Raw genomic sequence first — 53,637 nt, 5'->3', positions numbered from 1 at the left:
CGGCCAGATCAATGGCTATATCGTCATGCTGATGGATGTTACAACTAAAAGTGAGGAAGACCGCAAAAAAGAAGTGCTTATTCAGGCTCTGTCTGTTCCAATGATCACTATTTGGGATTGCACGCTTGCTCTGCCGCTGATCGGCGGCTATGATAAAGAACGATCTGACTATGTTCTTGGCAGATTGCTTGAAAAATGCGTAAAAGATAAAATTAAATATGTCTTAATAGACTTGAGCGGCCTTTACGATTTTCAGGAGGAAACAAAATTTGAGCTTCAGAAGCTGTATGACTGCCTAAGGCTCATCGGCACAGAATGCCTCCTTGTTGGAATGACAGCTGAGCTCGCCAGAACCGCAGGTGACATCCATCCTTCCATACAATCATTCCGGTCTGCCCATGAAGGATTAAAATACTTGATCAAACGAAACTTCCCTTCAGAAACAGAGCTTTCTTCAAATTTTTTATAAGCAGCATAACACATTGTCCCCTCCCTATTATAGGCGGGGACTTTTATTTTTTTTCCTTCCTTGCCGATTGTTTGTACCGCTTCTCCATCCACAAAAAAATATTTGTTATCACTTTTGCTGTCAATAGGACAATCAAATACCCTCCGAACAAGTGGAAATAATGAGTATCTCCATACAACCGAAAAAGGCCAACTGCAATTAAAAATGGCTTAAAGACAAATGCTAAAAATACTGCTGTAAGGATGGAATACACATAATAGTTCTTTCCTTTATTCAATGTCCACTGATAAACAAGCATAAAAACAACAGGTATTAAGCTCGAATCTAAGGATATTCCGGGAGTCACCGGAACCAGCGGAAACGGATAATTCCAAAAGCCGCTGTTTTTGCCGTACCAGTCTGTATAATTGAAAAACACATGAATGCTGTAACCGTAAAAACCCAGCAGAAAAATCCTGCTTCGATCTATTCTGAAATAAAGCACAATTAGCGGAACAAAGAAAAAAGCCGCCATCAGCCAGTATTCAAAGGATGCATACAGCGAATAATCCATCCAGTAAGAATTGAGGGCATCCTGCCCTTTTTCATTCATCTCTACAATTTTATCGAATTCTTCGACCCTTTTATTCTCCATCACTAATCATCCTTATGAGCTGCTTCGTTAATATTATTTCATGGCTGTTCCAAAAATAATTATTTTGTTCTCCTAACTATAATATCAATCAATATTTTCAAAAATATTCCTCGGACTTTTGCCATCCAGTAATTAAGACTCATGGGGCACCCTGCAAGACTAACTATTCCCTCTTATCTGGCAGAATAAAGGCCATGGATCCCTATTAGTCAGATGAGATGTTTAAATGTTAATGAATAGAGAAAAATTAGAGAGTACACATTAAAAAGTCAAAGTTTTTATACAGCAAGGAGGAATAGTCATGAGCAGCAATAAAGCAGCTATTATAACAGGTGCAGGAAGCGGAATAGGACAATCAACAGCGGTACGTTTAGCAAAAGAAGGTGTAGATATAGCTGTTGTCGATATAAGTGAAAAAGGCGGTAATGAAACAGTCGAGATGGTTAAAGGGCTGGGTGCCAATGCTATCTTTATTAAAGCTGATGTCTCCAGGAAAGAAGAAGTTAAAAATTATGTAGATAAGACCCTTGAAGAATTCGGCAAGATAGATTATTTCTTCAATAATGCGGGTATTTCCGGCAGCGGCCAATTCTTTCTTAACACAAGTGCAGAAGAAATTGAGCAAATTGTTGGCATCAACCTCATGGGAGCGCTGTATGGCGTCCGCTATGTTGCTGAAGAGATGCTGAAGAAAGGCGGTGGTTCAATCGTTAATACCGCTTCCAGTGCAGGTGTAATCGGGCAGGATTCTGTTGTAACATATTCCGCAACAAAGCATGGTATCGTTGGATTAACGAAGAGCATGGTTGCTGAGTATGCAAAAGATGGTTTAAGAGTAAACGCTATTGCTCCAGGTCCGACTGAAACTCCCATGGTTAAGGCCTTTTATGAGGCAAATCCTGAAATGAAGGAGAATGCAACAGGCGGCATTCCCCAAAAGCGTTTAGGAACACCGGAAGAAGTAGCAGAGCTTGTCACTTTCCTTCTAACTTCCAAAGCAGAATATATTAATGGTGAAGTAATCAGAATTGACGGCGGCTTCACTAATACTAAATAGCAGTAAGAATATGGCATAAAGCAGAGGGACCCCTCTGCTTTTCATTATCTATCTGTATATACCTATAATACTAAAAGCAGCACACTATCCTGCCTCACTTAAGCATTCTTCAGGGAGCTAAACTTCTGCCCGGTTCTTTTGCATGGAAATGAATATATTGGTGATGATTTTAGCGACGAGGAAAAAAGCAATATAACATAAGAACAAATGGAAATAATTCACGCCCTTGAACATTCTGAAAAAATCTAAGCTGACTAATATAGGCTTAATGACAAAAGCAAATACAGCAGATAATAGCAATGAATATAAATAAAAGTTCTTCTTGTGGTTTAATGTCCACTGGTAAAGAAGGATGAACATAACAGGAACAAATGATGCATCCAGGGCAAAGCTCGGGAGGACAGGCAGCAGTTCATAAGGATACTCCCACAGACCCAGCCTGATTCCGATTGAATTCGTATAAGCAAACCAAATATGATAATTCAGTCCATAAAAACCCAGGAGCAGTATTTTACTTCGGTCAATTTTAAAATACAGAAGGATCAGCGGGACAATAAGAATAATAATTACTGCCCATAGCTGCCAATCATTAAAGCTCGAATACTCTTTCCAATATTCAATCTGCTCACTGGAAAGAGCCCCTGCCTTTTCTCTTATATCCTTAAGCATCTCCCGCTGTTTCTCACCCATCAAATACACACCTTTACTTTGAATTTAGTTCTGTTATTCATGCCATGCTGATTTTTGGCCCATCTGTGAAACTTTGTTTAGCACAGCATGATAATGGGATACAAGAATAGGTTTTGGTGTTACGGAACAAATTATTCCAAGATGCATTAGAAAAGCGCACTCAAAAAAGAACGCAGACTATAAATGCCGTGTTCAAAGGCAATGTCTTATAAATCCTGCCAAAAAGCCTTAAAAACACTCTCCTGGAATGGCATCTATGAAGTGACAGCAGCCAAGACAGCCATTTAAGCTGGAAATATGCTTCTTTGTCATAAAACGAAAAAATGCCAGCTGCAATGAGCCGGCATTTACCTGGAAAACGGTAAGAACATATTTAATTGCTGTCCTGATTGACCAGTTCAACTATGTCCTTAATCGTATAATCTTTCAAATATTCGCCAAGATGCTCTTCTGCTCCGATGAAGATGCTGAAGAGAACGTTCCGCATATTGGCCCCTACTATGCATTGTTCGTTGGATTCCGGACATTTTGGCTGCAATGCGCCTTCAGAGGTGATTTTATAAATATCCCATAAACTGACCTCATCCAGCTCCCTTGCAAAAATAAATCCTCCGCCGGTGCCTTCCTTGGATTTGATAAAGCCATTCCTTTTTAACAGGCTCAATACTTTACGGATCCGTACAGGATGGACCCCGGCGCTCTTGGAAATTGCCTCGCTTGTAGACATCCGGTCCAGCTGCAGCGCAAGATAGGCCAGGCTGTGAATGGCTAGTGTAAAGTCGCTGTTCATGGATAGCCTCCTAACTAAGCAGAGTTCCAAGCCATTCTGCTGTTTTATGCATCAGCAGATCAGTTGGCCAAATTCTGCATTTGCATGAATGAGAATGTGCGCAGTTTCCGCGGAAGGAAACTTCTGATTTCTTCATCATTATATCCGACCTGCAGCCTTTTTTCATCAATGATGATCGGCCTTCTAAGCATCTGCGGATTGTCAGCAATCAACTGATACAGCTCTTTAAGCGGAAGAGAATCTATTTCCATATCCAGCTGCTGATAAGCTTTTGATTTGGTTGAGATGATTTCTTCAGTCCCATTTTCCGTCATGCGCAGAATGGATTTAATTTCTTCAACAGAAAGCGGTTCGTTAATGATGTTTCTTTCAGTATACTCAATATTATGCTCTTCAAGCCATGCCTTTGCTTTGCGGCAGGATGTACAGCTGGATGATACATATAGATTGACCATTAATCATGCACTCCTTTAATGAAGATATAATGTTATATAGTGATTATTTTATGATTATAATTAAAGTGTAAAATAAAAAGTTACAGTTGCAGCAAAAAAATAAATACAAATTTAAATCCCTTACTGTAATTTTAATATTTACAGTTGAAAAAGTCAACCTGTTTCTTGCTTAGGGAGCTGGTCATTGCATGATCTTTTACCAGCCCCCAGCGAGCTTCTTGATCCTAGTATAAAAGAAGAATACGTATTGTGACGGATTACTCCTTAGCCAAAGCTTCATGATCGGCAGCTGCAGGAGGTGCTTCAAACCAGGCATTTTTAATCATAAGCTGCATGCCATCCTCAGCGATCAGAGCAATTTCTACATTCATTCTGGTATATGCAGAAACAATATCCCTTCTTTGGCTGAGGGCTGCTGCTTCGCCATAATAACTGATTGCTGCCGACAAAAGGCCAGTTATATGGAAAAGCATCAGCTTATCAGAAAATGGCGGCACAGTTGAATCTGTTACTTCCGATTCAAAGACTTTGGGGACATGCAGGTTCTCTTCTTTCAGTAATGATGCAAGTATTTCAAAGTGCTTTACACAAAGCCCTCTTGCCCTTTCCATGTACGCCCTCACATCATTAGATTTGCAAACCTGGCTGAAGCCGAGCTCTAATACCATCTTCACCATCGTCTTCTGCATATTCAGAAAGACACCGCTGATTTCAATCGCGTTAATGGGCCTGCGTTTTCCAAGCCAGCCCTTCATATAACCGTTTTTGACAAAATGCACTTTCTGTTTATTATGGAGCGTTGGAGCTTTATCAATTATACCTTTTTGAAGAGCCACCTCGGTAGTGCGGTCATACAGCTCCAGAGCTTCTGAGGTACATTGCATAAAGTATTGCCTGATATCCTTCCGTGAGCATACTGACGTCGCGCCTGCATATCTTGTAAGCCCATGAAGTGCCATGATATGTAAATAAACGATTTTAAAAGCATCCGTAAATAATCCAGGGGCATCTGCATTTACATCTTCTTCAGAAAAGCCTATCGGCAGAGGCTGATTCTCACTTTTCAGGAGCTTTTTAGTCTTTTCTAAATGCCGCTCTGACAGTTCAAGGGCGAACTCAAACACTTCCCGGATATTTTTGTCTTCTGCATCTTTCAGCATATGCTGAAGCACACAGCTTGATAAACTGTCATTTATGTATTGCGACCATATGACAGCATATTCAGAAGCATTCATTTTTGTTTGGTGCTGGATCTGTTCCATGCATTTCCCTCCCTGCTGTATATCCGTTATTTTTAACTTTTTTTATAAAATTATTTATCTTTAAACATAAAGGGAGGGTGCAGGTTTTTATTTCTATTCTGCCATTCATACAAAAAGGCCAAATCCCATGATCCGGCCCCGCTCAATTTTAAACCTTATTCCCTGACAAGAGTGCATCCAGTTTTCTTAGCTGAGAAGAGAACCCCTCAGCAGCCCCCATATCGATGATCTGCCTGATAGCTCCGCTGGAGGGAAATTCAGTGACGGACACATACTTGGTTTTCCCCTCTTCTTCACTAAATGTTGCCGTAATCAGGGTTTTTGGCAATGATTCATTAATATTTCCTTCTTCATCGGAGAAAGCATCAGTATGGACAATTTTCTCTGGTGCCGAGATTTCCTTATAGACAGCAAGCCCCCAAGATTCCATCCCATAAAATTCGCCCTGGCTTTTGTCCTTGCAGGTCATACCATAATGCCATATCCCGCCAGGTTCAAATTCAAATTTCTTATTCTTCGTTTCCCAGCCCTCAGGCCCCCACCAGCTTTCCAGCAATTTGGAATCTGAGAATGCTTTAAATACTTCATCCCTTGGCGCATCAAAAATCCACTCCATTATCAGGTTATTGCCTTCTTCCCTCATAATCAGCTTTCCGCTCATTTATTTCTGCCTCCCTTTTCGTTTGTTCCGCGCTGCCTTTAACTTCTGTCCGTGTTTATATTCAACAGGCAGTAAGCATTTCCTTTAGGCAGGCTTCAATACATTTCGACATTCTCTCTCAGAATGGCACCTGCACAATCAGCTCATTGCTGCATAGTTTATTGGAAATAACATTCCCTGGGAGAAAAATGAACATGACTGCTTATCTGGATTACACTTCCCCGTCCCTTGCGTACGCTTTCGATGTGAATAAAAGCCCCCTTATGAAAAAAGACAAACATAACTTTATCAATATTCTGGGGATTGCCCAGCTGAATACCCTTGAAAATGTTTCCCTGCTTGATATATTTCTAAGCACCGGCAATGCGGTAGAACCCCATTACCACCAGAACGCTGCAGAATTGGTCTACTGCATATCCGGAAAGGCCACTGTTTCCCTGCTGAATCCTTTTACAAAGAATATCCAAAACTATACGATCGGACCAGGACAGGTTGCCAATGTACCGCAAGGCTGGTGGCATTACGAAGTAGCCCTGCAGGATAACACGCATCTTCTTGCTATTTTTAATGCACCTACGCCTGAAGTGATACTTGGTTCTGATATCCTGAAATTTACACCGGCCAATATTATGGCAAATACCTACTGTATAGATGAAAATCAGTGGAATGAGACGGTTGCCCAAGTGCAGCCTACAGTCTATATCGGACCCGCCAATAGCTGCAGCAAATCCAATAAAATGGCGCACAAGCACCATTATTCTTATGGACATCAGGGTTCAACTTCCCGGCGATCCGCTTATAGCACAGCAGGATACTGGCCCGTATATCCAGGACGAATGCTTTGATTCCACAAAAGGATTATTAAATTTAAATGCATCCCCAAAAAGAGGATAAATAAAATCTGCCGCTTTTATTAATAGAAAGCGGCGGACACCTTGACAGAGTTAAGAATAATTTTACTCATAGTTGTTTCTCTTCTTTACTTTTGCTGTACTTTTTCCCGGCTCCAGAACCTATGAATACAGTAAACATAATGCAGGAAAAGGTATAGACTCTCTCGTGTTCAATGGGGACAAGCTCAGTGAGCAACAGCCATGCTGCAAAAGGGAGTGTGATCGCCAATGCCCCGGCTGCCATTGTGCCTAATCTGTTGAAAAGTTTTTCACGAATTTTAAAGACAGGCTCTATTGCGAACTCTAAAAAGAGAGCCAGAGCTAATGGAATGGTTATAAACATCCTATTTTCCTTTCCATATTCCATAAATCCGGCCTTTTTTAATAATCCGGATACGAAGGTTCTTTTTTCTTATTCGCTGTCAGGATCAAAATTCCGGAAGTTATCAGGAGGCCGGGAATAATTAATGTGGGCAGACTCAATACACCAACGACAATAAAAATAACCGCTGCGGCTTTAGGATTTTTCTTTATAGTTAAAATGCCGGCCAGGTTAAGGAACAGCATAAGGAGCCAAAAAACGAGAAATATAATAAGCACAACCTCGACAAAATCCATAGTGCCGTCCGCTATTTCCCTGGCTGCTGCCGTTCCGTCCTGCCCTGACATTTCCCGCTGGAATTTTGGATCGCTGCTGATAAGTTCAGTTAAAACATTCGCCGTATACCCCCTTGATACGAGGAAATAGAAGAGCCCTGCGGTAAAGTTTATCAAGACCGTGATGCCAAAAGAAATAAATCCGAGCAGTTTAGGCACCCTATAAGTTTCTTCTGCCAACTTTTTTCTCTCCCTGCTCAATATGTATTTTTTCATTTATTTGAGTTTTTAGACAAACACACTTTTGGATTCCCACCAGGAATCATTTTCCTTTTTCATTGTAATCTTTGCCTCTTTATTATTCAATACTTCCGGTTATTCTTGTGCCAGGCAAATTCATTGCCTTTAAATAAGCGGACCTTTATATGGAATTTTCGGCATATTGATAAAGTCATAGCCGGCAATCTCATCTGCCGCAGTCAGGTATGCATGCAGACTTTCCACCAGCATCAAGTTCGGGATGCTGGTTTCTTTTTCTTTTATCAAAATGATCGGCTTTTGCAGTGCATACGCATATCCTAGCTCAAAGGCTGTCCCGCTGTCCACGGAATTTTCTTCATAGTCGTGAATGGCAACTACCACGTCAGCACGCCGCAAATATCTTAAATCATTCTGGAAAACAGTCTTCCTCCAGGGATCAGAAGCGAAAGTCAGCTGCGGGAACTGGTAAAACCTCGCCGAGAAGAAATCAGCCACATAGGGATTCTTCCTCAGTGCATTCTCGAGCCTTCCGATCCTTTCCAGCTGCTCTTCATTAAAAAAGGGGCTGGCGATAAAAACTCTTACCGTCCTGAAAAATTGATTATTTTCCATTGTTATTCCTCCGCATTTTTTTGTATATATATGTGCCGAAGGAATGTGATTATGTTAAATCATTTCATTCGTCTTCCTCATTATACAAAGCTGCCTGTTTCAGCCGCAGCCGGTAAATGTAAAAGACAGGTATTCCGCCGCAAACTGCGATAATCACACCCAGGACCAGACCATCATCCCATCCATAGCCCGGTGTAATGCTGATCAAATATGAAATGATGGCAGCCCCTCCGAGAATGGCGGCTATGCTTAAAATAAATGACTTTTTCGGGTTTTTTCCCTGTCTCTCATGCTCTACGCTAACACTCATGGATAGATAAGCAAATACAACCGAGGTTCCGATAAAAACAAGCCAAAGCGGATTCCCACGCATAGCTTCCATGCCGCCTTGCATTAAATCGTATGCAAGAATGCAAAGGATTCCCAGCGTCTGGACGATATAGACTATCCGTACATGCTCCAAATTCCTTTGCTTCAAACGTTCATCAGTCATTTTTTTCATCTCAGCTCCTCCTCTTCCACCCAAAATAATTCGTCCAGCTTTGACTGGACTGCATAGCAGATCTGCAGGCACAGCTTTAAAGAAGGATTATACTTGCCCTTTTCAATCAAGCTGACCGTCTGCCTTGTAATTCCCACCCGGTCCGCCAGCTCTTGCTGGGTCAGCTCTGCCTGCAGCCGGGCCTGCTTTACATTATTTTTCATATATTTTTCCTCCACCCAGAATGTAACATATATATTCCTTTTTGTAAATTATATATTCCATTCTCATAAGTGGAGTCTTACGAAAAAAAAGAGACAGGGTCGCCCTGTCTCTTCAAACTTCTGCTAATGTTCTTCTCCCCGGTATTCGAGAATATCTCCCGGCTGGCAGTCCAGCGCCCTGCAGATGCTGTCAAGCGTGGAAAGCCGGACTGCCTTTGCTTTGCCGTTCTTAAGTATTGAGAGATTGGCCATGGTAATACCCACCCGCTCGGACAGCTCTGTAACACTCATTTTCCTTTTTGCCAGCATAACATCTATGTTAATGATTATTGCCATTCCTTCACCTCAGATAGTCAGTTCATTTTCATTTTTCATGGTTAGGGCGCTCCGCAGAAGCTCCTTCAGGACAGCTGCAAACACACTGATGACAAAAGAACAGAAAGCAATGGCTGCACCCATAAGGAAGACTCCTGGATGAAGGGCCCCGGCAGCTCCAACTCCGATAATCCCGGCAGCATATATAAGCCCCAAAGCAATGCCGCAATTCCTGATGCGGCGCAGCGACTGCACAGAGAAATCGGAAAAAGCAGTCTGCCCTTCAATGTATCTTAATAAATTCCATGATTCATACAGCGCAATGTAAAATGGAATCGCGGCCGCATACATGCCCAAAAGGACCGGCCATTTCAAATAAGCAAACTCAGGGTTCTCTGCAGCTGCATCACCTGCAAGTCCAGGCAGAAGAAAAATACAGAGGAGTGCCACGATCAACCCCATAATAAGGATGGCGGCTTTCAGGAAACTCGTTATAGCCTTGTTCATAAGGTACCTCCGGTTTAAGGATTATTATTAATATACTAATACAATTTTTATCGTATTTCAATAAAAAAGGAGCATATGTCAGTAAAAGTTCATCGAAATTTAATATTAAACCATTGACTTCATTTATTGATTTGCGATAAATTATCTTTACATATCATTAATGGAGGCGGTAAGTCGTGACATCCTTTTTACTTTTGGGAATCATCGGAGTTGCTTTTTTGCTTATTCTGTACAAAAGAAAACCCGCACTTGAGGGGAGTGCAGCCAATCGGAAGATGGTGCATTTATTGAGTCAGGCTCCCTGGTTTCAAAGCCATTGGAGAGCTGGTTTGTTTTTATTTGTTACCAATGCACTGCTATTTGCGGCAACACTCTTGATTTTGTATTCGCTGCTGTTTTTGAATATCCCTTATATACACCTGCTGATCATGTTCCTGGCAGCAGCCTTCAGCATCCGCTTATGGCTTGATATAAAACTGGCTTGGAGAGGCGCTGCAAAAGAGCGGTTGAAAGCGGGCTTGATTGGAAGCAGCTTTTATCTGATTATTTTCGTTATCTTTCTCTATCAGTTTGCATCGGCAGAGCCTGAATTTCCTGGTGATGATCCCTTCATGCGGGCCATCGGTTTCTTCTTTGGAATGATTGTGGCTGCCACAGCAGCGATTTCCTGTGTAGCAGCTATAGGATTTTCCAGTAAAGGACATGAAAAAAGGCAGATATAACATCTGCCAGAACATTACCGTATATATTGCACCGGCGGGACAGACTGTATCAGAATCAATCCATCATACTGTTCAGCCGGAACGAGGGTATTTGGATACGAACTCAGCAGTATCAAGCTGACAATCAGCATTGCTGCTCATGATAGACATTCAAATAGCCTCCCTTATATTATAGATTTAAAGAACTGCGCGAGACAGTTCTTTCTATTACCAAGCAATTCTAAAGACCTTTTTCAAAGCAGACACATTCATGCACCCGTTTAAATCTCTTTTTAATTACTGCGGTTTCTTCCCCTGTATAATGGGCAAAAACCTGCACAGGATGCAGATTCTTCAAGCCTGCAGAGACAGCTCCTTCCATATAAACATGCAAGTACGATTCTTTTTGAACGAAGCCGTTGCTCTCATACCAAGCGCGAACCCAGTTATCATCACGGGTCCATGCTTCCATCCTGTTCAATCCCTGTTTTCTGGCGAGCCTTTCTGCTTCCTCCAGCAGGGCTGATCCAATTCCCCTCCGCCTAAAGTCGGGGTGGACAGCAATATGCCAAATCATGCCGCCCAGCCCGGTTCCGCGGGAGCAAACCGTCCTTTCTTCTTTCTCATATTCCAGATCAAGCAGCCCTGCTATCATTCCGTCCACTTCGGCAACAAGCTCAATCGCCGGATTTTCGTATCGTTCCTTTTCACGCAAGACATTGTCAAAATAAGCCTTATCCAAAAATGACAGCACCCTGCAGCGGACCCAGCCTTTCTCATCTTCCGGCTGATAGGTTCTGATAATCATAAATTCCTCCTTCAGGGCCGCTTACAGCAAGGCCCCTATTCCTTCTTTAAAAATATTCTTTGGCTGATACGACAAGTTCCTGAAATTCCTCTTTGGCTATTCAAGAGGCATCACCTCCAAAATTTTCATGATCTTACATTGAAAGACTTGTTACCATGGAATGGTTCTTAATCAGGTATGGAAAATCCTTCTAAATCCTTAAAAAGCAAACAAAAAGTAAGGGATATTCTTTAAACAAAAAAAGGCCCTCACATTTGGAGGACCTGATAGGCTTTTTAATGGATGCTTCTCTTTTTAAAACGTCCGCCCCTCACCTCAGTGATGTCAGCTATCGCTAAAAAGGCGGACGGATCAAGTTCTTCAAGGATACTGGTGAGCTTGGATTCTTCCAGTCTGTTGATGATGCAGAATATTACTTTCTTGTCGTCTCCTGTGTATGCGCCTTCCCCTTTCAGGTACGTGACACCGCGTCCCAGCCGGTCATTGATGGTATCGCCGATTATGTCAGCTTCTTCGCTGATGATCCAGACCGATTTGGATGCTTCGAGGCCGTCAGCGACAATATCAATCGCTTTTGCAGCGATGACATAGGCAAGTATAGAATACATGGCCCGGTCCCATGTGTAGACAAAGCCTGCAGAGCTCAGAATGAAGAAGTTAATGAACATGACGATTTCCCCGACAGAAAAAGGGACACGCTTGCTGATGACGATGGACAGAACTTCAGTCCCGTCAAGCGCTCCGCCATTGCGGATGACAAGCCCTACGCCAATTCCGAGGAAAATGCCGCCGAAAATTGTGGCTAAAAGAATATCCTCTGTAAAAGGAGGGATTGGGTGAAAGAATGAAGCAAAAAGGGAGAGCATGATGATGCCGTAAATGGCAGAAAGCGAAAATGTTTTGCCCATCTGCTTGTAGCCTAAATAAATGAAGGGCAAGTTCAAGACGAATAAAAATAAACCCAGCTTGATTCCTGTAATATGAGAAAGCATAATGGATATGCCTGTGATTCCGCCGTCAATTACCTGGTTGGGGATCAGGAAAATTTCAAGCCCGGTAGCCATCAGCAAAGCACCAAGCGTTATAAATACCATGCGCTGGATAATCTTGAGCCTGGAAAGCTTTTTATGACCCTTCTTTAATGTTATAAGTTCTTCCAAGTGGCACACCTCTATATTGTATTTGTTTTCAATTATACCTTAAGTCTGCTATTTTAGAGGTGTTTGAGGATCGGTTGATTGTTCACCGGACTTCCTCTCAATTTTAAAAAATCCGCAATTCCCTAACCAGATTTGCCACTTCAGCCGGCCTTACAGGCAAATCTGCCAATAAACCGATATCCACCCAAAGCGGCTCATAGGTGCCGCGGCCCTTTGCCAGATCGAATTCTTCTCCTGTCCCGCTCCCAAAAATACCAGCCCTCATCTCTGCAAAATAAAAATATTGCGGTCCATCAAAATCATGACGGACCAGCAGTCTGCCAACCTTCACTTCAATTCCCAGTTCTTCAAGGACTTCACGTGCTGCTGCCTCCTCAGCCAGCTCTCCAGGCTCTGCGCCTCCGCCGGGGAACACATAATATTCTTCACTTTCCCGGATCCGCTTAATGAGTGCAACTTTACCATCTTTTACAATAACTGCCCTGCCGCAGATTCTCATTTCTCTACTTCCCCTTCAATAAAAGTGTTCAGTAAGCTTTATAATTTCTCTAATGACAGAACCAGCCTCTTCATTATTTTTTATAACAAAAAGATAATCTGCTTCATCTTCGGCGGGGTCTTCCTTACGGGCGGCCTGCTGCCGCTCCAGCACCTCTTTAAAGGTGGCTGCATTCCTGAAAATATTAGTGCTCCTGTTGCTTTCTGCAGCTCTTGCTTCCAGAATGGAATCCAGGATTTGGAAATGAACCATAATCCGGAAGAAATCTTCACTCGGAAATAGTTCATTCAACAGATAGTCCCTGTCTTTCCTGCTGAGATTAGAATTGCAGATGATCATATGCAGGCTGGTATTTTCTTTTGCATATTCGACAATATATTTTGATAGCCCGTGCTTTAGGGTATTTGGCCCGCTTACAGGCTGAAGAGCTTCATAATATGTATGGATAAATGCCGCGTGGTTATCCTGGTCCATCACAAAAGAGCCTTTCAGCTCTTTCTTCAATTCTCCCGCAAATGTGCTTTTTCCGCTGTGTGTTTTCCCGACGGTCATGATTACAAATCGTTTCACAGTTTCAGCTCCCACTCGTAAAATCAGACAAAAAAAGGACCAGGAGGCCCTTTTACTGCGATACCATAAATTTCTCCTTGAATGAAGGACTCAGCTCGCTCCATACATCGAACAGATTGCCGTCCGGATCCCTGAACACAAAGTTCCTGCCAGCGTGTCCCCTCTCCTCGATCTCGCCTGTATGGACTCCTTGTTCACGGAACTCCTGATGAACCGCTTCAAGGGCAGCCTGCCCATCCACTTCAAACGTCAGAGAAAACCTTTCCGCTCCCGAAGCATCTGTGAAATTACTAGTTTGTGATTCTGCTGCTTTAACAAGGAAAAAGCTCTGGTTCGCCAAATTAAGGATAGCTTTGTCTTCATCAATATAATTCAGCTCTGCCCCCAGCTTTCCCGCATACCAATTTGCAGATGCCTGAACATCCTTAACCGGAATATAAGTAGTACCTACTCTCCAAATCTTTTTGCTCATAAGAACCCCTCCTGGAAAATTCAGTATATACAGAGATTCTCCATCCAGAAGCAGGATTCCTTTTATTCTGCTGCATTATTTGCCTTTTTTCTCGATGAAATTGAAATCCAGGCTGCTGTATAAAGGATGATGATCAGGACCCCGCTGATTAGAAACAGATAAAAAGAGGCAGTCCTTCCCTCAGCAAAGCTGCTGTATGCCTGAGAAAAAGAAACGAGTGAAACAAAATATCCGATAAAAATCTGAAATGGCTGTATATGTTTGAACATTGCAATCCCTCCTGCTGACTGTTAGTATTATACCATAATTTCCCTTATATCTTATTCAACAGCACTGGAGGTATAGTATGTATCTAGGAGATTGGCTGATTTTAATAGCCGTTGTTTTACTGACTTTGCTGGGTGTATTCTCTTTAACTCTGTTTATGCAAAGGATGGTGTCCCGTTCAGCGGCCTCCTATTCTTCTGATCAGGAGCTGCACGCCAAGCTGGATGAAATCATTAGATTGCTGAATAAGCTGGAAAAAGATAAATAATTATCTATGCCCTCCTGAACCGGGGGGTTTTCTTATTCTCCTGCTAAAGGCTAAAATGAAATGTAACTTTTTATAAAAAACACAAACCTGAACAGCGGGTGCCCCGTCTAATGGTTGGAAGGGAGCAAAGAACCGTGGAAGAAACTTTATCAGAAATATTATTGGCAATGGACAGGGAAGCAGCCATTGACCAGATTATGCAGCTTTATGGACAGGATATTCTCCAGCTTGCCTATACATATGTGAAGCAAAAAGATGTGGCAGAGGATCTGACACAGGAAATCTTCATTAAATGCTATAAAAACCTCCATCAATATAACCGAAAATCGATGCTGAAAACATGGCTTTGGCGGATTGCCGTCAATCATTGCAAAGACTATCTCAGAAGCTGGCACAACCGCCATATCATCCTTTCAGAGGAACAGGCAAAATCGGGCAGCGGCATGAAGGATGAGGTCGAGGCAGCCGTCATCAAAAAAGATGATGATTCACAGCTCGCAGCGGCAGTCATGAACCTGCCGGACCACTACCGAGAAGTCATCTACCTGCATTATTTCGAGGAGATGAGCATGAAGGAAATAGCGGCCGTCACTGGCATCAACCAAAATACGATCAAGACGCGCCTGAAGCGGGCAAAGCAGCTATTAAAAGAAAGACTGGAGGAGCTATGATGGAAGAGCGCCTGAAGAAATTAAAAAAAGTGATGGAAAATTCCGTTTTCCAGGACCTGTCATTTACCGGCAAAAGCCGTGAAGAGGTAAAGGCAAAGGCAAGAAATCTTCAGATAAAAAGTGATGAAGATGTCATCCTTGCTGTCCTGCAGCTGCTTGTCATTGAAAAGACAGGATTTGAATTGACAAGAAGCATCATCGCAAGGGGAATTTCTAACTTTGAAAAAAACGAAGGCTTCCTCTATGCCCTGCTGCACAGGCTGGAACGGAAAAACTATCTTCAGTCCAGCTGGCAGGATTCACGCAAATACTACCAGCTGAATGACAGGGGCAGGAAACTCCTGGAGCAGTCAGAGAAAAAATCGGCCGGCAGGCGTACGGCCCTGCAGGAATTATGGGAGGGCTGAAATAATGGCTGCTGAAAAAGACGGCTTCCTCTCGGAGGTCAAAAAGCATATAAAATCCAAAGAAGCCAAGGTTTTTATCCATAAAGAGCTGGAGCATCATCTCCAGGAAACGAAAATAGAGCTGATGGCAGAGGGAATCGAAGAAACAGAGGCGGAAGAAAAGGCAGTCCTGCAAATGGGCAGCCCGGCGGAGCTTGGGATGCAGCTGAACAAAATACATAAGCCGAGGGTGGATTGGCTGCTGATAGGGCTGCTGGCTGCGGCTTTTGGGATGGGGCTGCTTCCATTGTTTAATATCCATTATGAAGATTATGATGTTGCATTTGTTTCAAAGCAAATCTTCTATATTGGCCTTGGATTACTGACTGCACTAGCTGTCATGTTCTTTGACTATCGGAAACTTCAAAAGTGGAGCTGGCACTTGCTTACAATCGGGGTTTTATACCTAGTTTCATTGCTTATAGCTCCATTTTCTATCAGGGCCATAATAAACGGATTCCCATATTTCATGATCCCTGGAATTGGAGCATTCGGCGGAATGTCGATACTGCCATTTTTCTACCTCTTCTGGGCAAGTTTTTTTTCAAAAGAAAAACCAAATCTATGGATAGGCTGGCTTATATTTGCTATTACTTTATTTCTATTCTTATCTTTGCCGGGCTTCCCGATTGCCATGATGTACGGCTTCCTGGTCATGATATTGTTTATCAGAAGCGCAGTAACACGGAAAACCATCATCGCAACCACATCATCTGTCGGAGGCATCCTAGTCTTATTGGGCATATTAGCATGGTTCACAAGCAACGAGTATCAAAAAGTCCGCATATTCGCTTTCCTTAACCCAAAAGAATACTCAGAGACTTCGGGATTTATGTATATTAAGATAAGAGAAATGCTGGCTGAAGGCGGCTGGCTTGGCAATCCGGAAAAAACAGCATCCATTCCAAATTTGCATTCCGATTATGCCTTTGTTAATATCACCTATTTTTACGGATGGCTGATGGCTGGCCTGTTAATTGTCATTCTTGCCCTTCTTTTGGCCAGGATGGTATCTGTCGGCGGACAGATTAAAGACCCTTACGGCAAACAGCTTGTCACAGGGGCAATCGCCCTCTATTCTGTTCAGTTTCTTTACAATATCGGGATGACATTAGGGTTCCTCCCTATCATCTCGATATCCTTGCCGTTCATAAGCTATGGCCTTACACCGGCGATCCTTAATGCTTTTGTCATAGGCATCGCCCTCAGCGTCTACAGGCGAAAGGATTTTACTGCCGCTGCCTGCAAGTAATACTGAAAAAAAGACTTCTTTTCCGGAAGTCTTTTTCCATTCAAAGAAAGATTATTTAATCCTTTCCACAGCATATCCATAATGGCTGAAATCATTTTTAAATAGCTCTTGTACAAGCTTCTTTGTTTCATCATTATAAAAATCAGTGTAATCTGGGAGAGGTGTTTTAATGGTTTGTCTCGAAAATCTTGTATCGGCAAATGATTGCCTGCCATTGCTTTGCATCGCTTGTGTAAGGTGATGGGGGGACTTTACAAATTCATGCAAAGGCGAGTTCTTCAGCTTAAATTTTTGTTCGAGACTCTTTATTTCTGCGGTAAAGTTCTCCAGCCGGATATGATTTTTGACAAACAGCTCTTCATCCTGGATATACTGCTGGGCGATGTGGGGATCAAGCTTAGGATTATCAGCCCCGATTTCTTTTACCTTAAATAGAAACTCCTTGAAGGAAATGCCGGTATCCTTTGCTCCGGGAGCAATCTGATTCAGCAATGTCTCATTATAAATAGCGGCAAGATATGAACTTACCGCTCTTGTATAAGGATTGCGGACCAGTTTATAGGATTCCTTCTTATTAAAAAGGAGCTGCTCTGCTATACGCAATAAATACTGGGGCTGCTTCTGGTAAACCTGCAGCCTGTAGGTATGGACCCATGGATTATGCTTTAATGCCTCATCAAGCTTGCCGATCTGGAAATAAAACCACTTAATCAATGAAGTACATCCGCTTTTCGGGCTCCAGAAAAAAATGACCGGGAAATCCTGTTCGAATAAAGGCGGCCTGGAGTTGGTGAGTACATCCTTCAGCTTTTGTTCTTTTTTATTCATAAGAATCCTTCTGCCTCCCTCTTTTTATACTAATAAATGCAGGCTGGCCGCCCTGCGATTGGACCATAACCCGGTTTTTAGTATAAATATCCGCAAAAAATGAGAAAGCAAATAATGCTTTCTCATTCTTAAAAGGTTAAAGGAAGATCCTGTTCATACAGGATCGTTTTATTCGTTTTTATAGCTTCTTCCTTCTCATCCACTGGGTGGCTGCCCACTTGCTTCCCTTAATTACAGGCGCTCCGCCATGGAGAGTCAGATCATTTAAATCCTGATTATCATAGAAGTATTCAAAATAAACTGCCGAGCCTTTTTGCGGGTTCACAGAAAAATTCAGCTTAGGAAAATAGGTTTCCCCGCCTTCCTCGACATCATTCAGATACATAACAAGCGTGCTGATTCTTGGATTGCTTGCCGCCCTGCTAGATGAAGAGAAAAAGTCAAAATGAGCCTTATATTCCTGCCCGATGTGATAATTCAGCATCTGCAGTCCTTCCCCGTGTTCCACAGGAATGTTCATGATTTGCGACAGCCTTCTTTCAATTCTTGCCACCAGCTCATTTTCGCCTTCTTCAAAAAACATGCTGCTGCTCGTCCTGATATCGTCCACCGTGCGGGTGTTGCCGATTTTTGAACGCTTCAGCTTATCTTCGGACATCCTGATCAATCCTTCACATTCCTCATCACTCAGCACATTACCCAAAATCACAATCAGCGGTTCCTCTAATTTGGCAATGATATGAATCTCTCTATCTTCTGTTTGAATCTTATTACCAATATGATCAAAAATAGTCTGTTCTTTTACATGTGTTTCATTAGCATCTATTTTCAACTTTCATCGTCCTCTTATTCAATTTTTATATTTCTGAAATATTTGATAAATCAAAACCTGGAACCGCTTAAATGGGATTGCTGGCGATCGGGATGCCCATCACGAAATTCGTTTGAATTTCATCTTAATATTACACTGAGGGTAAAAGAATTTCTATCATTTTATTGCTGAATTAGACAAAATAGCATTCATTCAGGGAGCTTATACTCCATACTTTTCAGGTAGCAGCTCCATTACATTGCATTTAACAAGTTTCCCGTGATAAGAAAGAATAACATCCGTTTCCTTTCCATAGTCGCTGATCAGTTCCCGGCACATTCCGCATGGAGCGACTACCCAGCAATCTTCCATATCTTCGTGAGGATGGGGATGGGCGACAGCCACAATCGTCTTCATTTCATGCTCTCCTTCAGAAATAGCCTTCCCCATCGCCATCGCTTCGCCGCAAACCGTGATCCTTCCTACATTTGCCTCCACATGGACGGCTGCAAAGATTTTGCCTGACGATGACCTGACAGCAGAACCGATATGGTGCCGTCCATAACGGTAATTTTTTTTGATGACTTCCTCTGCGGCGTGTATCAGTTCGTAATCTCTTTCATCAAGGTTATTTGTTTTAATCATAGGCACTCTCACCTCATATACAATTCACTGATTCTATTTTATCTTAAACATGCGGAATTTTCTATTTTGCAAAAATATTGAAACATTACAGGCTTTTTTCCGTAAAGTAGAACAGGAGGTTAAAGAATGAAAATTATTTTATGGATACTTGCCGGAGTTGTGCTGCTGGCAGCTGCATTATTTGGAATTGGAGTCTGGATGTATTGGAAGAATTTAAAAAATGAAGAACCTGGCTATCTTGTCTCTTTCATAAAAGAGAAGGCAAAAACAAAAAATGCTGCACTCATTATAAAATACAATCAGGAGGAAATTGCCAATATCAATCCTGAAACAAGCCTGCCTTTGGCAAGCACAGTCAAATACATTGTGGCATTAGAATTCGCCAAGCAGGCAGCTGCAGGAAAAATAAATCCTGAGCAGCAAGTCAATCTGAAGGAGCTTGAAAAGTACTATGTGCCGAAAACAGACGGCGGCGCCCATGAGGCATGGCTCTCTGAATTAAAAGGAAATAATGCTACACTGCAGCAGGTCACGAAAGGCATGATTGCTTACAGCTCGAATGCGAACACAGATTATTTAATTGAAATGCTTGGACTCCACCACATCAACTCTAATCTGGAAAGCATGAATTTAGAAAATCATGAACCGCTGTACCCGCTGGCCAGTTCCTTATTTATCCCAATGAAACTTATGGAAGAAAATAATCTGTCAAAAAAAGAAGCACTGGCCAAACTAAAGGAAATGCCTTTACAGGATTACCGCGATATGGCAATTGACATTCACAGATCCTGGAAGTCCGCTCCCCCAACAAATGAAGAAAAGTCCCAGCTCCTCAAAAAGCTAGATATGGACTTTCAGCAAATCTGGTCTGACCGACTCCCGAGATCAACGGCTGCAGATTATGCTTCTCTTATGGAAAAATTGAACAGTAAAACTTACCTGGCTGAAGACATACATATACATCTTGACCCGGTTCTCGAACAGCTGATGGAAGACCCCCGCAATCAGGAATGGCTTTTGCATGCAGGCCAGAAAGGCGGCTCTACTGCTTTTGTCCTTACAATGGCTATGTATGCTACAGATAAAGATAACAATCAAACTGAAATCACTTTTCTATCAAACAACCTGAGTCCCATAGAGCAGACAAAACTGACACGCAATATGAACAGCTTCCAGCTGAAGCTGCTGAAGGATGAAGATTTCCGGGAAAAAGTGCGTCAAGAGCTAAAAAATCTAAACTAACAATAAAATCGCCTGGGGCCGCTTATTATTTTTATTTGAGAAATAGACGTCCATCAGCTTTCTCCGCTGGCTGGAACCGTTATTTTGAATTTTAAGAGAAATAGCGGTTCTAGCTCTCTCTGCTGGAACCGTTATTTTAGTTTTTCAGTGAAATAGCGGTTCCAGTGCACCTCGCTGCAACCGTTATTTTAGTTTTCCAGTGAAATAGCGGTCCTAGCTCTCTCCGCTGGAACCGTTATTTTGCTTTTTAAGAGAAATAGCGGTTCTAGCTCTCTCTGCTGGAACCATTAGTTTAGTTTTTCAGCGAAATAGCGGTCCCAGCGCACCACGCTGCAACCATTATTTTAGTTTTTCAGCGAAATAGCGGTCCCAGCGCACCTCGCTGTAACCATTATTTTAGTTTTTCAGCGAAATACCGGTCCTAGCGCACCTCGCTGCAACCATTATTTTAGTTTTTCAGCGAAATACCGGTCCTAGCGCACCTCGCTGCAACCATTATTTTAGTTTTTCAGCGAAATACCGGTTCTAGCGCACCTCGCTGCAACCATTATTTTAGTTTTCCCAATGAAATCGCTTCCCGGCTCACTCCTTTCTTCCGCTGTTACTGTTTTCAGAGAAGCCATGGTCTTACCTTATCACTCTGAATTCAAACCACAAAAATCCCCCTATCTTTATTTCGTTTGAGGGTCGACTTTTCCAGACCCTTTTCAGTCGTTCTAGAAGCCAGAGAAATAAATTTAATCAAATTGTAAATAAAATACTTTTTAAAGTAACAAAAACGGGGAATAAAATGAATAGATTACTTATCTCTATAAAAATTTGAAATACCGGAGGGAATAACCATGAAAAAGTCGACAATGAACATGGCTGCAGGAATCCTGCTATCTGCTGGCGGAGCTGCACTGGCCATTGCGGCAATGAAGAAGCGCAGCGAAGAATCTGCCACTAATACAAGTACCTTTTCATACACAATCAAAGACGGCGTCATAGAAGACACGAGTATGCGGAACAGTGAGAGGATTGACCAGATTGAAAGTGTGGATGCCGATAAAGTGGATGCTGAAAAAGGGCTCACCCAGTATGACTCAGCCTTAAGGGCAGAATGGGTAGCCAATGGATTCCCCCAGACCCGGATGGAGATAGAACTGGAGGAACAGGACATCTAATGAAGGCCTAAAAAGGACTGGCAGAGTCCTTTTTTTCTGGGAATCATAAGCTCTTCGCTCTCTTCTTAACCATTTATAACAAAACATAAATACCAGCTTAATATTTCCCTATTAATATAGAAATCAGCGGGGGCAGCATGCGTGGCTGCCATGGCATTTGGCGAAGGAGGAGCCAGATGCAGGGACAATCCTTTAAAGGGGGCTGGAATTTATGTTTGAATTTATTACAAGGCTGCTGATTCTTACGCCTGTTTTAACCCTGTTTCCTTAATGGCGGCTGTCACATACAGCAATTATTCTGTCGCGTATTTTTCCTTTTTATAAATATTACATATAAAATCCTCTATGATTACTTTGTGGCTGCCCACCATATTCTCCGGAAACTCATCTGGGTGGTAAAATTTAATATTCATCGATTCCTGCGGATCCATTTTCATCTCACCACTAAACGTTTCAGTAAAATATGCAATAGTGACTGCGTAAAATTGATCTCCATTTTCGGCCGTCACCAAATAATTCTTTCCAGAATAAACATTAATCAGCTTTAGAGAACCGGCTGTCAGGCCTGTTTCTTCCCACACCTCCCGCATGCATGTTTCTTCTGCAGACTCCCCAAGTTCCATCAGCCCGCCAGGCAGGCCCCATGATCCTGCCGGAAACACCCTCTGCTGAAGCAGCAGCTGTCCCCTCTTATTGACCAATATCCCAACACTGCCTGTAAGAATAAGCGGCCTGTGGCCAACAATCTTCCTTAGCTCTTCTATATAGCCCATTTGTGCGCCCCCATTCATGTGTTATTAAAGGCTTTTTTATTGTAAAATTCTCCCGCATAAGAGATCCCTCTATGTTATATTGAAAAAAAGAGCAGGAGGACCTTTTTATGAAAATCACCAATACAATTCCTTTTTTTCTCGAAACAGGACATCTTTCCGCTGATTTTTTCAGGGAATACCATCGACAGTATCCTGATATTTTTGCACAGTATTTTCAGTATCACTGCAGGAATCATGAAAAACGCATACCAAAAAGCATTGAGCAGCTTGAGTGTGAAAAAAACCATATTCAAAGAGTGCAGGAAAATATCCTTCCCATTATTCACGAGACGGCCGCCAGGTTTAAAGCAGCTTATGGAGTCGAGTTTCCAATTGAAGTCAGCCTGATTGCCGGCATTTATGGATCAAATGCCTATACTTGGCGGCAAATCATCCCGAATATTACTTTTGCTCTGGAGCAGCTGACCGATGATAAGGAACATTTAAGGGCCATCGTTTCCCATGAATTCGGCCATGCTGCACAAAATATTCTCAGTGATCAGGCTGGAATGGACTGGAAAAGCGTTTCATGGAATAATCCCCTGATCTGGCTTAACCAGGAAGGCGCCGCCATCCATTTTTCGCGAAAAATTGCTCCAGGCCTTGCCTCCTCCGCCTATTTCAGCTTCAATGATCAAGGAGATGCCTGGTTATCCTTCGCCAAGTCCCACACCAATGAAATCATAAGAAAGTTCTATGGAGATTTCAAAAAGCTGCAGCATGAAGAGATATTCAGAGAATGGTTTTCCATCAGAGGCGGCCAATCATTCGGGTTCAGCAGATTTGGCTACTATGTTGGGGACTTATTTTTTCAAAGCCAGATTCAACGGCTGGGAGAAGAAAAAGCGATCATTGCCTGGTGCAAGACAGACTTTCTGGAACAGGTGCAGATCTGGCTGGAGAGCAAAAAATCACTTTCAAGCTGAAAGTGATTTCGTTGCCCCTACTTCAAAAATCTCAGGAGGTCTCCGTTCACAACATCATCTGACATGCCAAGCTCTTTTCTGGCTGTTTCCAGATAAGGTTCGCACTTGCTGATATCCGCTTCTTCCCCGGAGTCTATTTTCAGGCAGCTGCCGCTTTTATAAAGATAATCTTCTGCAATGAAGCTTCCATCCCGGAAAACAACTGGCTGATCGGGATTACGGGCAAAAAGATTGCGGCTGAAGCTGTAATGCTCTTCGGGATTGATTCCAAGCAAATGGAGGAGAGTTGCTCTTATATCAATTTCGCCGCCAATTGTCGATATACTCTTCCCCTCTTGCCCCGGAATATGGATGATCAATGGGATCTTCTGCAGCTTCATCCTGTTGACAAGGGTATCTTCCTGTCGCAAAAGCTCCAGCACACCATGTTCATATTTGTCGGAAATGCCGTAATGATCCCCGTACAGCACAAACACCGTATTGTCGTATTCTCCACTGTCTTTCATTTCCTGGAAGAAGGTCTTGATCGCTTCATCCTGGTATCTGACTGTTGTGACATAGCGGTTTACCACCATCTCGCTTGTCTCAGCCTCAGGAATAAGCCGGTCCTCTTCCTCGAGCAGGAATGGAAAGTGGTTCGTTAATGTTATGAAGCGGGTGTAATACGGCTTTTCAAGGCTCTTTAAGTGCGGAATTGACTGCTGGAAGAACGGGATGTCCTTGATCCCATAGTTCACTGAATTTTCCTCTGTCACCTCATAATCGCCTTTAGAGAAGAAACGGTCATAACCAAGCGACTTATACATATCTTCCCTGTTCCAGAAGGTAGGCTCATTGCCATGCAGGACCGCAGCCTTGTAGCCTTCTTCATTTTTCAAAATATGCGGCAGGCTTTTGTACGTATTCTCAAATTTCCGGACAAAAGCCGATCCGCTCGACAAGGGATACAATCCGTTATCGACCATGAATTCTGAATCAGATGTTTTCCCCTGTGCGGTCTGGTCATATAGATTATTGAAATAAAAGCTATCCTTTGACAGCGAATTTAGGAATGGGGTTATTTCCTCACCCTTTACCTTTTGATTAAGGACGAATCCCTGGGTCGATTCCATGCTGATGAGGACAACATTCATTCCTTCGGCAGCACCGAAATAATCGGAAGGCTCCGCTGTCCTGCCGTTTACGTACTCGGCAGAAGCCTTGGCATCAGATGCATCTGCAAATGCCTTTTGCAGGGGATATGAGGCAGCTACTCCTATATCATATAGATGATACGGATACAGTCCAATATTTTTGACAAGCTGAGGACGGTTGTATGATTCTGTGAAAAGATGCGGCGCATTTACAAGCCCGATCACCCCGGTCATGAGGAATAGGGCGATGCAGGCACCACCATACTGCCATGCCGTTTTTCCTGTCACCGTCATTTTTGTCAGCTTCTTTTTCCTGATAAAAAGAAAATACAATAGCAAATCAATGAAAAGCAGCAAATCCCAGGGACTGATCAGTTCCAGGGTGCTCGGTCCCAGGCCTCCGACGTTTTTGAATTGGAAAAGAATCGGCACCGTGACGAAATCAGTGTAAAAACGGTAATATAAAAGATCAGAATAAAGGATGCCCGTCAACACCAGCATTATCAGCCATATTCCAGCAGGCTTCACTTTCTTTTTCCAAAATAGGCCGCCCCCGATCAAAAGCATCAGCAGCCCCAATGGCGAAAAAGTGAGCAGCATTACTTCAAGCAGGCTTGCAGCATGCAGATTAAAGCCGATGAAAGATACTGCAGCTGTTTTGAGCCACATAAAGAAGACGGCTACCCATACCGGGGTCAATTTCTTAAACTGTTTCATATTGATACCGTTTTTCGTTCTGTATTTTAAATGCATGTTCCAGGATCTTCAATGCCTCTGCTGCTTCTTGTTCGCTTATGCTCCCCATGAAAGCGGCCTGAATCCAATTTCTTTTCAGCAGATATTCACTTTCATAGCTGATCAGCACACCTTTACTTTTGCAGTAATCACCTATTTTTTTGCTGGAAATAGTTTCCGGTACGAGTATTGTGATGATGCCAGGAGAATAGCTCTCATCCCCAAGAACTATCCACCCGTTTGCCAACAGCCTCTCCCTTGCCTGCTTTCCAATCCTTGATGTTTTTTCATAATCAATGAGACCGCAAGCTTTGTTAAGCGCCGTGACGAGATTAGAAGAGTGGGTATAAGGGATGCTTTCATGTTCCTGATACATTTTCAAGTCCAAATATCTTGGTATATGATTGCCGCCTAGAATCCTCTCCCTGTGAAAAACAATCGCCAGGCCGGGATAGGATCCGAATCCTTTGCCGCTGACCGCTGATGCAAGATAGATTTCCTTCAGATCAAGGGGCACTGCACCTGCCGAGCTGCAGGCATCCACACAAAGCTCAATCCCACGGCTGCCGCATAGCTCCTTAAGTGAATCTAAATCATATAAATAGCCTGTCGAAGTTTCACAGTGAACAGTCCAAATCCAGCTGATCGAAGAGTTGGATTTGATTAACTGTTCAATCTCATATAAATGGATCGGCTCATTCCATTCTTTTTCAATAGATTGAAAGGATAGCCCCTGCCTTTTGGCATGGTCAATCAGCCGGAAGCCAAATTCGCCATTCGCCAGAATCAGCCCTGTTCCCCGTAAGCAGGATAGCTGTGCAGCAACCAGATCATTGGAAAGGGTTCCTGTCCCGACGACAACTTCTGCATGGGCAGCCCCGGTCATGTGGCATAGACTGCTGCGGAGTTGATGGAGTTCTTTTTTAAACTCTTCGCTTCGGTGGGATATGGCAGGCTCTCTGAATGCTCTTTCAGCCTCCGGATGGATCGAAACCGGCCCTGGCAGCAAAGAAATCCTCTTAGCAGGCTCAGTCTTTTTCTCCATGAGGCGGATAAAAGCTTTAGTCGAGCGTTCAAAGTTTTCCTTTGTTAAGTACATGGGCTGAAATTGTGCCCCCTCTTCCCCTGTTAAAGGGCCAAAAGGAATAAAGCCGATCCGCCTGTACAGTTTCAGCTGCCGGACTGTACCGGAAATAAGGGCCATCGTATACCCTTTTTCAAGGCAGAACTGTACAAGCCTTTCGCATAAATGATAAAAAACACGGCTGCTTCTGTATGCTTTCTTGATCGATAAAAGACGGACCTCGCAAGCTGTTCCCTTTACGGGGAGGCAGTCATCAAGTGACTCAAGCTTATAGTCTAGAGAAAATGGCCTTTTGGCACGGATGGCAATCATACCTACCACTTCCTCTCCTTTTTTGGCAATCATATATGTATTTTCCTGATGAAATCTATCAATCAATTCATTTTTATCATTTTTGCTGTGCTGCGGAATTTCCTCTACAAATGTTTGATAATTAAGCTGATGGATTTGTTCAAACTCGCTCTGCTCACTGGCAAGCTTATACGTTAAACTTTCCACGGTTGACCTCCTATGTCAGACATGATGATCCGGTTAACTGGCTCAGCTAATGGATAATATATTAATTAAAAAGTATAGACTACCTCGTAATACTATATATAATTTAACGTTTAAAAAGAGTAAAAAGTTTCATTTTCTAACATATTTCTTCTTTTAGCCTTTCTAAAAATATTGCAAACCCGCAAAATAAAAAGGAACCCTCTATAAATCTGGGTTCCCGGACTTGCTTAAGACAGCGGTCTATTTCTTCCCGCCTCCGTTGTTCAGATAATTCGGCCTGTACCGGTCATCATCCCTGGCAGAATACACAAAGCTTATCCCCATCGCAAATGTGCCGAACATAAAGCCGAATAAATAGCCGGCGGAATGGAATCCCGAAACGAAGCTGACAATTGCCGCAGCAAGCAGAACCAGCAGAATAGACAAGAAAACTTTACCCATCCTTCGCCCTCCTTTTCCTTAATATACCATATCATATTTTCTAAAAAACTTCCTGTTTAAAGTGCCTTTAAGTGGCCGGATTCATTATAGTACTCTACAAGCCACCCTTTTTCATTAAATTTAAGGCTGCAGATGCAGGCATTTTCAAGCTTCGTTCTGCCAGAACCGATCACGCCTGATGAAAGCAGTGACAGCAGGGCATTTATGGATGCTCCGTGCGAAACAAGGATCACTCTTTTCCCGCTATAGAGCATGCTGATTTTATCAAGCCCTTCACTGAGCCGTGTATGATGGTCCTCTTTGCTTTCCATCTCTGGATAATCCCTATCGGGAAAAAGAGCGTGCCTCTCCACAGCTGTTAGACCTTCAGCTCTGCCAAAACTTCTTTCAATGAATTCCTCCATTAACACCAAAGGCTTCTGGATATTTTGGTTAATGATTTCTGCAGTCTGTCTGGCTCTTTGCAGGGGGCTTGAAATGATAATATCCCAATTTTCATTAGCAAGGTGATCCCTGCACGCTGCTGCCTGGCGGACACCCATCTCATTTAACTCAATATCTGTTCTTCCCTGGATCCTGCCTTCAGCATTCCAGTCAGTCTGGCCATGGCGTACAAGGCAGATTTCAGTCATGTTCACTGCCTCCTGCTATTGGACTCTTATCATGCGAGAGTCTCTTCCCCATAATGACGTAGGCAGTTCCTGTTTGGTCAGGAAAAAAGGATTCTTTTATTGCTATCCACCCAAGTGACCTATACAATTGCAGGGCAGCAATGTTATCCCTTTGTGTTGTGAGAATTGCAGTCTTATTTGATACTTCCCCTAAAACTCTTTGTTCAAGAAGGCGGCCGATCCCCTGCTTTCTGCTTTCAGGATGGACGGCCAGCTCCACCACTTCAAAGCAATCCTCCAGCCAAGTCAGCGCCTCTTCTTCAGAAAGCTCCTTTTCAATCAAACCTCTATAATATTGACCCTTTTGTGAGTAATAGCCATAAACGAAACCTGCCAGTCTGGCATCACCCTCATACGCCATTTCTCCCTGGAAGCCATCATAGCTGCCATGTCGCATCAGTCTTTCCAGAAAAGATTGATCTTCTTTATTCCAGACCATTATACAGGCTTGCAGCTTCGACCAGGCATCCTTCTTTCGTTTCCATTTTCTTCAGATGTATTTTGTCTTTATTCATATTCATGCCTCACCCTCCATTATTCAGGCAGACAATCCTGCTCTAATTCTGCGGAAAATATTCCATCGGCTCATTGCAATGCTTATAACCATTCCTTTTATAAAATTCGACCCCTTCCTCACTCGGCCAGACGATGATAAATTCATAATGGTTCTCTTCAATCCATGTATTGATGGCCCTGATCAGCCTGCTTCCGACTCCTTTTCCGCGATATTCCGGCACAGTATAGACATTGGTCATATAGGCGAAGGGATAGGTAATCCGGCCGGGCCTTGGAACTTTTTGTATTCTTTCTATGTACATATGTGATACAACTTTCCCATGATCTTCCGCGATCCAGATATACCAAATGTCTCCCTCAATAGCTTCCTCCAGAAAGAATCTGCATTCTTTCTCGAATTCCGGATAATCTTTTTCTGAAAAAGTGCCCTCCTCATAATCTTCAAGCGTGAAGTCCCATCTCATTCTAATCAGCTGATCTATATCCTTTCTTTCTGCGAGCCTTATTTGCATTATACAGCCTCCATATTTTCATTAAGTAATTCTTCTGCAGCCTGCCATGGTTTTCCTTTATTTTAAAAAACTGCAGTGAATATTGGCAATTTTATGCTAAAATAAATTCCATTCAAATGATACTTATATAGAAAGGCGGCAAATGATGATTCAATTTTTCACCTATAACTGGCAGGTCAGGGATGAGTGGTTTCAATGGTGTGAACAGCTGAAAGAGGATGAGCTGCTTAAGAAGCGGACGGGAGGAGCGGGGAGCATACTTCATACACTGCTCCACATAGCCGACGTTGAATACAGCTGGATCCGTGCTATCCAAGGTCTGGGCGATACCATCGTTGATTTTGAAGAATATCGCAGTCTGACTGAGGCCAGGCAGCTTTCCGACTCTTTCCGGAAGGATATCAGGAGCTATTTTGCTGAAGGTCTGATTGCTGCACCTGATTTTACTGTTTCTGTCCCATGGGATGATGAGGATTTTAGCAAAAACGAAATTCTTCATCATATTATTGCACATGAAATCCATCATATTGGACAGCTATCTGTTTGGGCACGGGAATTGGGACTAGCACCGGTCAGTGCGAACTTTTTAGGCAGAGACTTGTAAAATACCAGCTTAAAAGGCTGAAGCAGCAAAATAACCCTGTCTGTCTTTCTCTGAATTTTTAAAAGAAGATTGATCCTTTTTCACCGGCCCACTTTTGGCCGAAAGTAAAAAAAAAACGCCCCTGCAGGCGTTGATTATTTTCGGCTGGCTTGCTCTTCATTTCCATTGATCATATTTCTGACATCCTCAACCATACTGTTGAAGGTTTCATCTACTGTATTCAAAAGAGTATCTTGCCCTCTTTCTACTGGCACGCCTGCTTGTTTCTCTTCCTTTCGCATAGATATCACCTCCCAGCCATAGGATGTGCCAAAAAAAGCACCATAATGCATGGGAGAATCAAAAATGCAAACTCTCTTCATCGAAAATGAAAAGCGGGTGCCCGCATCTCCTGTCATCTTTCTATGATTCTCTGCTGGACATCCCCGCCCGGCTGACGTATACTAGCCATATTTATGCAAGAAATAGCAGATTGCTGGAAAGAAAGGTTTGAGATCATGCTTCAAAACCCAACAGGAAGAGAAAGGCTTGCCCTTGCTTTTCTCCTTAGTTCATTAGGAATTTTAGGGCCATTTAACATCGATATGTACTTGCCAAGCTTTCCCGATATCGGCAGAGACCTTGATGCCTCTGCGTCCCTTGTACAGCTCAGCTTGACCGCCTGTCTGATGGGACTCGCAGCCGGTCAGATGATTGTCGGGCCGATCAGCGATGCACAAGGCAGGAGAACACCGCTTCTGATTGGGATTTCCCTTTTTAGCATCGCTTCATTATTTTGTGCGCTTGCACCAAATATCACTACGTTTATAGCTGCCCGTTTCTTTCAGGGGCTAACCGCTTCAGCCGGGATTGTCCTGTCGCGTGCAGTTGTGAGGGATGTATTCAGCGGTACAGAGCTGACGAAGTTTTTCTCACTATTAATGGTGATAAATGCTACCGCTCCGATGATTGCCCCTATGACCGGCGGCGCGCTCCTTTTACTGCCATTCGCCAGCTGGCACACCATTTTTTACTTTTTATGTGCGCTTGGACTTGCCATCGTTACACTCATTTCCATACGCCTGCCTGAGACGCTTCCTGCTGAAAAGCGCATTCCCAGCAGTCTGGGAGGCACAGTCAAGGCAATGGGCGGCCTATTTAAGGATCGCTCATTCATCGGCTATGCCCTGATTGTCGGTTTTGTACACGGAGGAAGCTTTGCTTATGTATCCGGAACACCATTTGTTTACCAGGGAATCTATGGCGTCTCTCCTCAGGTGTTCAGCATCCTGTTCGGTATCAATGGGATTGCCATCATCACCGGGAGCTTTCTGATCGGCCGCCTTGCCGGCATTGTACAGGAAAGGACCCTGCTTCGGACAGCCGTCTGCATCGCTGTGAGCGCGACTGCATTATTGCTGACTATGACCATCATTAAAGGGCCGCTGTTTATGCTGGTCATCCCGATATTCATCTATATGACGTCCATGGGGATGATCCTTACCAGCTCCTTTACGCTCGCCTTGAAAAATCAGGGGCACCGCGCCGGAAGTGCGAGTGCCGTTATCGGCATGATGCCGCTCCTCCTGGGCAGCATTGTCTCCCCTCTTGTCGGGATCAATGAAGCATCAGCCGTACCTATGGGAAGCATCTTATTTACCACTTCCTTCATCGGCTTCGTCCTTTTCTTTACATTGACGAAAGAAAAACAGTCTAATTTCAAGATTAATCCGGAGGGGTGAATCCCCTCCTTTTTTATAAATAATGCCCCGCCGCCAGAACTGCGAAAAAGATGGACATGATGGTAGCCGCAAGCCAGTCATGGTAGTAAGCTTTGCTATCCCGATCGGTCATCCATAGTTCTAATCCCCGATTAAAGTTGAGTAATACGAAAAACCCGATGATGGGAGCGATTCTTACAAAAAGCGGAAAATTACCTTCAACTAGTACGAAAAAATGGAGATATAGAAAAATCACAAAAATTCCCGCTTCAGCCAGCTGGAAACCCCTTTTCCTTTCTTTAGATAAAATACCCTTAGATTTGCTGGGGATGTTAAGATTCTTTTTAAAATAAATTTTGCTGATGAGGAGATTTACGATAAGGAATATTGCCAAAATAAAGATATTCATCATTTCCGGGCTCCCTTCTAAGGAAAGTCTCTTCGAATGATTAGAATTATGAAATAAAAAAGCTAAAGTTGCAGATGTCCCTTTTAGTTTTACTGAGGGAAACCGCGAAATCTGCATTTTGCATAAGGATTCTACATAAAAATGTAAGGATTCTACATAAATTTGCAGTTATTATACCCAAAATACATATTTTCCCAAAAGCACACCTCTTAGAATGCCAAATACCTGTCTATGCTGTACGCATGAATATATTCATGATTAACAGCAGATGACTATGTTAAAAGATTTTTCTGAAGGGTGATGTAAATGGACTTAAATTGGATATGGAAATCGATATTGATTGTATTGGCAGGCACCCTGCTGCTCAGGATCGCCGGCAGAAAATCAATATCCCAAATGACACTTGCCCAGACTGTAATCATGATTGGTATAGGCTCTTTATTGATACAGCCTCTCGCCGGAAAAAACATTTGGACAACAATTACTGTTGGAGCAATTCTGGTAGTAACCCTGGTTGTCATGGAGCTTTTACAGGTGAAGTTTGATAAAATTGAAAAATTCATTACTGGAAGAGCAAAAGTACTGATCAACAATGGAAATCTTGATGAGAAAGGCCTGAAAAAGGTAAGGCTGACGGTTGACCAGCTGGAGATGAAGCTTAGGCAGAACAATGTGTCCAGCCTGAATGATGTCAAATGGGCAACATTGGAGCCAAACGGGCAAATTGGATTCGAGCTGAAGGAAGATGCCAAGCCGGCTTTGAAAAAGGATCTCCGAATGCTTCAGCAGCAGATGAACCAAATGATCATGCTCCTGAAGGGAAGTACAGTCCCTATGCCTCCGAATGACTCATCTAAGCAGGATCTATTTGCCGAAGTGGCGAGAAAATCCCATACCACAGAGCCGCCAGAGCAGCTCCAGTAGATGGCGGCTAGAAATAGGCTTTTAGTTGTTCTTTCTACTGTTTTTGGGGTCTTTTTTGCGGCGTTATGTATTTTTTATCTTTACAAAGACGATTCCTCCCGCTGGCAGGTAGCTCTTGGAGGAATCATCGTAAGCGCACTTCCCTTATTACTGATCTTATTAAAAAAAACGTTCCCGACTTCCCTGGTCTTCGGCTACTTTTTGTTCGTATTCTGCTCCATCTATCTGGGGTCGATTGCAAGCTTCTATCGCAAATATGCCTGGTGGGATAGCACGCTTCACCTTTATAAAGGAATCTTTGCCGGCATAGCTGCCGTCTTTGTTTTTAAGATATTATCCGGTGGAAAGGGAAATTCCCGCTCAATTTTATTCCTTTTCAGCTTTTCTTTGTCTGCTGCGGCCAGCATCCTCTGGGAAATTTATGAGTTTGCCGGCGACCAGCTTGTTACTGAAACGATGCAGCGCGGCGGCAATAAGGATACCATGATAGATCTCATTGCCGGTACTTCAGGTGCATTACTAGCAGGCATATACAATATCTTTAGGTTCAGGAAACTATAACGGCCGGCTCCTCAAAGGGACCGGCCTTATTTTCAGCTTTTTAAAATATCTTCGATTCTGTTAAGCTCTTCAGCAGTAAACTCCAAATTATCAAGTGCAGCTACATTTTCTTCAATCTGGGAGACCCTGCTTGCACCGATCAGGGCAGATGTCACCCTGCCTCCGCGAAGGACCCATGCCAGAGACATTTGTGCAAGGCTTTGCCCGCGTTCAGAGGCGAGTTCATGCAGCTTCCTGACTTTTTCGATTGTCTGCTCTGTCACCTGGTCCCCTTGAAGCGCACCGGTCTTGCTGGCAGCCCTGCTGTCAGCCGGGATGCCGTCAATATACTTATTGGTCAGCAGTCCTTGTGCAAGCGGACAGAAGGCAATTGACCCTGCACCATTCTTATCCAGAACATCCTGCAGGCCATCCTCGATCCAGCGGTTCAGCATTGAATAGCTTGGCTGGTGGATAACGAGCGGCGTCCCAAGTCTGTTAAGAATTTTCACTGCTTCTTCAGTCTGCTCTGCCGAATAACTGCTGATGCCGACATATAAGGCTTTCCCTTGTCTGACAATAGAGTCCAAAGCCCCCATTGTTTCCTCTAACGGTGTGTCCGGGTCAGGACGGTGTGAGTAGAAAATGTCCACATAATCAAGCCCCATCCGCTTCAAGCTTTGGTCCAGACTTGAAATGAGGTACTTCCTGCTTCCCCACTCCCCATAGGGACCGGGCCACATATAATAGCCTGCCTTCGTTGAAATGATCATTTCATCCCTGTAAGGAGCAAAATCCGACTTCATCATCCGGCCGAACATCTCCTCAGCCGAGCCTGCCGGAGGGCCGTAGTTATTGGCCAGATCGAAATGAGTAATGCCAAGGTCAAATGCCGTCCTGAGCATCTCCCTTCCATTTTCGTATGTATCAGTTCCCCCAAAATTATGCCATAAGCCCAGGGAGATGGCGGGGAGCCGGAGGCCTGAGCGACCGCTTCGATTGTATTTCATCGTCTCATAGCGTTTTTCTCCTGCAAGGTATACCATCGATCTTCCTCCTTCAAGTATTGCGTTCTTTTCCATATTAAACGCTTTCACGGCGCTGTACAAAGAAACTGCCCAAAGCATGATATCTTCTTAAATGAAAATAAAGATTAGCCGGGAACTAATCTTTATCTTAAGTCCATTACTTTATCTTTTGCCTTCTGGCTCTGCAGAAAGTGGTACAGTGCTCCAATCAGATTAGAGTCGTTTCCGAACTTGCACACCTCGGCTTTTACATCAAGAGAATGGATATCCGATTTCATGCTTGATAGCACCCGATTGATTCTATCGCAAAAATCATGCCGGGCCGAAATCGCACCGCCGATCAGGATTTTTTCCGGGTCAATGATATAATGCAGATTCAGAATCCCGACAGCCAGGCGTTTGTAGAAGCGGTCTATTTCTTCCTGAATCTCTTTATCTCCATTCTCTGCCATCTCAAACACTTTACGGCCGTCCAGTGTTTCAGGATCCAAACCTTTTTTGGCTGCTGCAATATTGACCAGTGCCCCAGTGGCACCAAGATCGCTCCAGCTTCTTCCTAAAGGACCCTCTAAATAATCCTCCATGATCATGTAGCCGAACTCTCCGCCATGGAAGCTCGCTCCATGCCTGACTTTTTTGTCCAGGACAATGGCCCCGCCTATTCCTGTCCCGATGACGATGCAGATATAATCCCGGACATCCTTTGCTGCACCGATCCAGCCCTCTGCAAGGCCGGCACAATTAGCGTCATTTTCCAGTTCTGCGGGAAGCCCTGTCCTTCTTTCCACCAGCTCCCTGATGTTGGGGCCATGAACATAAGGGACGGCGCTCGCGCCATGGATCGTTCCGCTTGCCACATCGACTGCCCCAGGCATGCTCATCGCAATTCCTTCAACAGGGCTGATGAACCGGAGGTCCTCGACAGCGTTTCCGATTGCTTCAATAAATGCTTCAATACCTTCCTTTGGAGTCGGGATTGATGACTTTTTTATAATGCTGCCCGCTTCATCCATCAAAGCATATTTTATGGATGAGCCCCCTACATCAAATGCTGCATAATTTCGCATGCTCCTACCCCCATATATCCTTTCGCCAAAGGATCATTTTCCTTCTTTTACAGATGTGTTCCGCAGGATTCCCTGATGATCAGCTCAGAGTCGATCAGGGCAGGCCGCGGCTGGGATTTGCCGTTGATGAGATCGTTCAGCATATAAGCTGACAGTTTCCCGAATTTCTCTTTATCCTGTTTTACAGTCGACAGCTTGGGATCGCTGTAGCGGCAGGCAGCAATATCATCGCAGCCAATCACCCTTATATCGTGAGGGACGGAAAGCCCGGCTTCCTTAATGGCCCTTAATGCTCCAAGCGCCATTAAATCTGAGGCCGCAAAGACAGCCTCTGGCTTCCTTTTCCCCTCAAGGATCCTTTTCATGCAATCATAGCCGCTGTCTTCATGATAATCACCATATTGAATCCAGTCGTCCCTGATTTCCAGGCCGAACTGGTTCATGGCCTCAAGGAATCCCTTCTTCCGCAAGTTGGAAATGACAGATCCCTTCATTCCTCCTATAAAACCAACATCCCTGACTGAATTCAGGTAAAGATGTTCAATGACCTTTCGGGAAAGATTCACGTTATCTGTCATGACAAAGGCTGATTTCGGACCTGACAGTTCAATGTCGATCCCGATGCATGGAAAGTCAGCCTTAGCTAGCTCATGTACTGCTTCCTCTACTTCTTCCCCGGCAATGACGAGGCAGCCGTCCACATTGAAGTGTCTGCATCTTGCCATATAGCTTCCATTGTCCTGCCGGAAATTTTCATTGGAGAACATGAGGATATCATAGCCGAGCATGCCGATATTCTTTTTAAAAGAAGAAATGACTTCATTGAAATATGGGTGGGTCATGTCAACATTGATTTTGCCGGCATAAATCAGGCCAATCAGATTGGATTTTTTCGTGGCGAGCGACCGCGCTGAGAAATTTGGTTCATAATCCATCTCAAGAATGACATCCATTACCTTTTTCTTCGTTCTTTCGCTGATGCCTCCGTAATTATTGATGACCTTTGATACGGTAGCGGCAGAGACACCTGCAATTTCCGCAATATTCTTTATCGTTAGGCTCATGAGAATCCCTTCTGCTTCCAAATTATGTTCTTTGTTACTAGATTACTAGCTGTTCCCTTTCCTTTCAATCTCCAGAATCAGAAAGGTCCGATTATTTTACAGACCCTTCTGTAATGCTGGAAATGAAAAGCTTGTTAAACATCAGGAATATGACCAAAAGAGGTACGGTAGCCCAGAAAACACCTGACATGATCATCCCAAAATCAATATTATGGGTGTTGCTGAGATTGGCCAAAGCCACCTGAATTGTATACATTTCTGGGTCCCTCAGCACAGTAAATTGCCACAGGAACTCTCCCCATACAGCCGTAAACACGATGATCCCCAGCGTGGCGAAGGCAGGCAGAATGATGGGCAGGACAATGCTGCGGTAAATCCTAAAGTTAGAGCACCCATCCAGCTTGGCCGCTTCTATCAATTCATCCGGCACAGCTTCGTTCACATATTGCCTCATCAGGAAGATTCCCAGAGGATTCAGGAAGAACAGGAGCATCACCCCGGGAAGTGTATCCAGAAGACCAGCTTTGGAAATCAGGAAATACTGGGGGATGAGGCCGAGCTGCGGCGGAATAATCATGGTTACCAGGATTGAGATGAATAGAATATTTTTCCCGGGAAACTTGAACTTTGCAAATGCGAAACCGGCCAGTGAACTGATCGCCAGTACCACAAGCGTAACAACCACACAGATGATAAAGGAATTCCACATTGCGTTGAAAAAATCAATATTGCTCAGTACTTTCTTGAAATTGTCCACAAGCAGATTCCCAGGTGTCAGTGTCGGAGGAATCGTGTTGTATGCTGAGCTTGGACTCGTCGCCATTACAAACATCCAGTAAAAAGGGAAAAGGGAGACTAAAGAAGCAATACTCAGAAACAAGTAGATCGGCAGATTCCCTTTTCCTGGTTTCTTTTTGGCAGTGTTCATGCTCATTTCGCAGACCTCCTTTTGCCCCGCCCATATCCGGATGTCAGCATCGTATTGATGGTTGCGAAAGCAGCGATGATGACAAGCAGAATGATGGCTGTTGCAGATGCTGTACCAAATGATTGAAGTTTGAACGCATCACGGTACAAATACATAACAATCGTCATTGCTTCATCCCTTGAAAATGCTCCGGCCCCAAGGAATACAGTAGGCTCTGAGAACAGCTGGAGCGCACCGACTGTTGAGAAGAAAACGGTCAGGAGAATAAACGGCTTCAGCAGCGGAAGTGTAATGTAAAATAGCTGCTGCGTTTTGCTTGCTCCATCGATTGTTGCCGCTTCGTACAAGTCGTTCGGAATACTCTGGATCCCAGCCAGGAAAATGATCGTATTATAGCCGACCCATCTCCAGAAAACCATAATGGAGATGGCGATTTTTGTCCCCCATTCGGAAGCTCCCCAGTTGACCGGATCAAAGCCGAAAAGGCCCAATACATAGTTGGCCAGCGACGTTTCATGGTTGCTGAACAGGACGCTGAAGATCAAGGCCACTGCTACCATGGAGGTGATATAAGGCATAAAGATCGTAACCCGGAAGAAATTTTTAAACCGGATGAACGTAAGATTGAGCAGAAAGGCCAGAATGATACCGATAATCAGCTGTGGTGCTGTTCCTAAAAGCCCCATCACAATTGTATTGTAAACTGATTTCCAGAAGAGCGGATCTTCCAGTACAATTTTGAAGTTATTCAGACCGGCAAACGTCATTGGGCTTAGTCCGTTCCATTTCTGAAAAGCCAGGTATAAGCTGAATAGGGCCGGATAAAGGCCAATGATGGCAAAAATGATAAAAAAAGGTGCAATATATAAATAGCCGGATATCATATCTTTCTTTGATTCAGACAGACGCTTTTTCGTTCCAGTCATCTGGCCTGTACCCGTCTTGCTTTCTTTGGCAGCTGTTTGCATGTTTCCGCCTCTTTTCTATGCATAAATCAGGAAATGGCTCAAATAAGCCATTTCCCCTTTTCATTCTTTATCTTCCTAGTAAGTCTTTTGCCCGTTTGATGGCAGCTTTCCATTCTTTTTCAGGATCTTTGCCGTTTTGAACATTCTTCAGGGCATTTACAACCTCCTGGTGAACCGGGAAGTACTTCTCGCCTTTAAAGACAGCGCCTTCGATATCCTGGGCAGCATTTGCAAATACAGTCGAAGTTACCTGTCCGCCAAAGAATTCATCTTCATTTGATTTGAAAGCATCCATATCATAGACAGCTGGTGCAGAAGGGAACAGTCCCTTGCTCTGGAAGGATTCAAGCTGCTGTTCAGGTGCAACAAGCCACTCGATAAAGTCATATGCTGCCTGTGCATTTTTTGTTTCCTTCGGTACAGCTATATAAGAACCGCCCCAGTTTGCAGCGAACTCCTTCGGCAGTGTGGCAACTCTCCACTTGCCTACTGCATCCGGCGCATTGCCTTCCATCCAGCCCTTCAGCCAGCCAGCTCCAAGCTCTGCTGCAAATTCGCCTTTATTAACAGCATTGGACCATTCAGGAGACCACATGTCATACTTTCCAACGATGCCCAATTCATTGAGCTTTACGGCATAATCGTACGCTTCCTTAACAGCATTACCGTCTTCTTCAAGCAGAAGCTCTCCATCAGGATTCAGATAAGTACTTTCTGCTGCATCCAAATAGGCACGGTACGCCATCTCGATGCTATCGACGAATGGTTTGCCGGTCTTTTCCTTCAACTGAATGCCAGCTTCCTGGAAAGCCTCCGGCGAATTGATGAGTGACTCCACCTCGGCAGGCTCTGTCGGAAGACCGGCTTCCTCGAATAGATCTACACGATAATACAAAGCCTTCGGCCCGATATCGGTCGGCATACCGAACAGGAAGTCTCCATCCGCATTTTCTCCGCCCTTCCATTTCCAATCCAGATATTGATCTTGTACATCCTTGGCACCTAAATCGTATAAGTTCTCGAAACGGTCCTGGGCAACTTTAAAGCGGTCGAACTGGTCAATTTCCAGCATGGCAATATCCGGCGCCCCGCTGCCGGCTGATAATGCAGTAAATAAGGCATCATGGTGATCTGCGGTCTCTGATGATTTCACTTTGATTTTGACATTCGGATTTTCTTCTGTATATTTCTTTGCAAGCTCCTCATAATTGGTAGCTCCGAAGGTCCAGAAGCTCAGGGTTACGTCGCCGCCTCCATCGGATCCTCCGGATGAAGTTTCCTCGCCGCTGCAAGCTGCAAGCGATAACGCAAGAACAGATGATGCTCCGAATGCCGCTATTTTTTTTAGGCTATTCCATTTCAAGTGAATCTCCCCCATTATTAGTAAGTAAATTTGAACCATCCCTTTGAGAACCTGCCCAATCCTGCCTTCAGCCACCCCCTCCAATAGAATCCCAGGACCTGTCTAAAATTCAATAAGTATGGAAACCGGTTTCCGTAATGAGCAGAAACCGCTTTCATTTGTTATTATAAGAGCCTGTTTTTCAGAAATCAACTATATTTTTGAAAATTTAGTCAATATTTTTTCTTGAAATTAGACTAATATAATAATATTCTCTTTAAAATCAGTTAATCAACGCTGTTATTAAACTAATTTCCAGGGTTTTTCTTCCTCACAGAAACCGATTTCCAAAATAAAAGAGAGCATTACGCTCCCTTTTTATAATGTTTCTCCATTGCTTTTTATTACTTCGCTATACCAATAAAAACTTTTCTTCTTCGTTCTTTTAAGGTCATGCTCGCCTTCTTCATGCTGATTAACATATACAAAACCATATCTCTTCTGAAACCCATTAAGCCAGCTCAGCAGGTCGGTAAAAGACCAGACACAATAGCCAAGCAGCTCCACTCCATCGGAAATAGCTTCTTGCATGGACTGGATATGAGCACGGATAAAAGCAATTCTGTAATCATCATTCACCTTTCCATCTTCTTCAAGCTTATCGAACTCACCCAGCCCATTTTCACTGATCAGTACTGGTAGCTGGTATCTGCTTGTGATCCGGCGGAGTGCCACACGCAGGCCTTGCGGGTCGATTGTCCAGTCCCAGTTTGTTTTTTCCAGGGATGGGTTGTCAGCTGTTCTGTATAGTCCAGGCACACCTGAGGCCTTAGTGGTCCCTTTTTTGCCTGTGGTATTCATTTCACCTTCAGACACTCCCCCATCAAGCGGATTGGCTTCAAAGGTAGCGGTTTGATAATAATTGAGTCCCATAAAGTCCGGCTTCCCTTCTTGCAGGAGCTCTAGATCCCCTGCTTCCAGCGATGGTGCCAGCCCTTCCTTCTCTAAGTAATCCCACGCAGCTTTCGGATACTTCCCCCATGCGTAGACATCCATCCACCAGTGGCTGTTCAGCTCTTCTGCATTTTCGCTGGCAATGATGTCCTTTGGTTCAGGAGAGAGGGGGTACGAAGGCGTGTAGGCAAAACTTGGCCCGATTTTCCCTTCCGGTACATATGAGCGGAATGCTTTTATCACACTGGCATTTGCAAGATTGGCATGATGATTCACCTGGTAAAAAAGCTTGTCATCCTTTACCCCGGGCGGGTGCATGCTATTCCGGTAGCCGAACATGGTAAAGATATTCTGCTCATTCAGGCTGACCCAGTATTTGACCCGATCGCCGAAACGCTTAAACAGTTCTGTACTGTATGCTGTGAAGTCTCCAATGATCTGCCGGGATTCCCAGCCGCCGTATTCTTCCTGCAGTGCCTGCGGCAAATCCCAGTGATATAGAGTCACGATAGGTTCAATATCATGTTTGATCAGTTCATTGATCAGTGAATCATAAAACTCGATGCCCTTTTCATTCACTTTTCCTTTTCCTTCAGGAAAGATTCTCGCCCAGGCAACCGAAAAACGGTATGCCTTCAAGCCCATTTCAGCCATCAGCTGCACATCTTCTTTATAGCGGCGGTAATGGCCTACAGCTGTATCGCCTGTGGTCCCTTTAAATGTCTTTCCAGGGATCCGGACAAATTGATCCCAATTGGAGAGACCTTTGCCCTCTTCATTCCAGGCCCCTTCTACCTGATAGGCCGCAGAAGCGGCCCCCCAAAGGAAGTTCTGGGGAAAGGCCTTCAATTCTTTATGTATCATATTCACTGCCCCTTTCTTCATATTGAAACCGGTTTCCTAAAACAGTATAACAAATTCTGATAAAACAATATATTCAGAATTATACTTTTCTACACTTTTTCACAAAAAAAAAAAAAACCGCACAGGGCGGTTATCAAATGGTCGTGCTATGTAAAACTTCTGTTTCTCTTCCTGAATACTCCCTTTTCAATAAACCGTAAACTATATGATCTACATAATGATCATAGAGCCATTCTGCTTCTCGTATTACGCCTTCTTCCGCGAAACCGAACCGCTCCGGTAAAGCCCGGCTTTTCATATTGCCGGCAGCAGCCCTTACTTCTATCCTGTTTAGACCTGCTTTTTCGAACCCATAGTCTACCAGGGCTGAAAATGCCTTGCTCATGATTCCTTTTCCCTGGTACTTCTCGCCAAGCCAGTAGCCGATTACGCCGATTTTGTGAAGCGTGCTGATTTCATTAAATCCTACCGTGCCGGCTATTTTCCCCTTGTAAATGATGGCCGCAGCCTGGGGATGCCCTCCATTCTTCTCAAACGCATTAAGAGAAGATTGAATAAAGCTGGCTGAATCTTCTGCTGTCCTGGTATAGTCCAGCCAGCCCAGCCACTGCTTTAAATATTCCTTTGACTCGATGGTTAAAATGAATAGCTCTTCTGCATCCTCAGGCTTATAAAGCCTAAGTGAGATCTCTTCATCCAAATCCAAATTAAACATGAATACTCCCCCTTTAAGTTTTCACTATTTTACCATAATTTCCATTACTAAATATATCTTCTAATCAAAAAGGCTGACCATAAAAATGGCCAGCCTTTGTCATATATCATTATTTTACTTTGCTCCTATACCATTCTGCAGCAGCTTCCGCTTCCTGTGATGTCAGCTGATGGCCATAATTCTCCCAGTGCAGCTCAACATCTGCATTGGCATCCTCCAGAAGAGATGTCAGTTCTTCTGATTCTGAAGACGGGCAGATCGGATCGTTTTTGCCGGCGGCGATGAAGACGGAGGTACCGGTCAGGTCAGGCAGCTCTACACCCCTTCTCGGCACCATCGGATGATGAAGGATTGCCCCCTTTAAGGCATCTTTATAGTGGAATAACAAACTGGCAGCTATATTGGCACCATTAGAATAGCCGACGGCGAAGATATTGCTGCGGTCAAACTCATATTTGGCAGCTGCCTCATCCAGGAATTCATTCAGCTCGCTTGTGCGGAAAACAAGATCTTCTTCATCAAATACACCTTCCGATAATCTCCGGAAAAAGCGCGGCATCCCATTTTCCAGCACATTTCCCCTTACGCTCAGCACAGAGGCTTCTTCATCTATAATGACAGACAGCGGAATCAGGTCCCTCTCATTTCCCCCCGTCCCGTGTAAGAGCAGGAGAGTCGGTTTATCCGGATTTGCACCCTTTCGAAAAATATGTTCCATCCCTATCACCTTCCAAAATGATTAATTGTATTGATCTTTCTCTGATTTCCCCTATTTTTAGGGTATTTAACCTTCTGATTTTTATCTTTAATTCGAGATAATTTTAAGATGCTTCTCCCATAATGTCAACAGATGAGTATTCTCTATATATTTCATTTGTAAAAATCCTCCACTCTGATGCCTGGCACCATGTTATAATTTCCTATAGACAAGCTTAAAGGAAGTGTGCGTTTTGGCTGCTCAATCAACCGAACCTAAGAATTCATACAAAGACCTTTCCTCTGATTGCGAAAGCTGCTTCGGCCTCTGCTGCGTGGCTCTCCCGTTTGCAAAGTCTGCAGATTTTGCCATAGATAAAAGCAGCGGTGCTCCCTGCCCGAATCTGCAGGATGACTACCGGTGCAGGACCCATGAAGCACTAAGAGAGAAAGGATTTAAAGGCTGCACTGTATACGAGTGTTTTGGAGCCGGGCAGAAGGTCTCGCAGCTCACTTACGCAGGCAGAGACTGGCGTAAAAATCCTGAGATGGCAACCGAGATGTTCGAGGTATTCCCTGTCATGCAGCAGCTCCATGAAATGCTTCTGTATCTGACAGAGGCACTTAGCCTGAAAGAAACACTTCCCCTAAAAGATGAACTTCAGTCTGCCTTGGACAGCATTAAGCTGCTGACATTGCTGGAGGCTAAGTCCATTATAAACCTCGATGTTCATGCACACAGAAGTATGGTCAGTGAATTGCTGAACAAAAGCAGTGAACTATACAGGAAAAATGTCCCTTACAATAGGTCCCCTAAGGTAATGTCCAAATTGAAAAGAAGCAGTGATTTTATAGGTGCCTCTTTAAAAGGGGAAGATCTCAGAGGAGCCAGCCTGCGAGGGGCACTATTGATCGCGATAAATCTGCAGAATGCCGATTTGCGCAAATGCGATTTGCTTGGCGCAGATTTAAGGGATGCCAATATTTGCGGAGCAGACCTGAGAGGATGCCTTTTTTTGACGCAGGCACAAGTGAATGCTTCTATGGGAAACCTTTCGACTAAGCTGCCACCCCCCCTTAAGATACCTGCCCATTGGAGCAGGTAATTTTTTGCACAAGATGCAAAGTATAAAATTTTTGATTCAGTTTACATAATAATTTTATTGAAAACAAACTAAGGGAGATTCAGTTTTGTGAATTTCCCTATTGCCTGTATTCTGCATTATATGAATTCTCACCTGAATGGACAGACAGCAGTGTATCGGCATAGCCTACAAGACGATTGACAATTTCATCACAAACAGCGTACACAAATTTATGCCTGCCTGCTATGCAAAGTGCCGGATCATCCCAAATAATCGTCGTATTGATGTTAAAATGCTTTGTATCGTATATATTATAATGGATGATTGCCTTCCCTGCTGCTCCGCCCGTCTGCGGATCCTGGTATCCCGGCAGGAACACATACCACTCCTCAGCAGTAGGGGACCGGAAATTTTTAGTGAATGATAGTCCTGCTATTGCGCTGCTGACTTCTTTCTTAGTCTCTTCATCCATTGCCTCGATTAGATTATTGCTCAACCAGTCTTCCTTCCTTCTATAACCAAATAATTATTTGTGATGGCTGTGTGCCTTGCGGATGCATGAACGGCAAAACCCCATTTCATCTTCATATGGAAACCAGGACTCACAGTTCAAGCATCTTTTATACAGCACCCGGTCAATCAGCAGATCATAGCCGTAATAAGTTTTCAGCTTTTCAATCCTCATGATTCAGCCTCCCTGCTCAGCATATGGGCAATATATGCAGGGAGGCTGGGCGATGCAGCTTGGGCTTTTTAAATCTCGATGATGATCGGCAGGATCATCGGCTTCCGTTTCGTTTCGGAGAATAAATATTGCCCGACTGCTCTCTTGATTTTCTGCTTGGTTGAATTTCTTTGGTAGTAATTTTCCTGCCTCAGATCATTCAACGTGCTTTTGACAATACTGTTCACCTTCCGCAAGAGATCATCAGACTCTCGCGTATAGACAAAGCCCCGCGATATGGTATCAGGCCCTGAGACAATTTTCCTTTCCTTCTTGCTGAAGGTGAAGACGATGACAAGCATCCCATCCTCTGACAGCTGCTTCCTGTCGCGGAGGACAACCTCGCCGACATCTCCGACACCCATTCCGTCAATGAGGGTATTGCCTGATGGCACCTCCCTGGTCTGGCGGGCTATTCCATTTTCAATATCCACGACATCCCCGTTTTTCACAATAAATGTATGCCCCTCTTCTACACCTGCAGACTCAGCCAGCAGCCTGTGGTGATGAAGCATCCGGTATTCTCCGTGTATGGGAATGAAATACTTAGGCTTCATCAGAGTGAGCATCAATTTGAGATCCTCCTGGTAGCCGTGGCCTGATACATGCATTCCGGTCGAACTGCCAGAGCCGTATATGACATTTGCGCCAAGCATATAAAGATTGTCAATTATCTTGGTCACACCCCGTTCATTCCCGGGTATAGGACCTGCTGCAAGAATGACCGTATCTCCCGGCAGGACTTCGGCATCTCTGAAATTATTCGTGGACAGCCGGGCAAGAGCAGCCATTGGCTCCCCCTGGCTTCCTGTACACAAAATACAAACCTTTTCAGGAGGCAGCGAATCGATATCCGATCCCTGGATCAGCATGCCTTCAGGAATAGTCAGATAGCCTCGTTCCATTGCGACGCCCACTACATTGATCATGCTCCTGCCTAGAAGAGCCAGTTTGCGCCCCGTTTTGAAGCAGGCATCTGCCACCTGCTGGACCCTGTTCACATTTGAAGCAAAGGTGGAAATGATGACCTTTCTCTCCGCCTTAACGAAAGCCTCCAGAATATGGTCACCAACAATTCTTTCAGACGGAGAAAAACCGGTCCGCTCCGCATTTGTACTTTCAGATAGAAGAGCCAGTACACCGGTTGTCCCTAATTCCGCCATCTTATGGATATCTGCATACTGCTCATTCATAGGGGTCAGGTCGAATTTAAAATCCCCTGTATGGACGATCAATCCTTCCGGTGTTTGAAATGCAATCCCGAGGCAGTCCGGTATGCTGTGGTTGACCTTGAAAAAGCTTGCCCTGATGCTGCCGAGTTCCAGAACAGTGTCAGAGTCAATCTGAATCAGTTCAGTATCAGCAAGAATCCCATGCTCAGTCAATTTCAGTTCAATCAGGCCCAGAGTAAACCTTGTTCCATAGACAGGGACATTCACCCTCTTAAGAAAGTAGCCGATGCCTCCAATATGATCTTCATGCCCATGTGTAATAATCAACCCTTTTATCTTGGATCTGTTTTCTTCAAGATAAGAAATATCAGGAATGATTAAATCTATGCCCATCAGGCTTTCATCAGGAAATTTCCCTCCGCAGTCGATGACTATGATATCATCACCGGATTGCAGGACATACATATTCTTGCCGATTTCATTTACGCCGCCAAGGGCGAAAATAGACACCGCACGATTCTTCATCCACAAATCCTCCTCTTCTGCTCCTAGCTTGGCTGATTCCAGACTCTTTCCAGATTCAAAGGGACATATACCTTATCCCCCTTAATCTGCTTATGTACGATTGGCTGCTGGAAATAATGGTCCAAAGAGTATTCCTTTCCCTGATGCCTTGCTGTTATATTCTGCCCCAGCAGCTTTTCCAATCGGGTCTCTGATTGATGCATCATGATGCGCCCCCTTGTCAAAACGTTTTACATCGTTAATATGACCTGAACATGCTGATATTATTTCCATATAGCTGTAAAAAACATATGCAGATAGAATTTGGACATACTGCATATATTGTATGGTCATTACACATAGTTTTTGAAAGTATCCCCTGTGTATTGGAACGCCTGCTTTTTGCTGTTATTATCCTGCCTTTGTTTCTATAAAAAAAGACTGCTCCAATTTAGGAGCAGTCCTCATTCATAATACTTACATTCCTTGTTTCATTTTGGTTATTCCGCCAAGTAAGCCAGCCGGCAATAAAACCAGCCAATATATTGGCTGCTATGTAAATTAAGTATTCTCCCCATAAATCTTCGTTTTCTCTGAATTCAGCCAGGCTGGAAAAAACAATGAAGCCGACCAATATCCCCCAGCCTATTGCCCATTTAAACAGGTAAAGTGCCATACCTCTAGGCGCTTCTTTTTTCTGCCACATGAGCAGACGCTGCTTTCTCGTTATATGACGTTCTTTATAGATGAGCCAGGCTAGAATGGCCATAATTATGCCTGCTGTCAGCCGAATTGCAAAAGCAGCTGTACCCTGGTCAGCAGTGAAGGCTAAGAAGATTTTATAGAAAGAAACGGACAATGAAAACAGAATCAATAGAACTTTAAAAAACATCATGTTCAACATCTCTCCAGAGGTGGATTAATTTGGCTGGGGCAATATTTATGGAATTTGTTTATAATGGCAATTGAATTGAATAACGGGAAGGTATCTTATGTTATATCAAAAATTTCTTATAGCCATTGCAGTCTCTTTGATTTTTTCTCTATCTTTATATCTGATAGGCTTTATAGTAATAGGCCCGGAACCCCTGCTTGATACTTTGCTGGGACTTTTTCTTACCATTATGTTTTCGCTTGCCGGCACCTTATTTTACGGTCTGCCTGTATCCCTGCTTGCTTCTGCTCCAGCCGCTCTTTTTAAAGGGAATATTGCACTGCAGACTTTATTTTCAGTCTTCATTTATGGTGCTTTTACCTTTCTGGCCTTTTTGTTGGCCGAAGAGAATCTACTATTAAGGCGTTCAGTCATCACCTGTTCAATATTGTTTTTCCTGCTGGATATCCTGTTTGACACCAGAAAGCGGCGATGGATCCTCTCCTCTTTGTCACGGAAAAATTAGAGTGCTGCTGAAAAGTAAATCCCGATGCAGCATTCTTTTTATCATGAATTTAAAAGGCCGCTCAAAGCCGCCTTTCCTTCCCCTCCGCCTCAATCACAATATTAATGTAGCTTCCTTCTCCGCTATCTGTATAATGGTCGATTCCCGAGACATCTATATCAGCTGTAAGTTCAATGAAACGCTCCTCATTTGGATCAAGATGTATGCTGAAAGGACCTGCCTTATTCATAAGTGAAGCAAAAGGTATTTCAGTGTCTGGATAATCCCTAAACGATAGACGGAAATCAGCACCGCGGCTGCTATAGTTCTTTAAGGGTACTGTACAGGTTCCATGTAAGTGTTTCTTTTCCCCCATTTCAAAAGAGCAAGTACTCAATTCTTTTTCATACTTTACTGCGTATATCCCGCTTGCTGCTGTTCTTTGATATATATCCGCCAGGAACGGCGGCACCAGGGAAACAGCCAGAATAGCTGCCAGAATGGCCCGGCCCTTAAACATATCCAATGACTTGGCCAGCAGATAAAAGCTTCCAAGGAGCAATATAAGGACTAAGATACCTGGCAAATGAATTCCGCTTTCCAAAGTGACCGGGATATTGAAAATGGTGAGTAAGCCCTCTCCGATAGGATACTTATGAGGAAAGGGGAAATTCATAACCATGACGGTACCCAGAAGGACGAGAGCCGCTGTAAACATTCTCTTATTATTAATCATACAAAACACCCCGCTGCGTTTATCATCTCATCTATATACGATTTAATAAGGATAATGTTTCAATTCGCCCTTCTGTTTTCTGTGAAGGCTGTTATACTTTGCCAGAGGTTTTGTTGATCGTTATTGACGAAGGCTGTACTAAGCGATTTATGAGTACAATTTTAATACAATCTATTCCCCGCAGGATCTGCTGCATACTCCTCGAGCTTATGTTCCTCAATAAGCTCCAGATTCCTTTTATTATGGGCGTATTCCAATATATGTTCCTTCATATTTGGATAAAGGATAATTTTGTGAAGCTCTGATAGCTTTACCCACCTGACTCCTGTTTGGTGCGGATCCGGATTATCCGGCATTTTAGCATAAGACCCTTCTTTTATTACGCATTCAAACATCAGACAGAGTGAGTGTGTCCCACCGAACCTGCCTTCAGCTGTATGCGGAGCATATTCATAAACAAATGCAAGCGGACCTGCTTCAACATCTATTGATGCCTCTTCCATTGCTTCCCTTCTGGCAGCTTCCTTGACCGTTTCTCCCGGTTCAGCGCCGCCTGCCGGCAGATTATAATGGAGGCCGTTTTCATCATTAAATTCAATCAGCAGGATTGAGTCATTTTTCATAATGACGGCTCCTGCCCTGACTCTTATATGGTGCGGCATATTTTTCCCCCTTGATATAGGAATTGCGATAATTCTTCTATTTTCTTCTCCTGCAGAATGTATTCGACACGCTGCTGCAATAATCATGCTTGATTTGTGAGATTTGGCTTTTCTGATTGAGTGTTTCCTTTAGTGGATATAATGTTTACTACTATTTGGGAGAGGCTTATCGTATGTACCTTTTACTGGTTATTCTTGTCTATATTTTATTTGCGGTCTATCTGGTCGACTGGAAGCGCTGGAATGAATTTTATCCAACTATCCAGTATTTCATCATAAGCAATCTTTTGTATAATTTCCTTTTCTATAATCATACTCTATGGAGTTATCATGCAGTAACGGTTGACTGGCTTAACCACACGCTGATTGAATTGGTTTTCACTTTTTTTGTACTGCCTGTTGTCTTAATGATTTACCTCCGGTTTTATCCTAAAGGCAAAAAGAGTTTTGCTTATATAGCCATATGGATCGCTTACTTCACGGCTCTTGAATTTGTCTTTTACAAAAAAGGGCTTTTTATCTATGAAAACGGCTGGAGTATTATATGGTCTGGAGTATTCAATATTATCCTATTCACAATGGTCAGGCTTCACAGCATAAAGCCAAAGCTTGCGTTAGCCTTATCCCTGCCTATAATCATCATACTGCTATGCTTCTTTCACCCGGACTTAAAAGACTTAAAGTAAAATTGGGGTGCACATAATGGAACCAAACCCAATACCTACACCAGTTTTTCTGATTATGGTGATCTTCATCTACCTCTCCATGGCCATCTATCTCAACAAAAAAAAATAACGTGCCAGGCACCTCAAATGGACACTTTGCTGCATTTTGTCTTTTCATGGTGCCTGGCACGCCTCATTGATACCTCACATAAATGAGAAAATCCGTCCATTCTCCATTTTCAAAGGCGAACTTCTTTCGTGTGCCTTCATAATGGAAGCCGCTTCTTTCGGCAAGGGAGATGGATGGGCGGTTATCGGTGTTGATATGCAGCTCAAGGCGGTGGAAGCCGAGTTTTTCATGAAATATCTCAGCTGCCACAGACACCGCTTCTGTAGCATAGCCTTTTTTCCAGAATTGGTTATGAAGGGAATAGCCCATCATTCCCCACTGATAGTCCATTCTCAGGATAGTGAACAGCTCAACTTTACCAACATTAAGGCCATCTTTTTTCCTGAATATGCCAAGGTTTGTCATCTGATCCTTCATGGCTGCTTCCGCAAAACCTCTGATCCATTTCTCAAACCATTCTCTAGTATTATGCTCCATAGTAATTGGCCTTCCTTCATCATACTTATATAATGAAGGGCTTCTGTCCGAGAATCCCTTATACCAATTTTCATAATCAGAAAGCTCGAATGGGCGTATGACTAGTCTTTCTGTCTCGATAGATGCTATTTGCAAATTCATTGCTTATCTCCCCTTTCATCCCTTCCACTTCAATGAAAGATTGGAAGAATCCTTCTTTTCTAAAGGCTCTATTCGCATAAAATGCTGCTATCTTTTTAAGAAGCTAGGGGACAAAAGCTGCTCATGCTCTCAACATTCAAACAGCATAACCGTCAATCAGAATGAGGGAATCTGTGACAGGGAAAAAATAAGCGGAGAGGTTCCCCCTAAACTCGAAAAACCTCTTAAAATAGCTCAAATAGACGGAGAAATTCCGGCTATTGATTAAAAAAATAGGAAAATGAGCAATTTCGCTCTCCTTAACCGGAAAATCTACCTTTATTTACACCCGGCAGAGCCATATCTAGCAGCTTAACCGGAAATTCTCCGCTTATTTTAATGCTCCTGGTCATACACTTCAATAAGGATTCGCCAACCTGTTTCTTCAATACCTTTCCTTCAGTACCCTTAGCTGAGTAATCCTCTTCTTATAAAATACCAAATAAAGTAAATAATTCCGTATATTTTGAATCAACAACCTTTACGAAAAGAGCCTCTTTAAAAGAGTTTTAATACCAACTTGACAAATCGGATATATAGGGATTATAGTTGTACATAATATGTTAATTCACATTCTTTAGCCATAGCAGAATAATTGAGGGGGATGAGCATTTTGATGATGACAAAGGAAGAATCTCGCAGAAACCTTATTCTCGATAAATTGATGGCACTTGCACCATTCCAGGACAATAAAGAACTGGGGGAAATGACTTGCACAGAGCTTGAGGGGCTGTATTTAAGCCAGCTTTTCTCTGCCTCTTCACATCCCCACAGCGGACATAAATCGATCCGGTTAATCGGAAAAAAATAAATAAAAAAGGTGGAGAGCCACATTTGACTCTCCACCTTTCTTTATACAGTAAAGGATCACTGACAAGAGTTTACCGTTCCCCTTACTAAAACGGAACATTATTTCCTCTTACTCTCCGCCTGACATGATATTCTCTTATTGTACAGGCCATCCTGCTTCATGTTCTATTGTTAATTTGCTTTTTCTCTATCCCTCAACCAAATGCCTGTGCCGCCAAAGCAAACAAACGGCCATTTCTGGCAGGCATAGCTTCCGCATGTAAAACCATGACAGGAGGTGAAGCAGAAAGCGTAAACCCGCTGTACTCTAGAATTTTCATAAAGTCATCCTGACCTGACGGCACATCAATCCTCAGCTGTCCCTGATGGCCGTTGGCAAGCCGATCGAGCAAAAGGGAGGCAGTTTCAATATCTTCTGCAGCAATGGGGCCAAGAATGAGATTGACTGGGCCTTGAATCGAAAGACCATAACCAATCAGCTTTCCTTCTGCATCAAAAGCAAGCAGGCATTGTTTAGCCTGTGCTATTCTATTTTTCAGAAAAACCGTCCTCCCATCCCCGAAGGCTGGTTTATCAAACTCTACAAGACTTTCAAAATAATCAGGGCTGAATCCCTTTATGACCGAAACTTTCCCTTTCTCAGGAACTGCTGGCTGATTATAATTCCGGCATAGATATTTATGTATGGTGTCTACTTCAGAAAATCCCAATTTAAGATACAAAGGCCTTCCTTCTTCAGTGGCAACAAGCAAAATGCTTGTTCCATCAGCGGCCAATTCCAGGCAGCCCTGCACCACCTTTTTGGCGAGACCTTTTCCCCTGAAGCCGGGATCTGTAATCACCAGCCCGAGCCATGCCAGGCTTTTATCATATGGGATCAGTGCTGCACAGGAAATAAGCACCCCGGCCATAGTCTTATGGCCCAGAACAGTTCCAGATTTAAGGACCGTTAAGACTTCTTCCTGTTCATAGTCCCAGCCGACCCCTGCGGAAAGCGTGATCAACCCTTGAATATCATCTTCACTCAGTCGCATGAGGGAAATATCTCCTGCAATTGGCTTCATTTCCTTTTCCCTACCTTCTTTCTAAGCTGCTTATCTTTCAGTCAGGCTTTGAATAGTGTTCATGTGAATGCTGGATTCAGTCTTATTAAACTCTGCTTCACCCTTCACCAAGCCATCAGTTAAAGAAGGACATAATGATGACGGCAGCAATTGAAAACAGGAAAAAACCGATAATGACATATTTTATGATCTTAATCGGTTTCGGAAGGCTGCGAACATCTGCTGAATCCGGAAGCCCCTCAATCTTTTTCATATGATCTACAGCATCATTCATCGGTTCTTTTCCAGCCATTTTGCCATCTCCCTTCACTCTTTCTACATATTATTTCTCTGTTTCAGCCTTCATTCCTTTAAAATAAGCCATGCTTTTTGAAGTATAAATAAATATCAAAGATCCGGTCAGTATTCATAAAAGTCAAATCCTTAAGGCTCATCCCGCCTGACATCAGGCTATTGATGATTTGAGCCCCGGCGAAATAGCCGCTCCTGCCCTCAGCCTCTGTACCTATGAAGTATTTCTCAAGCATCCTCCTATCGAGAGGTCGGTCCAAATCATTAAGAATTTCTTCTTCTAATTCTGGCAAAGATAATTGCAAGGTCCGATAATGATATGGACTCATCATCAAAGCTTCGGCAATTGATGCATCATCAGGACCCCTTCCTGATAATTCCAAGGATGCCCACACAGCCAGACCTTCAGCAGCCGCCAGCTGCCCTGCAGTCAGTGCATTGAAATTTTCTTTGCCTTTCAGACGGTAAAAGCGGGCCATATGGCTGAATTCATGCGGTATGAGGATTTCGGGATCTTTTTCTTCCAGGAGCTCAAGTCCAAGGTAAATAAACGGATCACTGGACGGGAGAGCTGCACCGTCGCTGTAGCCAACCCCAGTCAGCAGGTAGACAGTAAAATCTTCGTGAAAGTCAAAATAGGTACTGCATTTCTTTAAAATCGCCTCTATTTTTTTGAGCGGAAATTGTATCTGCCCTTTTTCAGACTGTAAGAGCAGATCCTGAAAATTTAATTGCCCGACAGTAGTTCGGATTCTCTCATCATCCAGGTTGTACAGACTGCTGAAAAGAGGATCAAATGCTGCTTTGTATTTATTATAGTAAACCTGCCATGCTGGATATTTACCAATACTAGGCACCCGCTCTGCCGCTTCTTTAAAATCATAAAATCCATCGACCAGCTTCATCCGCTCTG

Annotated in this window: 70 protein-coding genes (1 of these 70 cut by a window edge); 19 read left to right on the top strand and 51 right to left on the bottom strand. The window is 43.6% G+C overall.

The window, feature by feature from the left end; translation table 11 throughout:
* Positions 1–469: the 3' portion of a PAS domain-containing protein gene (locus ABU165_RS17530; RefSeq protein WP_009793466.1), read on the top strand. It extends 323 nt beyond the left edge of the window; only the last 469 of its 792 coding nucleotides appear in the window; its start codon lies off the left edge, out of view; its stop codon occupies positions 467–469.
* 43 nt (positions 470–512) lie between these two features.
* On the opposite strand, the gene ABU165_RS17525 is transcribed toward ABU165_RS17530, so the two are convergent.
* On the bottom strand, positions 513–1,103 hold the full coding sequence (locus ABU165_RS17525; protein ID WP_009793465.1) for a hypothetical protein: 591 nt from the start codon (positions 1,101–1,103) through the stop codon (positions 513–515).
* A gap of 301 nt (positions 1,104–1,404) precedes the next feature.
* Here ABU165_RS17525 and ABU165_RS17520 point away from each other — a divergent pair, with 301 nt between their 5' ends.
* Entirely contained in the window at positions 1,405–2,160 is a 756-nt protein-coding gene (locus ABU165_RS17520) for an SDR family NAD(P)-dependent oxidoreductase (protein ID WP_009793464.1), read from the top strand.
* 117 nt (positions 2,161–2,277) lie between these two features.
* Here the strand turns inward: ABU165_RS17520 and ABU165_RS17515 are convergent, their stop codons facing one another.
* The 5 genes from ABU165_RS17515 to ABU165_RS17495 all read right to left on the bottom strand — a co-directional run bounded on the left by ABU165_RS17515 (position 2,278) and on the right by ABU165_RS17495 (position 6,018).
* Positions 2,278–2,850 carry a hypothetical protein gene (locus ABU165_RS17515; protein ID WP_318060282.1) on the bottom strand — a complete coding sequence of 191 codons (573 nt, stop codon included), beginning with the start codon at positions 2,848–2,850 and terminating at the stop codon, positions 2,278–2,280.
* A 373-nt stretch (positions 2,851–3,223) separates the two neighbouring features.
* Positions 3,224–3,640: an RrF2 family transcriptional regulator gene (locus ABU165_RS17510; protein WP_009793461.1), complete on the bottom strand. Its 417-nt coding sequence runs from the start codon at positions 3,638–3,640 to the stop codon at positions 3,224–3,226.
* Positions 3,641–3,699: 59 nt separating this feature from the next.
* Complete coding sequence (spxA, locus tag ABU165_RS17505; protein WP_009793460.1) at positions 3,700–4,095, bottom strand: transcriptional regulator SpxA; 396 nt, start codon at positions 4,093–4,095, stop codon at positions 3,700–3,702.
* A 257-nt stretch (positions 4,096–4,352) separates the two neighbouring features.
* On the bottom strand, positions 4,353–5,357 hold the full coding sequence (locus tag ABU165_RS17500) for a DUF3231 family protein (RefSeq protein ID WP_318060283.1): 1,005 nt from the start codon (positions 5,355–5,357) through the stop codon (positions 4,353–4,355).
* A 148-nt stretch (positions 5,358–5,505) separates the two neighbouring features.
* Positions 5,506–6,018, bottom strand: a complete 513-nt coding sequence (locus ABU165_RS17495; protein ID WP_318060284.1) for an SRPBCC family protein — start codon at positions 6,016–6,018, stop codon at positions 5,506–5,508.
* A gap of 194 nt (positions 6,019–6,212) precedes the next feature.
* On the opposite strand from ABU165_RS17495, the gene ABU165_RS17490 reads away from it, so the two are divergent.
* Positions 6,213–6,863 carry a cupin domain-containing protein gene (locus ABU165_RS17490; protein ID WP_318060285.1) on the top strand — a complete coding sequence of 217 codons (651 nt, stop codon included), beginning with the start codon at positions 6,213–6,215 and terminating at the stop codon, positions 6,861–6,863.
* A gap of 115 nt (positions 6,864–6,978) precedes the next feature.
* Here the strand turns inward: ABU165_RS17490 and ABU165_RS17485 are convergent, their stop codons facing one another.
* The 7 genes from ABU165_RS17485 to ABU165_RS17455 form a co-directional block, all read right to left on the bottom strand.
* Entirely contained in the window at positions 6,979–7,278 is a 300-nt protein-coding gene (locus ABU165_RS17485) for a hypothetical protein (RefSeq protein ID WP_318060286.1), read from the bottom strand.
* A 14-nt stretch (positions 7,279–7,292) separates the two neighbouring features.
* On the bottom strand, positions 7,293–7,748 hold the full coding sequence (locus tag ABU165_RS17480) for a DUF4064 domain-containing protein (protein WP_165352599.1): 456 nt from the start codon (positions 7,746–7,748) through the stop codon (positions 7,293–7,295).
* Between the two features lie 165 nt (positions 7,749–7,913).
* Entirely contained in the window at positions 7,914–8,381 is a 468-nt protein-coding gene (locus tag ABU165_RS17475) for a nucleoside 2-deoxyribosyltransferase (protein WP_224950510.1), read from the bottom strand.
* 64 nt (positions 8,382–8,445) lie between these two features.
* Complete coding sequence (locus ABU165_RS17470; protein ID WP_009793453.1) at positions 8,446–8,883, bottom strand: hypothetical protein; 438 nt, start codon at positions 8,881–8,883, stop codon at positions 8,446–8,448.
* Positions 8,880–9,086 carry a helix-turn-helix transcriptional regulator gene (locus tag ABU165_RS17465; RefSeq protein WP_022543949.1) on the bottom strand — a complete coding sequence of 69 codons (207 nt, stop codon included), beginning with the start codon at positions 9,084–9,086 and terminating at the stop codon, positions 8,880–8,882. Before ABU165_RS17465 ends, ABU165_RS17470 begins: the two co-directional genes overlap by 4 nt.
* A 123-nt stretch (positions 9,087–9,209) precedes the next feature.
* Positions 9,210–9,422, bottom strand: a complete 213-nt coding sequence (locus tag ABU165_RS17460) for a helix-turn-helix domain-containing protein (protein ID WP_009793451.1) — start codon at positions 9,420–9,422, stop codon at positions 9,210–9,212.
* A 9-nt stretch (positions 9,423–9,431) separates the two neighbouring features.
* Positions 9,432–9,908 carry a DUF2975 domain-containing protein gene (locus ABU165_RS17455; RefSeq protein ID WP_318060287.1) on the bottom strand — a complete coding sequence of 159 codons (477 nt, stop codon included), beginning with the start codon at positions 9,906–9,908 and terminating at the stop codon, positions 9,432–9,434.
* A gap of 329 nt (positions 9,909–10,237) precedes the next feature.
* Here ABU165_RS17455 and ABU165_RS17450 point away from each other — a divergent pair, with 329 nt between their 5' ends.
* Positions 10,238–10,630 carry a hypothetical protein gene (locus ABU165_RS17450; protein ID WP_222928994.1) on the top strand — a complete coding sequence of 131 codons (393 nt, stop codon included), beginning with the start codon at positions 10,238–10,240 and terminating at the stop codon, positions 10,628–10,630.
* A 220-nt stretch (positions 10,631–10,850) separates the two neighbouring features.
* Here ABU165_RS17450 and ABU165_RS17445 read toward each other — a convergent pair whose 3' ends face one another.
* From ABU165_RS17445 to ABU165_RS17420, 6 genes are all read right to left on the bottom strand, one after another.
* A complete protein-coding gene (locus tag ABU165_RS17445; RefSeq protein ID WP_318060288.1) occupies positions 10,851–11,417 on the bottom strand; it encodes a GNAT family N-acetyltransferase in 567 nt (188 codons plus the stop codon).
* Between the two features lie 275 nt (positions 11,418–11,692).
* Positions 11,693–12,577 carry a YitT family protein gene (locus ABU165_RS17440; protein ID WP_224950519.1) on the bottom strand — a complete coding sequence of 295 codons (885 nt, stop codon included), beginning with the start codon at positions 12,575–12,577 and terminating at the stop codon, positions 11,693–11,695.
* Positions 12,578–12,680: 103 nt separating this feature from the next.
* Entirely contained in the window at positions 12,681–13,076 is a 396-nt protein-coding gene (locus tag ABU165_RS17435; RefSeq protein WP_318060289.1) for an NUDIX hydrolase, read from the bottom strand.
* A gap of 15 nt (positions 13,077–13,091) precedes the next feature.
* Entirely contained in the window at positions 13,092–13,646 is a 555-nt protein-coding gene (locus tag ABU165_RS17430; RefSeq protein WP_318060290.1) for an ATP-binding protein, read from the bottom strand.
* 52 nt (positions 13,647–13,698) lie between these two features.
* Positions 13,699–14,118, bottom strand: a complete 420-nt coding sequence (locus ABU165_RS17425; RefSeq protein WP_009793443.1) for a VOC family protein — start codon at positions 14,116–14,118, stop codon at positions 13,699–13,701.
* A gap of 62 nt (positions 14,119–14,180) precedes the next feature.
* The gene (locus ABU165_RS17420; protein WP_009793442.1) at positions 14,181–14,387 is read right to left on the bottom strand and encodes a hypothetical protein; all 207 of its coding nucleotides are present in this window, start codon (positions 14,385–14,387) and stop codon (positions 14,181–14,183) included.
* Positions 14,388–14,464: 77 nt separating this feature from the next.
* Between ABU165_RS17420 and ABU165_RS17415 the strand changes: the two genes are divergently transcribed.
* From ABU165_RS17415 to ABU165_RS17400, 4 genes are all read left to right on the top strand, one after another.
* Positions 14,465–14,653, top strand: coding sequence for a DUF4083 domain-containing protein (locus ABU165_RS17415; RefSeq protein WP_318060291.1), 189 nt, complete (start codon positions 14,465–14,467; stop codon positions 14,651–14,653).
* Positions 14,654–14,787: 134 nt separating this feature from the next.
* Positions 14,788–15,324, top strand: coding sequence for a sigma-70 family RNA polymerase sigma factor (locus ABU165_RS17410; protein WP_009793440.1), 537 nt, complete (start codon positions 14,788–14,790; stop codon positions 15,322–15,324).
* Positions 15,324–15,731, top strand: a complete 408-nt coding sequence (locus ABU165_RS17405) for a PadR family transcriptional regulator (protein ID WP_022543953.1) — start codon at positions 15,324–15,326, stop codon at positions 15,729–15,731. Before ABU165_RS17410 ends, ABU165_RS17405 begins: the two co-directional genes overlap by 1 nt.
* Positions 15,732–15,735: 4 nt before the next feature.
* Positions 15,736–17,022, top strand: a complete 1,287-nt coding sequence (locus ABU165_RS17400) for an FtsW/RodA/SpoVE family cell cycle protein (protein WP_009793438.1) — start codon at positions 15,736–15,738, stop codon at positions 17,020–17,022.
* A gap of 51 nt (positions 17,023–17,073) precedes the next feature.
* Here the strand turns inward: ABU165_RS17400 and ABU165_RS17395 are convergent, their stop codons facing one another.
* The 3 genes from ABU165_RS17395 to ABU165_RS17385 all read right to left on the bottom strand — a co-directional run bounded on the left by ABU165_RS17395 (position 17,074) and on the right by ABU165_RS17385 (position 19,306).
* Positions 17,074–17,850, bottom strand: coding sequence for a sulfotransferase family 2 domain-containing protein (locus ABU165_RS17395; protein ID WP_009793437.1), 777 nt, complete (start codon positions 17,848–17,850; stop codon positions 17,074–17,076).
* 178 nt (positions 17,851–18,028) lie between these two features.
* Entirely contained in the window at positions 18,029–18,682 is a 654-nt protein-coding gene (locus tag ABU165_RS17390; protein ID WP_009793436.1) for a 2OG-Fe(II) oxygenase, read from the bottom strand.
* Between the two features lie 201 nt (positions 18,683–18,883).
* On the bottom strand, positions 18,884–19,306 hold the full coding sequence (locus ABU165_RS17385; RefSeq protein WP_009793435.1) for a cytidine deaminase: 423 nt from the start codon (positions 19,304–19,306) through the stop codon (positions 18,884–18,886).
* 126 nt (positions 19,307–19,432) lie between these two features.
* On the opposite strand from ABU165_RS17385, the gene ABU165_RS17380 reads away from it, so the two are divergent.
* Together ABU165_RS17380 and ABU165_RS17375 are read left to right on the top strand one after the other, a co-directional pair.
* Positions 19,433–20,548: a serine hydrolase gene (locus tag ABU165_RS17380; protein ID WP_318060292.1), complete on the top strand. Its 1,116-nt coding sequence runs from the start codon at positions 19,433–19,435 to the stop codon at positions 20,546–20,548.
* Positions 20,549–21,390: 842 nt separating this feature from the next.
* Positions 21,391–21,714 carry a hypothetical protein gene (locus ABU165_RS17375; RefSeq protein WP_009793433.1) on the top strand — a complete coding sequence of 108 codons (324 nt, stop codon included), beginning with the start codon at positions 21,391–21,393 and terminating at the stop codon, positions 21,712–21,714.
* Positions 21,715–22,007: 293 nt separating this feature from the next.
* On the opposite strand, the gene ABU165_RS17370 is transcribed toward ABU165_RS17375, so the two are convergent.
* Positions 22,008–22,487, bottom strand: coding sequence for an NUDIX hydrolase (locus tag ABU165_RS17370; protein WP_009793432.1), 480 nt, complete (start codon positions 22,485–22,487; stop codon positions 22,008–22,010).
* A gap of 107 nt (positions 22,488–22,594) precedes the next feature.
* Between ABU165_RS17370 and ABU165_RS17365 the strand changes: the two genes are divergently transcribed.
* Complete coding sequence (locus ABU165_RS17365) at positions 22,595–23,452, top strand: hypothetical protein (RefSeq protein ID WP_009793431.1); 858 nt, start codon at positions 22,595–22,597, stop codon at positions 23,450–23,452.
* Positions 23,453–23,469: 17 nt separating this feature from the next.
* Here ABU165_RS17365 and ABU165_RS17360 read toward each other — a convergent pair whose 3' ends face one another.
* The 6 genes from ABU165_RS17360 to ABU165_RS17335 form a co-directional block, all read right to left on the bottom strand.
* On the bottom strand, positions 23,470–25,302 hold the full coding sequence (locus ABU165_RS17360; RefSeq protein WP_009793430.1) for an LTA synthase family protein: 1,833 nt from the start codon (positions 25,300–25,302) through the stop codon (positions 23,470–23,472).
* A complete protein-coding gene (locus ABU165_RS17355; protein WP_009793429.1) occupies positions 25,289–26,902 on the bottom strand; it encodes an aminotransferase class V-fold PLP-dependent enzyme in 1,614 nt (537 codons plus the stop codon). The genes ABU165_RS17360 and ABU165_RS17355 overlap by 14 nt, the downstream gene beginning before the upstream one ends.
* A 240-nt stretch (positions 26,903–27,142) precedes the next feature.
* Positions 27,143–27,343 (bottom strand): hypothetical protein, encoded by a 201-nt coding sequence (locus ABU165_RS17350; protein ID WP_009793428.1) that lies wholly within the window; start codon positions 27,341–27,343, stop codon positions 27,143–27,145.
* A gap of 56 nt (positions 27,344–27,399) precedes the next feature.
* Positions 27,400–27,975 (bottom strand): histidine phosphatase family protein, encoded by a 576-nt coding sequence (locus tag ABU165_RS17345; protein ID WP_009793427.1) that lies wholly within the window; start codon positions 27,973–27,975, stop codon positions 27,400–27,402.
* Positions 27,968–28,453 (bottom strand): GNAT family N-acetyltransferase, encoded by a 486-nt coding sequence (locus tag ABU165_RS17340; RefSeq protein ID WP_318060293.1) that lies wholly within the window; start codon positions 28,451–28,453, stop codon positions 27,968–27,970. Before ABU165_RS17340 ends, ABU165_RS17345 begins: the two co-directional genes overlap by 8 nt.
* A 118-nt stretch (positions 28,454–28,571) precedes the next feature.
* Positions 28,572–29,042: a GNAT family N-acetyltransferase gene (locus ABU165_RS17335; RefSeq protein ID WP_318060294.1), complete on the bottom strand. Its 471-nt coding sequence runs from the start codon at positions 29,040–29,042 to the stop codon at positions 28,572–28,574.
* A 145-nt stretch (positions 29,043–29,187) separates the two neighbouring features.
* On the opposite strand from ABU165_RS17335, the gene ABU165_RS17330 reads away from it, so the two are divergent.
* Positions 29,188–29,646 (top strand): DinB family protein, encoded by a 459-nt coding sequence (locus ABU165_RS17330; RefSeq protein WP_306009274.1) that lies wholly within the window; start codon positions 29,188–29,190, stop codon positions 29,644–29,646.
* Between the two features lie 134 nt (positions 29,647–29,780).
* On the opposite strand, the gene ABU165_RS17325 is transcribed toward ABU165_RS17330, so the two are convergent.
* Positions 29,781–29,927 carry a hypothetical protein gene (locus ABU165_RS17325; protein ID WP_224950537.1) on the bottom strand — a complete coding sequence of 49 codons (147 nt, stop codon included), beginning with the start codon at positions 29,925–29,927 and terminating at the stop codon, positions 29,781–29,783.
* 216 nt (positions 29,928–30,143) lie between these two features.
* Here ABU165_RS17325 and ABU165_RS17320 point away from each other — a divergent pair, with 216 nt between their 5' ends.
* Complete coding sequence (locus tag ABU165_RS17320; RefSeq protein WP_022543956.1) at positions 30,144–31,367, top strand: Bcr/CflA family efflux MFS transporter; 1,224 nt, start codon at positions 30,144–30,146, stop codon at positions 31,365–31,367.
* 13 nt (positions 31,368–31,380) lie between these two features.
* Here the strand turns inward: ABU165_RS17320 and ABU165_RS17315 are convergent, their stop codons facing one another.
* Positions 31,381–31,758, bottom strand: a complete 378-nt coding sequence (locus ABU165_RS17315) for a DUF4181 domain-containing protein (protein WP_318060295.1) — start codon at positions 31,756–31,758, stop codon at positions 31,381–31,383.
* Positions 31,759–32,061: 303 nt separating this feature from the next.
* Between ABU165_RS17315 and ABU165_RS17310 the strand changes: the two genes are divergently transcribed.
* Positions 32,062–32,679, top strand: coding sequence for a DUF421 domain-containing protein (locus ABU165_RS17310; RefSeq protein ID WP_318060296.1), 618 nt, complete (start codon positions 32,062–32,064; stop codon positions 32,677–32,679).
* The gene (locus ABU165_RS17305; protein ID WP_318060297.1) at positions 32,680–33,240 is read left to right on the top strand and encodes a DUF2238 domain-containing protein; all 561 of its coding nucleotides are present in this window, start codon (positions 32,680–32,682) and stop codon (positions 33,238–33,240) included.
* Positions 33,241–33,272: 32 nt separating this feature from the next.
* Here ABU165_RS17305 and mgrA read toward each other — a convergent pair whose 3' ends face one another.
* The 9 genes from mgrA to ABU165_RS17260 all read right to left on the bottom strand — a co-directional run bounded on the left by mgrA (position 33,273) and on the right by ABU165_RS17260 (position 42,867).
* Positions 33,273–34,265: an L-glyceraldehyde 3-phosphate reductase gene (mgrA, locus tag ABU165_RS17300; RefSeq protein WP_318060298.1), complete on the bottom strand. Its 993-nt coding sequence runs from the start codon at positions 34,263–34,265 to the stop codon at positions 33,273–33,275.
* A 125-nt stretch (positions 34,266–34,390) separates the two neighbouring features.
* Complete coding sequence (locus ABU165_RS17295) at positions 34,391–35,314, bottom strand: ROK family protein (RefSeq protein WP_009793415.1); 924 nt, start codon at positions 35,312–35,314, stop codon at positions 34,391–34,393.
* A 47-nt stretch (positions 35,315–35,361) separates the two neighbouring features.
* Positions 35,362–36,378 carry a LacI family DNA-binding transcriptional regulator gene (locus ABU165_RS17290; protein WP_022543959.1) on the bottom strand — a complete coding sequence of 339 codons (1,017 nt, stop codon included), beginning with the start codon at positions 36,376–36,378 and terminating at the stop codon, positions 35,362–35,364.
* 91 nt (positions 36,379–36,469) lie between these two features.
* Complete coding sequence (locus ABU165_RS17285) at positions 36,470–37,312, bottom strand: carbohydrate ABC transporter permease (protein ID WP_009793413.1); 843 nt, start codon at positions 37,310–37,312, stop codon at positions 36,470–36,472.
* A complete protein-coding gene (locus ABU165_RS17280; RefSeq protein WP_318060299.1) occupies positions 37,309–38,274 on the bottom strand; it encodes a carbohydrate ABC transporter permease in 966 nt (321 codons plus the stop codon). Before ABU165_RS17280 ends, ABU165_RS17285 begins: the two co-directional genes overlap by 4 nt.
* 67 nt (positions 38,275–38,341) lie before the next feature.
* Positions 38,342–39,676, bottom strand: coding sequence for an ABC transporter substrate-binding protein (locus tag ABU165_RS17275; protein WP_396349980.1), 1,335 nt, complete (start codon positions 39,674–39,676; stop codon positions 38,342–38,344).
* A 318-nt stretch (positions 39,677–39,994) separates the two neighbouring features.
* Positions 39,995–41,434: a glycoside hydrolase family 1 protein gene (locus ABU165_RS17270; protein ID WP_318060300.1), complete on the bottom strand. Its 1,440-nt coding sequence runs from the start codon at positions 41,432–41,434 to the stop codon at positions 39,995–39,997.
* A gap of 133 nt (positions 41,435–41,567) precedes the next feature.
* The gene (locus tag ABU165_RS17265; protein ID WP_318060301.1) at positions 41,568–42,149 is read right to left on the bottom strand and encodes a GNAT family N-acetyltransferase; all 582 of its coding nucleotides are present in this window, start codon (positions 42,147–42,149) and stop codon (positions 41,568–41,570) included.
* A gap of 109 nt (positions 42,150–42,258) precedes the next feature.
* Positions 42,259–42,867: an alpha/beta hydrolase gene (locus ABU165_RS17260; RefSeq protein ID WP_094767654.1), complete on the bottom strand. Its 609-nt coding sequence runs from the start codon at positions 42,865–42,867 to the stop codon at positions 42,259–42,261.
* A gap of 232 nt (positions 42,868–43,099) precedes the next feature.
* Here ABU165_RS17260 and ABU165_RS17255 point away from each other — a divergent pair, with 232 nt between their 5' ends.
* Positions 43,100–43,951 carry a pentapeptide repeat-containing protein gene (locus ABU165_RS17255; protein ID WP_318060302.1) on the top strand — a complete coding sequence of 284 codons (852 nt, stop codon included), beginning with the start codon at positions 43,100–43,102 and terminating at the stop codon, positions 43,949–43,951.
* 97 nt (positions 43,952–44,048) lie between these two features.
* On the opposite strand, the gene ABU165_RS17250 is transcribed toward ABU165_RS17255, so the two are convergent.
* The 5 genes from ABU165_RS17250 to ABU165_RS17230 form a co-directional block, all read right to left on the bottom strand.
* Positions 44,049–44,402 (bottom strand): hypothetical protein, encoded by a 354-nt coding sequence (locus ABU165_RS17250; RefSeq protein ID WP_318060410.1) that lies wholly within the window; start codon positions 44,400–44,402, stop codon positions 44,049–44,051.
* Between the two features lie 54 nt (positions 44,403–44,456).
* Positions 44,457–44,615, bottom strand: a complete 159-nt coding sequence (locus tag ABU165_RS17245) for a hypothetical protein (RefSeq protein WP_170939438.1) — start codon at positions 44,613–44,615, stop codon at positions 44,457–44,459.
* A 68-nt stretch (positions 44,616–44,683) separates the two neighbouring features.
* On the bottom strand, positions 44,684–46,351 hold the full coding sequence (locus tag ABU165_RS17240; RefSeq protein ID WP_318060303.1) for a ribonuclease J: 1,668 nt from the start codon (positions 46,349–46,351) through the stop codon (positions 44,684–44,686).
* A 23-nt stretch (positions 46,352–46,374) separates the two neighbouring features.
* Positions 46,375–46,557, bottom strand: a complete 183-nt coding sequence (locus ABU165_RS17235) for a hypothetical protein (RefSeq protein ID WP_318060304.1) — start codon at positions 46,555–46,557, stop codon at positions 46,375–46,377.
* Between the two features lie 224 nt (positions 46,558–46,781).
* Positions 46,782–47,225 (bottom strand): hypothetical protein, encoded by a 444-nt coding sequence (locus ABU165_RS17230; RefSeq protein WP_318060305.1) that lies wholly within the window; start codon positions 47,223–47,225, stop codon positions 46,782–46,784.
* Positions 47,226–47,322: 97 nt separating this feature from the next.
* Here ABU165_RS17230 and ABU165_RS17225 point away from each other — a divergent pair, with 97 nt between their 5' ends.
* Positions 47,323–47,730: a hypothetical protein gene (locus ABU165_RS17225; RefSeq protein ID WP_248137648.1), complete on the top strand. Its 408-nt coding sequence runs from the start codon at positions 47,323–47,325 to the stop codon at positions 47,728–47,730.
* A gap of 61 nt (positions 47,731–47,791) precedes the next feature.
* Here ABU165_RS17225 and ABU165_RS17220 read toward each other — a convergent pair whose 3' ends face one another.
* Positions 47,792–48,445 carry a hypothetical protein gene (locus ABU165_RS17220; protein WP_318060306.1) on the bottom strand — a complete coding sequence of 218 codons (654 nt, stop codon included), beginning with the start codon at positions 48,443–48,445 and terminating at the stop codon, positions 47,792–47,794.
* Between the two features lie 161 nt (positions 48,446–48,606).
* Positions 48,607–49,107, bottom strand: a complete 501-nt coding sequence (locus tag ABU165_RS17215) for an NUDIX domain-containing protein (RefSeq protein ID WP_248137650.1) — start codon at positions 49,105–49,107, stop codon at positions 48,607–48,609.
* Between the two features lie 173 nt (positions 49,108–49,280).
* On the opposite strand from ABU165_RS17215, the gene ABU165_RS17210 reads away from it, so the two are divergent.
* Positions 49,281–49,793, top strand: a complete 513-nt coding sequence (locus ABU165_RS17210; protein WP_318060307.1) for a CBO0543 family protein — start codon at positions 49,281–49,283, stop codon at positions 49,791–49,793.
* Between the two features lie 172 nt (positions 49,794–49,965).
* Here the strand turns inward: ABU165_RS17210 and ABU165_RS17205 are convergent, their stop codons facing one another.
* On the bottom strand, positions 49,966–50,520 hold the full coding sequence (locus ABU165_RS17205) for a GNAT family N-acetyltransferase (protein ID WP_318060308.1): 555 nt from the start codon (positions 50,518–50,520) through the stop codon (positions 49,966–49,968).
* A 652-nt stretch (positions 50,521–51,172) separates the two neighbouring features.
* Between ABU165_RS17205 and ABU165_RS17200 the strand changes: the two genes are divergently transcribed.
* Entirely contained in the window at positions 51,173–51,370 is a 198-nt protein-coding gene (locus ABU165_RS17200; protein WP_022543968.1) for a hypothetical protein, read from the top strand.
* 193 nt (positions 51,371–51,563) lie between these two features.
* Here the strand turns inward: ABU165_RS17200 and ABU165_RS17195 are convergent, their stop codons facing one another.
* The 3 genes from ABU165_RS17195 to ABU165_RS17185 all read right to left on the bottom strand — a co-directional run bounded on the left by ABU165_RS17195 (position 51,564) and on the right by ABU165_RS17185 (position 53,629).
* Positions 51,564–52,433 (bottom strand): GNAT family N-acetyltransferase, encoded by an 870-nt coding sequence (locus ABU165_RS17195; protein ID WP_318060309.1) that lies wholly within the window; start codon positions 52,431–52,433, stop codon positions 51,564–51,566.
* Positions 52,434–52,548: 115 nt separating this feature from the next.
* Positions 52,549–52,725 carry a hypothetical protein gene (locus ABU165_RS17190; protein ID WP_170939439.1) on the bottom strand — a complete coding sequence of 59 codons (177 nt, stop codon included), beginning with the start codon at positions 52,723–52,725 and terminating at the stop codon, positions 52,549–52,551.
* A 58-nt stretch (positions 52,726–52,783) separates the two neighbouring features.
* Positions 52,784–53,629, bottom strand: coding sequence for a DUF2268 domain-containing putative Zn-dependent protease (locus tag ABU165_RS17185; RefSeq protein WP_318060310.1), 846 nt, complete (start codon positions 53,627–53,629; stop codon positions 52,784–52,786).
* Between the last annotated feature and the right edge of the window lie 8 nt (positions 53,630–53,637).

The organism is Cytobacillus sp. T106, assembly GCF_040492155.1.
Lineage (GTDB): Bacteria > Bacillota > Bacilli > Bacillales > Cytobacillaceae > Bacillus_AB > Bacillus_AB infantis.
Note: the sequence above shows the minus strand (reverse complement) of the source record. Positions and strands in the feature narration are given on the sequence as shown.

What these genes read in the sequence shown, in the direction of transcription:
- ABU165_RS17185 (WP_318060310.1), bottom strand. Translation starts at nt 53,629, where the DNA reads ATGAAGCTGGTCGATGGATTTTATGATTTTAAAGAAGCGGCAGAGCGG.
- ABU165_RS17220 (WP_318060306.1), bottom strand. Translation starts at nt 48,445, where the DNA reads ATGATTAATAATAAGAGAATGTTTACAGCGGCTCTCGTCCTTCTGGGT.
- ABU165_RS17340 (WP_318060293.1), bottom strand. Translation starts at nt 28,453, where the DNA reads ATGGTCTGGAATAAAGAAGATCAATCTTTTCTGGAAAGACTGATGCGA.
- ABU165_RS17400 (WP_009793438.1), top strand. Translation starts at nt 15,736, where the DNA reads ATGGCTGCTGAAAAAGACGGCTTCCTCTCGGAGGTCAAAAAGCATATA.
- ABU165_RS17520 (WP_009793464.1), top strand. Translation starts at nt 1,405, where the DNA reads ATGAGCAGCAATAAAGCAGCTATTATAACAGGTGCAGGAAGCGGAATA.
- ABU165_RS17510 (WP_009793461.1), bottom strand. Translation starts at nt 3,640, where the DNA reads ATGAACAGCGACTTTACACTAGCCATTCACAGCCTGGCCTATCTTGCG.
- ABU165_RS17320 (WP_022543956.1), top strand. Translation starts at nt 30,144, where the DNA reads ATGCTTCAAAACCCAACAGGAAGAGAAAGGCTTGCCCTTGCTTTTCTC.
- ABU165_RS17245 (WP_170939438.1), bottom strand. Translation starts at nt 44,615, where the DNA reads ATGAGGATTGAAAAGCTGAAAACTTATTACGGCTATGATCTGCTGATT.
- ABU165_RS17415 (WP_318060291.1), top strand. Translation starts at nt 14,465, where the DNA reads ATGTATCTAGGAGATTGGCTGATTTTAATAGCCGTTGTTTTACTGACT.
- mgrA (WP_318060298.1), bottom strand. Translation starts at nt 34,265, where the DNA reads ATGGTATACCTTGCAGGAGAAAAACGCTATGAGACGATGAAATACAAT.
- ABU165_RS17290 (WP_022543959.1), bottom strand. Translation starts at nt 36,378, where the DNA reads ATGAGCCTAACGATAAAGAATATTGCGGAAATTGCAGGTGTCTCTGCC.
- ABU165_RS17330 (WP_306009274.1), top strand. Translation starts at nt 29,188, where the DNA reads ATGATTCAATTTTTCACCTATAACTGGCAGGTCAGGGATGAGTGGTTT.
- ABU165_RS17315 (WP_318060295.1), bottom strand. Translation starts at nt 31,758, where the DNA reads ATGATGAATATCTTTATTTTGGCAATATTCCTTATCGTAAATCTCCTC.
- ABU165_RS17420 (WP_009793442.1), bottom strand. Translation starts at nt 14,387, where the DNA reads ATGTTCAAACATATACAGCCATTTCAGATTTTTATCGGATATTTTGTT.
- ABU165_RS17500 (WP_318060283.1), bottom strand. Translation starts at nt 5,357, where the DNA reads ATGGAACAGATCCAGCACCAAACAAAAATGAATGCTTCTGAATATGCT.
- ABU165_RS17250 (WP_318060410.1), bottom strand. Translation starts at nt 44,402, where the DNA reads ATGGATGAAGAGACTAAGAAAGAAGTCAGCAGCGCAATAGCAGGACTA.
- ABU165_RS17240 (WP_318060303.1), bottom strand. Translation starts at nt 46,351, where the DNA reads ATGAAGAATCGTGCGGTGTCTATTTTCGCCCTTGGCGGCGTAAATGAA.
- ABU165_RS17435 (WP_318060289.1), bottom strand. Translation starts at nt 13,076, where the DNA reads ATGAGAATCTGCGGCAGGGCAGTTATTGTAAAAGATGGTAAAGTTGCA.
- ABU165_RS17445 (WP_318060288.1), bottom strand. Translation starts at nt 11,417, where the DNA reads ATGATTATCAGAACCTATCAGCCGGAAGATGAGAAAGGCTGGGTCCGC.
- ABU165_RS17395 (WP_009793437.1), bottom strand. Translation starts at nt 17,850, where the DNA reads ATGAATAAAAAAGAACAAAAGCTGAAGGATGTACTCACCAACTCCAGG.
- ABU165_RS17460 (WP_009793451.1), bottom strand. Translation starts at nt 9,422, where the DNA reads ATGGCAATAATCATTAACATAGATGTTATGCTGGCAAAAAGGAAAATG.
- ABU165_RS17190 (WP_170939439.1), bottom strand. Translation starts at nt 52,725, where the DNA reads ATGGCTGGAAAAGAACCGATGAATGATGCTGTAGATCATATGAAAAAG.
- ABU165_RS17375 (WP_009793433.1), top strand. Translation starts at nt 21,391, where the DNA reads ATGAAAAAGTCGACAATGAACATGGCTGCAGGAATCCTGCTATCTGCT.
- ABU165_RS17335 (WP_318060294.1), bottom strand. Translation starts at nt 29,042, where the DNA reads ATGCAAATAAGGCTCGCAGAAAGAAAGGATATAGATCAGCTGATTAGA.
- spxA (WP_009793460.1), bottom strand. Translation starts at nt 4,095, where the DNA reads ATGGTCAATCTATATGTATCATCCAGCTGTACATCCTGCCGCAAAGCA.
- ABU165_RS17350 (WP_009793428.1), bottom strand. Translation starts at nt 27,343, where the DNA reads ATGGGTAAAGTTTTCTTGTCTATTCTGCTGGTTCTGCTTGCTGCGGCA.
- ABU165_RS17345 (WP_009793427.1), bottom strand. Translation starts at nt 27,975, where the DNA reads ATGACTGAAATCTGCCTTGTACGCCATGGCCAGACTGACTGGAATGCT.
- ABU165_RS17465 (WP_022543949.1), bottom strand. Translation starts at nt 9,086, where the DNA reads ATGAAAAATAATGTAAAGCAGGCCCGGCTGCAGGCAGAGCTGACCCAG.
- ABU165_RS17275 (WP_396349980.1), bottom strand. Translation starts at nt 39,676, where the DNA reads ATGGTTCAAATTTACTTACTAATAATGGGGGAGATTCACTTGAAATGG.
- ABU165_RS17525 (WP_009793465.1), bottom strand. Translation starts at nt 1,103, where the DNA reads ATGGAGAATAAAAGGGTCGAAGAATTCGATAAAATTGTAGAGATGAAT.
- ABU165_RS17485 (WP_318060286.1), bottom strand. Translation starts at nt 7,278, where the DNA reads ATGGAATATGGAAAGGAAAATAGGATGTTTATAACCATTCCATTAGCT.
- ABU165_RS17495 (WP_318060284.1), bottom strand. Translation starts at nt 6,018, where the DNA reads ATGAGCGGAAAGCTGATTATGAGGGAAGAAGGCAATAACCTGATAATG.
- ABU165_RS17380 (WP_318060292.1), top strand. Translation starts at nt 19,433, where the DNA reads ATGAAAATTATTTTATGGATACTTGCCGGAGTTGTGCTGCTGGCAGCT.
- ABU165_RS17265 (WP_318060301.1), bottom strand. Translation starts at nt 42,149, where the DNA reads ATGTTTAATTTGGATTTGGATGAAGAGATCTCACTTAGGCTTTATAAG.
- ABU165_RS17260 (WP_094767654.1), bottom strand. Translation starts at nt 42,867, where the DNA reads ATGGAACATATTTTTCGAAAGGGTGCAAATCCGGATAAACCGACTCTC.
- ABU165_RS17405 (WP_022543953.1), top strand. Translation starts at nt 15,324, where the DNA reads ATGGAAGAGCGCCTGAAGAAATTAAAAAAAGTGATGGAAAATTCCGTT.
- ABU165_RS17310 (WP_318060296.1), top strand. Translation starts at nt 32,062, where the DNA reads ATGGACTTAAATTGGATATGGAAATCGATATTGATTGTATTGGCAGGC.
- ABU165_RS17210 (WP_318060307.1), top strand. Translation starts at nt 49,281, where the DNA reads ATGTACCTTTTACTGGTTATTCTTGTCTATATTTTATTTGCGGTCTAT.
- ABU165_RS17225 (WP_248137648.1), top strand. Translation starts at nt 47,323, where the DNA reads ATGTTATATCAAAAATTTCTTATAGCCATTGCAGTCTCTTTGATTTTT.
- ABU165_RS17370 (WP_009793432.1), bottom strand. Translation starts at nt 22,487, where the DNA reads ATGGGCTATATAGAAGAGCTAAGGAAGATTGTTGGCCACAGGCCGCTT.
- ABU165_RS17270 (WP_318060300.1), bottom strand. Translation starts at nt 41,434, where the DNA reads ATGATACATAAAGAATTGAAGGCCTTTCCCCAGAACTTCCTTTGGGGG.
- ABU165_RS17285 (WP_009793413.1), bottom strand. Translation starts at nt 37,312, where the DNA reads ATGAGCATGAACACTGCCAAAAAGAAACCAGGAAAAGGGAATCTGCCG.
- ABU165_RS17515 (WP_318060282.1), bottom strand. Translation starts at nt 2,850, where the DNA reads ATGGGTGAGAAACAGCGGGAGATGCTTAAGGATATAAGAGAAAAGGCA.
- ABU165_RS17385 (WP_009793435.1), bottom strand. Translation starts at nt 19,306, where the DNA reads ATGATTAAAACAAATAACCTTGATGAAAGAGATTACGAACTGATACAC.
- ABU165_RS17475 (WP_224950510.1), bottom strand. Translation starts at nt 8,381, where the DNA reads ATGGAAAATAATCAATTTTTCAGGACGGTAAGAGTTTTTATCGCCAGC.
- ABU165_RS17425 (WP_009793443.1), bottom strand. Translation starts at nt 14,118, where the DNA reads ATGAGCAAAAAGATTTGGAGAGTAGGTACTACTTATATTCCGGTTAAG.
- ABU165_RS17295 (WP_009793415.1), bottom strand. Translation starts at nt 35,314, where the DNA reads ATGCGAAATTATGCAGCATTTGATGTAGGGGGCTCATCCATAAAATAT.
- ABU165_RS17305 (WP_318060297.1), top strand. Translation starts at nt 32,680, where the DNA reads ATGGCGGCTAGAAATAGGCTTTTAGTTGTTCTTTCTACTGTTTTTGGG.
- ABU165_RS17325 (WP_224950537.1), bottom strand. Translation starts at nt 29,927, where the DNA reads ATGCGAAAGGAAGAGAAACAAGCAGGCGTGCCAGTAGAAAGAGGGCAA.
- ABU165_RS17205 (WP_318060308.1), bottom strand. Translation starts at nt 50,520, where the DNA reads ATGAATTTGCAAATAGCATCTATCGAGACAGAAAGACTAGTCATACGC.
- ABU165_RS17470 (WP_009793453.1), bottom strand. Translation starts at nt 8,883, where the DNA reads ATGAAAAAAATGACTGATGAACGTTTGAAGCAAAGGAATTTGGAGCAT.
- ABU165_RS17215 (WP_248137650.1), bottom strand. Translation starts at nt 49,107, where the DNA reads ATGCCGCACCATATAAGAGTCAGGGCAGGAGCCGTCATTATGAAAAAT.
- ABU165_RS17455 (WP_318060287.1), bottom strand. Translation starts at nt 9,908, where the DNA reads ATGAACAAGGCTATAACGAGTTTCCTGAAAGCCGCCATCCTTATTATG.
- ABU165_RS17280 (WP_318060299.1), bottom strand. Translation starts at nt 38,274, where the DNA reads ATGCAAACAGCTGCCAAAGAAAGCAAGACGGGTACAGGCCAGATGACT.
- ABU165_RS17235 (WP_318060304.1), bottom strand. Translation starts at nt 46,557, where the DNA reads ATGATGCATCAATCAGAGACCCGATTGGAAAAGCTGCTGGGGCAGAAT.
- ABU165_RS17360 (WP_009793430.1), bottom strand. Translation starts at nt 25,302, where the DNA reads ATGAAACAGTTTAAGAAATTGACCCCGGTATGGGTAGCCGTCTTCTTT.
- ABU165_RS17365 (WP_009793431.1), top strand. Translation starts at nt 22,595, where the DNA reads ATGAAAATCACCAATACAATTCCTTTTTTTCTCGAAACAGGACATCTT.
- ABU165_RS17195 (WP_318060309.1), bottom strand. Translation starts at nt 52,433, where the DNA reads ATGAAGCCAATTGCAGGAGATATTTCCCTCATGCGACTGAGTGAAGAT.
- ABU165_RS17490 (WP_318060285.1), top strand. Translation starts at nt 6,213, where the DNA reads ATGACTGCTTATCTGGATTACACTTCCCCGTCCCTTGCGTACGCTTTC.
- ABU165_RS17230 (WP_318060305.1), bottom strand. Translation starts at nt 47,225, where the DNA reads ATGATGTTTTTTAAAGTTCTATTGATTCTGTTTTCATTGTCCGTTTCT.